We start from the raw sequence: 57,671 nt of genomic DNA on the forward strand, positions 1-57,671 counted from the left end.
CTTGCCCACTGCACCGCGCGGGCCGGATCGTCCACCGCCAGATTGATCAGCCGCGCCAGCCAGATAAAGGCGGGGTAGCCCGGAAAGTGGGGTGAGAACTCCAGCACGCTAAAGCGCGTCACCCCGTGGGCGAAATTGAGGGCATCGTCGGAATCGAGCGCCACCGGGAAGGCCAGCAGCCAGCCGAGCCAGACCAGTTGCAGCAGGATCAGCAAGTAGGGTCGATTAGCGAAGCGTAATCGGCCGTGGTGACGCCCCCCTTCTCCCCTTGCGGGAGAGGGGCCGGGGATGAGGGGGGCCGTCGGCATCAATGAGAGGTCATCAAAGCGGCGCCAGCACGGCCATCAGCGCTTTTTCTGCATCGCTAAAGGCGGCGGCGTCGGCGGGCTTGGCGCCCACCCCGAATACCCCCGGGTTACCGATGGCATCGAGCACCTTGGCCAACGCCTGTTCGGCCGCCTTGCGATCCCCTTCACTGAGGGAGGGGAGGATCAAGTCGAGGAAGCGCTTGCTCTTGACCACCAGCACCTTGGCGGTCTGGTAGTCGCCAAGATTCTGGCTGGCCCCTTCGAGGCGGCGCTCGATCTCCGCCTTGTAGGCGCGGTTGAGCAGGGCCGCGGTAGCCGCGGCGTCTTTGGCCTTGATGGCGGCGGCCAGCGGTGCTTGCAATTCCACCTTGTGGTGCTGTTCCAGATAGGTCAGCTCCTCGGCAATCTCGCTCAAGGTAGCGCTGGCATCCTTGCCGTCAGTGGCGGCGCCCAGCAGCGCTTCGCGGGCGTCGATCAGTGGCTCCTTGCCGGCGGCGGCGTAGGAGTAAGCCTGCGCCTGCCCGCTCAGGGTCAGCAGCAGGGTGAGGGCGAGTAAACCCGGGCGGATGGTCATCCTGTTCTCCTTACTTATGCCAATGGCGCGGCACTCAGGCCACGCTCTGGGTTTCGATCACGGTATTTTCGTTGCGATGGTTAAAGATGGCGTGACGTCTGTCCACCCCGTCGATCACCATGTCGGCGGCCATCATACCCATCTCCATGGCGGTGTCGGTGAAGATGTAGCGGAATGTCCCCTGACGGCCGGTCATGATGAGGTTTGTGATGGGCATCAGCGCCTTGATGGCTTCGTTGCGGCGCGCCTGATAGCCGAGATCCATCAGCGGATAGGCGTATTCGCTACGCGCTTCAAAAGTTTCATCGCCAAGCTTGGCGGTATCGACGCCGAGGCTCGCGAGATCAGCGGTAACCCGACCGCGCAGATCAGAGAGCGGCGCCTGCCAGGTGGCATCCCCCGGATTGCAGGGGATCTCCAGCATCACCGAGGTCTGGCCCTGGGGCGCCATAAAGGGGCTGCGGCGGCGCGGCTCCTGCAGGCGGGTGGCCAGAATATGGGGGTCGGAGAGGTACTGCCAGGTGTTGTCCGACAGGTTCTCCTGTTTCAACGGCATATTGACGAAGCGAAGCGACCGGTAGTGCAGATCGCACGGTAAGCCCAGATGCTGGCAGGTGAGCGGCAGCGGCAGGGTGGAGATCACCTGATCAAAGCGCTCGCTCTGCTCAATGTCATCTTGTTTCCAATACACCCGCTCGATGCGGTCATCAGCCTGCTCAAGGCGGGTGATGGTTGCGCCGGTTTTGAGCTCAACGCCCTCTGCCACCAGCCGCTCCCCCAGAGTGGTGAAGATCTGGCCGAAGCCATATTTGGGGTAGCGGTATTTGCGGGCATAGGTGCGCACCGAGATACTGCCGTTGCGTCTTGGCAGCAGGCGGCGCGCCACGTCTTTCAAATCGATGAGGCTGATGCGCTGACCGGCCCAGTCGGCGGAGAGCTTGTCCGGGTTGATACCCCACAGCTTGCCGGTGTAGCCCTCGAAGAACTGGCGATAGAGGGTGCGGCCGAAGTGACTCTGGATCCACTCGGCAAAGCTCGCCTTGGCAAAATCATCCGGCTTCTTGCTAAAGGGCAACAGCAGCAAGTCTTTTACCGCCCCGGCCATCAGGGCGAGCGGCGCCGTCTTGAGCAGGTTGGGCAGGTTCAATGGGTAGTCATAGGTGCGCCCGCCAAAGCGGATAACGCTCTTGCGCTCGGCGTGGAGCAGGTCGTCCCCCATCAGCTCGTCGATAAAGGCGAGCAGCTCGGGGTTCTTGGTGATAAAGCGGTGCCCGCCGTAGTCGAAGCGATACTCGCCGTCGCGCCCCTTGAAGGTCTGGGTGGCGCACATGCCGCCGACCACCGGCTCCTGCTCGAACAGGGTGACTGCAAAACCGGCGCAGCGCAGGCGCCAGGCCGCCATCAAACCGGCGGGGCCAGCGCCCAGCACTGCAATGCTTTTCTTGTTGTTATCGCTCATGACCTATTCCAAAACTACTTGATAGATCAGGAAACCGCGCCAAGGCGCGGCCCCCGAATAGTGTTGTTACCCCGTGGCCTTGTTGCCACAGGGCGTGTTGGCTCAGCCCTTGCCAGTCGCGGCACTTACCTGCGGGTGATAGCTGCGCTGCCAGAGGGTAACGAAGATCGCCAGATAGAGGGCCCAGGTCAGCAGCTGCAAGCCAGCGGGTGAGGCATTGTAGCCAAACAGGGCGCGCAGGAAGGTACCAAATACCCCCTGATCGTCGAGAATGTGGCTGATGTCGAACACCGGCGTGGTCCAGAAGGTGATGATATCTGCCGCCTGCAACATGTTGACGGCGGACGAGAGCAAGCCTGCGGCGATGATGATGATAAGCAGGCCCGTCCAGCGGAAGAAGGGAGCCAGCGCCACCTTGCGGGTGGAGCGCAGCAGCCCCCACACCAGCGCGATGGAGACCAGCAGCCCCGCCAGCGCGCCAATCATGCCGGATTGCAGATCCACCCCTTGCCCCGAATAGAGCAGGGCGGAGAAGAAGAGCACGGTTTCAAACCCTTCGCGCATCACCGCCAGAAAGGCGAGCAGCACCAGCCCAAACAGGTTGCCGCCATCGATGGCCGCATCGATGCGCGCCGTCATGGCCCCTACCTGGGATTTGGCCTGCTTTTGCATCCAGATCGCCATATAGGTGAGCACCAGAGTGGCAAACATCAGGATCCCCGCCATCAACAGGTGGTTGTAGCGCTCGCTCTCGAACTGGCTCACCACCACCTGGAACAGGAAGGCGACCACAAGGGAGGCGATAAGGCCGAGCCCCACCCCCAGATAGATGAACTTGTTGTAGCGGCTCGCCCCCAGCTTGGCGAGGTAGGAGAGGCAGATGCCGACCAGCAGGAAGGCTTCCAGCCCCTCGCGCAGGGTAATGAGAAAACTTGCAAACATCAGGATTGAGGCTCCGTAGCGGGCGTGACGGGGAGAGGCTGCAGGGTAAGTTGCAACCGATTTAGCTGCACTATGGGTGGCTCCGGCAAGCTGGGCTCGGCGGCGCGCACCGCATCATTGACCCACTTGGGGTAGGTGCGGAAATTGAGTTTGATATCGGCCTTGAAGGGCCCTTGGGCATCTGCGGGTAGCGGCCAGGCTTCATCCCGCCAGCCATCGGCCGGAATGCGGGTATCTTCCAAGAGCTTGGCGTAGCGCCAGAACTTGAGCCCCACCGGCTTGCCCTCGGCATCGCCGAATACTTTTCTGAACAGCCGCGCATCTTCAGGGACGGCGCCATCCACCGGCTGGCCGCTGGCAAGCACCACCTTGCCGGTGGCGTCGGTGACGGTCAGCTCCAGCCAGAGTTCACGAAAATCGGCCACCCCGGTGGGCAGGGCATGGCCTGCGCCGGTATTGGCGACCCGCACCACCAACTGCTGGCTATCGGCAGCCTGTTCGATACGGGCGGAGAGGGTCGCGCTGGAGCGCAGCAGCGCCAGACTCTCCAGCTCGAGTTCAGGGTTGCGCAGCCCCACCAGCTGGTGCTGGGCGCCGGTGAAGTTGTGGCGATAGAGCCGCGCCTTCATGGTGCCGTTTTCGGTGGACTGGCCCGCCACCGGCGCGCCGCCATTGCCCGGTTCGGGGTTCATATGGCAGTCGATGCAGGTGCGTCGTTTGGCGGGATCCTCGGCCTTGGCGAAGCTGGATTGTTCCCACTCGTCCCAGGTGTTGACGATGTTGGCACCAGTGCCCGGAGCAAACTCGTTGTGGCACGACTTGCACAGGGCCGCATCGCGGTAGAAATCCTTTTGATAGGAGGCTTTGTGGGCCGCCGGACGGGCGTTGATCTGCCGCTCAGCCAGCCAGTGTTGGAGGCTACCACCCGCGGCATCCTCGAACACATAGCTCTCGCGGTCTTTCAAATTCACGGTAAAGGCGCTGTTGCCGCCCGCATCTTCCACTTTGGTGATGCGATGACAGAGCACACAGCCGGTCCCTTCCTCCACCACAGGTTCGCCCGCCTTGTGGGCGGCAATCAGCGAGGCGCCGCCCTGCTCGAACATGTGGGAGCCCTTGGGCAGATCCAGCTGGCCGGTCATCACCTGCTGGGGCATGTGGCAGCCCTGACACCACTGGCCAAACGCTTCGCCCTCGGTTTCACGGGCCAGCGCCTGCACCACCTTGTAGTAGGGATGGGAGTTGCCCATCAACCGGTGGTTGCTCTCGCTCCAATCCTGGAACGCCTGTTGGTGGCAGTTCTGGCAGGAGGCAGAGTTGAGCCACTCCTTCGGGTGGGTAGTCGGCGCCTTGGCGGGATCCGTGCGCGGAGCATCGAGCCTGAGCCAGTTGGCCAGATAGGGGAGGTTGCCATCGGCGGTGACGAAGGCGTGCAAGTCCTCCATCATCGCCTTCACTTCCGGTTGGGGCTTCGCGGGGTCAACTGCCTCGGCCCCATCGCGGGTGTCATGGCCCATGCCGCCCTGGGTCTGCTGGGTCATGCGCAGGTATTCGCCGACAAAATCCCCCGCCACCATGTTGGTGAGGTTGGCGTGGCCGTTGATGGCGTTGTCGCCGCTCTTCTGGCGATGAGCCGCCATCAGATAGCGGTTGGTGAAGTTGAACCCGTCCAGATGACAGGAGTTGCAGCTCATCCAGTTGTCCCCCGCCATGGGGAAGCGTGAGTTGGACGCTGTGTTACCAAGGTTGAACAGCCGCTCGCCGTGCTGAAGCGGCTCGGGGCGCGGATCCGTCTCTACCAGCTTGGCGAAGTGGGGCACATCGACGGTGACCCGGGCAAACGGGCCGCTGCCGCCGCTATTGAGGAGTGTGAGATCCTGTCCCATGGCGTTGTGCACCAGAATATGGTCACCGTCGATCAGCAGATCCCGCGGATTCTGGCCCGGCAGGTGACGCAAGAGCTGGGTCGCCTTGGCGCCCCCCTGAAACTTCTTGCGGCGGTGGCGGTTGTTGTTGGACTTGCCGCTGCGGGAGAGGTCAAACACCAGCAGATCTTCCGAGCCCGCCAGGGTCAGATAGACCCGCTTGCCATCGGCGGCAAATCGGGCTGCAAACGGGTTGGAGACGATCTGGCTGCGGTTGCCGACGCTTGGCAGGTTGATCTGCAAAAAGAGCTGTTTTCTTTCATCGACCCGCTCTTTCTCCTCATCGAGATCAATGATGGAGACCGCTGGGAAGACGGTGCTCTGAAACTGGAAGGGGTGGCTGAAGCTCCACAGTACGTGAGGCAGCCAGGCCTCGCTGCCATCGGGGGAGAGGGCGATGCCATCGAGCAGGCGCGGCAAGCCTTGAGAGTCGCTCGGCGTGTCGCTATGGGTCTCGGCCAGGGTAATGAGCTTGGGCTTGGGAAGCGAAGCTCCCTTGGCGCCGTGGCCGAGCTTGGCGAGATCATAGATGGCGAGCTGGCCGGTCATGGCGTGGGTGAGCAGCAGGCGATCGTCGTCGGTCAGGGCCAGCCCACGGGGAGTCTCGGCGGTTTCTGCATCCAGCTGGAGGTTGCCGGCGGTGTCGTAGGCCTGCAGACGAGCGGATTCGAACAGGGTGACCCAGAACCACTGCCGCTTGACATCGAAGATGACCCCATAGGGGCGGTGGCCGGTGGGGATCGTCTTTTCCAGATCGAGATCATCATCCAGCAGCAGCAGGCGATCGCCGCTGTAGTCGGTGACCAGCAGGGTGCCGTCATCGGCGCGGGCAAGCTGGCGCAGATCGCCCCCCAGCGGCACCTCTTTGAGCCGCTTGCCGCTATCGCGCTCAAGCAGGGTGACCGATCCTGTGCTCAGGTTGGCGGTGACGAGGCGCGGGGCGCTCCCTTCCTCATAGGCGATCATCCCGGCACCCATCTGCTGGGCAAACGCGAAGGGGCTGGTCAGCAGCAGGACGAGTGCCAGCAGGGGTGACAAATATGCAGAGAACGATGACTTCAACATGGGATCAGGATCGCCATTTCAAGATGGTCCAGCGCCAGGCGTGGCGCAGCACCAGAGGAGTTAACGCCAACGCGCTCAGCCAGTGGGCCCAGCTGGCGAGGTTGCCCGTGGCATCGCCCGGAGTGCCGTGCAGCACCAGCAGCAGGCCGCTGGCCAGACAGATCAGCAGCAGGGCTTCAATAATCCGCCCCGTGGTGCGTAAAAAGGGTTTGTTGCTGCGGTTCAACAAGCTGCGATGGGAGAGCCAGAAGGCGCCAAACAGCAGGGGGAACAGGGTGAGCGAGAGCATCACATGGAAAAACAGATTCCAGCGTGCCAGCGACCAGAGCGGGGTCAGCGGTTCCCACAGCAGCAGGCCTGAGAAGAACATCAGATAGAGGGTGCCCTCGGCGGCCTGATGGTGGTAGGCCAGCCACTGCCAGAATTGTCGGGGTGAGAGAGAAAGGCTTGTCATAAAGGCTCCAGCACCCGGGCGGGGCAGCCCGGGGGGAGCAAGTTTATAACGCAGTAAGAGTAATGAAAAGTGTTATCAATTCCATTGATAATGAATCAAGCCTGAATGAACGGGGTGACCTAACACGACGATTGATAATTCCTTATCCGCTTGGCCGCCACCTATGGGGCGAGAGTGCGGGCGCAGCCGCTCCTCGACAGCGGGGCAGCTTGCGGCTCGGGGTTATGGCCGCGCGTCGGGCATTCAACTCACCAAGAGGCTTTTTATATTTATTTCAATTGATTGCAGCTAAAACTTGGCTAGATTTTCGACTTCTGATGAGGATCATCAGCAGCATATTCCCGTAGCTGGCGACTGCGCAGCAGATACCAGAGTGACCAGAGGCTGGCGACCAGCACCAGTGCGGTAGGCCAGCTGAATGACCACTTCTGCAGATTGAGGCTGTGCAACTGCATCAGCAGGCCGCTGACGGCAGAGCAGAGCAGCAGCAACGGGCTGTGGCGCCGGAGTCTGGCGCGAATGCTCTGGGTCTGCTGATAGGTGCCCCCGCAGGCGAGCAACGCCAGCATGGCGGGTACGTCGGTCAGCAGGCTGATGTAGAGGCTGATCCTGTCGGGATAAAAGAGGGTCAGGATTTCACTGCCGCTCTCGCGGGTCACTCCCGCCATCAGAAAGAGCCAGACCGAGCGGGTCAGCAACAGGGCGATGGGCCAGAACCAGAGGGGAGGGCGCAACTGTCCGTGATCGTCATATCGATGTTCGGGGTAGAGGGTCATGGTTGCCCGATATCCATTCATAGAGTGCAAGTGATGCAAGGGATATGGGGCGAAGGCGAGCCCTTTGCAAGGCGCGGGAGAGAGCGGGAATTAATCGGGGGGCCATGCCCCCCAATCCGTTTCTTCAGATATCGCAGCGCGCGTCGGCGGCGTTACAGCCACCCCTTGCGCTTGAAGAAGAGCCCGGTGCCCAGCGAGGACATCACCATCAGCACCAGCGAGAGGGGATAGCCATACTCCCAGGCGAGTTCAGGCATGCGGCCGAAGTTCATGCCGTAGATACTGGCGATCAGGGTCGGCGGCAGGAAGATCACGGCGGCAACCGAGAAGATCTTGATCACCTTGTTCTGCTCCAGATTGGTCACCCCCATGGAGGCCTCCAGCTGGAAGTTGATCTTGTCGAACAGGAACTGGGTGTGAGGCAGTAGTGACTCCACGTCGTGCAGCATCTCGTCGATCCACTTGTTCTGCTCCAGGCTCATGCGCTGGCGCAGGCTGCGTTTGAGGAAACGCAGGGCGCGGCGGGTATCGTGCAGGGAGAGACGGATCTGGCCGTTGGCCTCTTCCTGTGCCAACAGCTCCTTGAGCATAGGGTTGATCTGATCCGGCTCGAAGATCTGATCGGCGGTGTTTTCCAACGTCTTGTAACCATCTTCGATAAGATCGGAGAGGTACTCCACCTTGAGGTTTTGTACCTCCAGCAGGATATCGAGGGCATCCTCCACCTCCAGCCGATCCTGGCGCATATAGTGGCGCAGCAGGCGCACCAGCCCGATGTCATCTTCACGAATGCTGATCAGCAGGTTGTTGCGCAGGGTAAAGGAGACGTGGACACCCTTGGTGTCACGACCGATCCGCTGGGGAAACAGGGAGTGAATGTGCAGACCATCGGTATCCCAGTAGAAACGGGCGGATGCTTCGATGTCGTCGAGCTCCTCCTTGTCGGGAACCTCTTCCAGGAACAGGCCCGTCAACCATTCTCGCTCTGCCGTGTCCGGCTTGTAGGCATCCAGCCAGACCGTGTTGTCAGGTACTATGTCGTCAGGCCCGAGCGTGACTATGTCCAGCACCTTGTTATTGAGAATGTAGGCGGTGATCATCTGTCCCCCCTTAAAAAGTCATGGGTAATCAGGGATGGTTGCACAGGTCATGCGGCCTTAGATCGCTGAAGAAGGCGATCCCGTGGATAAGCAGATCGGGCCGATGGAAAACCTGAATGCGGCGAACTATACAGGGGTGGGCCCCGCTTGTCAGGGGCTATTCATCAGGGATTCAGCTTGTTTGTCCAAAAAAACAGCGAGGTCGGATCACCTTAGCAGCCATGCGGTGTAGAACCAGCCTTTGGCGGGGGGAGGGATGGCTGGGGCTGCTTGTTGCCGCTACCCCGCTTCATCAGATATTGGGATAGTTGGGCCCGGAGCCCCCTGTGGCGGTATCCAGACGATGTTTTGGGGCTGAGTATCTTTGATGTCACCGCATCTTGGCATTGCCGTATTCCATCACATATTGGGATAGTTGGGCCCGGATCCTCCTTGTGGCGGTGTCCAGACGATGTTTTGGGACTGAGTATCTTTGATGTCACCGTATCTTGGCATCGCCGTTCCATCACATATTCGGATAATTGGGCCCGGAGCCCCCCTGTGGCGGCGTCCAGATAATGTTTTGACTGGGGTCCTTGATATCGCAGGTTTTGCAGTGGATGCAGTTGGCGGCGTTGATCTGCAGTTTGGCCGCGCCTGCCATTTCCAGCACTTCAAACACCCCGGCCGGGCAGTAGCGTTGGGCGGGTTCGGCCCAGGTGGGCAGATTGACCTCGACCGGAATGCGCTCGTCCTGCAGCTTGAGGTGGCAAGGCTGATCCTCGTCGTGACTGGTGTTGGCCAGATACACAGACGAGAGCTTGTCAAAGCTCAGTCTGCCATCGGGTTTGGGATAATGGATGGGCTCGCAGCGGCTGGCCACGCGCAGCTGACGGTAGTCGTGAGCCTTATCGAGCAGCTTGAAAGGCGAGCTTGCGCCAAACAGCCGTTGCTCCAGCCAGTTGAAGGCACCGCCCAACCAAGGACCATAGCGATGAAGCGCCGCGCCGAAGTTGCGCGCCGCCTTGAGTTCGCGGGCCAGCCAGCTCTGGTGCAGCTCGTCACCATACTGGGCCAGATCCCAGCCCCCTTCATCGCCCCCCCGTAGAGCCATCGCGACGGTTTTTGCCGCCAGCATCCCCGATTTCATGGCAGTGTGGATCCCCTTGATGCGGGAAAAGTCGAGGGTGCCCGCATCGCAGCCGATCAGCAGGCCGCCCGGGAAGTGCATGCGGGGCAGGGCGTGCCAGCCCCCCTTGGTGATGGCGCGGGCGCCATAGCTGATGCGCTCCCCATCTTGCAACACGCCAGCGATAAGCGGGTGATGCTTGAGGCGCTGGAATTCGTCAAACGGGCTGAGCCAGGGATTCTGGTAGTTGAGATCGACAATCAGCCCGACTGCCACCTGATCCCCCTCCATGTGATAGAGATAGAAGCCACCGTGGCTATTGCCGCCCCCCTGCTTGCCAAGGGGCCAGCCACTACCGTGCAGCACCTGTCCCGCTTTGCCTTGGCCAGCAGGCAGTTGCCACAGCTCCTTGAAGCCGATGGCATAGTGCTGGGGCTGGGCAGGGCTTGCCAGGTTGAAATCGGCGATCAGCTGCTTGCCGAGATGGCCGCGGGCCCCCTCGGCAAAGAGGGTGTAGCGGCCGAGCAGCGCCATGCCGGGCACATGATCTGCTTTCGGATTGCCCGCCCGATCCAGCCCCAGATCGCCGGTGATCACCCCCTTGACCCGGCCCGCTTCCATGATAAGTTCGCTGGCGGTAAATCCCGGGTATATTTCGACTCCCAGTTTTTCCGCCTGTTGGCCAAGCCAGCGGCAGAGATTGCCCAGACTGACCACATGGCAACCCTCATTGTGCATCCGGGGTGGCACCGCCCAGGCGGGGAGTTGCAGGGAACGTTGCTCGCTTTGCAGCAGATGAACCTGATCGTCGCTGACCGGTACGCCGAGCGGCGCTTGCTGCCAGCAATCCGGCAGCAGCTCTTGCAAGGCGACGGGATCAAACAGGGCGCCGGAGAGCAGATGGGCGCCAATTTCCGCCCCTTTCTCCAGCAGACAGACAGAGAGAGTGGCATCCTGCTGTTTCAGGGCGATGGCTGCACTGAGCCCCGCCGGACCGCCGCCGACGATGACGACATCAAATTCCATTGCTTCCCGTTCCATCTTGCCTCTGCGCTCTGGTTGGCCTAGGGTAATGCTGGTAGTTTACGTAAACGTAAAGCAGTTGTAAGCAAAACTGAGCAAGAAAAAGCAAAAAATCAGGGAAGGGCGTACTGCAACAAACGCAGAGGCACACTAATGAATTCAATCCAAAGAGACGAGGCATGACCCCATGAAGCTGCTGGTCGCGATCAAACGGGTAGTCGACTACAACGTCAAGATCCGGGTGAAGGGAGACGGCTCCGACGTGGAGCTGGCCAATGTGAAGATGGGGATCAACCCCTTTTGTGAAATTGCGGTGGAGGAGGGGGTCAGGCTGCGGGAAGCCGGGGTTGCCAGCGAACTGGTGGTGGTGACCTTTGGCCCTGACGCTGCCGCCGAGCAACTGCGCCATGGGCTGGCGCTGGGGGCGGATCGGGCGCTGCATTATGTCACCGATGAGACGCTCACCCCGCTGACTGTCGCCCGCGCCTTGCACAAGGTGTGTGAGCAGGAGCAGCCGGATCTGGTGCTGCTCGGCAAGCAGTCCATCGATTCAGATAACAATCAGGTGGCCCAGATGCTGGCAGCCCTCAATGATTGGCCGCTGGCGACCTGCGCGTCCGCCCTTAAGGTGGAAGCGGGAGAGCTGCTGGTGACTCGTGAAATCGACGGTGGCCTCGAGACCCTGGGCATGCCGTTACCTGCGGTGGTGAGCGCCGATCTGCGTTTGAATGAACCGCGCTTTGCTTCGTTGCCCAACATCATGAAGGCCAAGCGCAAGCCGCTTGATAGCGCCCCCTTCTCGACACTCGCCGTTGAGGTGGCCAATCAGACCCGCTTGCTCGGGGTGATGGCGCCGCCAGCCCGCAGCGCCGGGATCAAGGTGGGCTCGGTGGACGAGCTGGTGGACAAACTCAAACACGAAGCGAAGGTGCTGCCATGAGCGTGCTGATCATTGCCGAACATCATCAGGGCCATCTGGCCGACAACGTGGCACAACTGGTCACCGCCGCCGGATCCATCGGCGGTCAGGTTGACCTGCTGTTGCTGGGTCAGGGGCTGACCGAGGCGGGTGAACAGGCGGCTGCCCTTGGCGGTGTCGACAAGGTGTTGCTTGCCGAACATCCCCGCTTGGCCGACGGGCTGCTGGATGGGGTGGACAAGCTGCTGTCCAGCTGGTGCGAAGGTTACAGCCACTGCCTGATGGCGGCGAGCGCCATGGGCAAGGCGCTGCTGCCACAAGTAGCGGCTCGGCTCGGGGTGGAGATGCTCTCCGAGGTGACGGCTATCGAGAGTAACGACACCTTCCTGCGCCCCATCTATGCGGGCAATGCCATTGCCAGAGTGGCAAGCTCGGCGCCCGTCAAAGTGATGACGGTACGGGCCACCGCGTTTGCCAAGGCGGCGACAGGCGGGCAGGCTCTCATCGAACGCTTGGCCGTGCCCGAATTCGCTGGCCGTACCCGGCTGGTCGAGCGCCGCGCGGTGTGCTCCAGCAGGCCCGAACTGACCGCCGCCCGGGTGGTGGTCTCCGGTGGCCGGGCACTGGGCTCCAAGGCGCAGTTTGCTTTGATAGAAGCGCTGGCCGACAAGCTGGGCGGTGCTGTGGGGGCATCGCGAGCCGCCGTTGATGCGGGATATGTCGCCAACGATCTGCAGGTGGGGCAGACCGGCAAGGTGGTGGCACCCGAACTCTATATCGCGGTCGGCATTTCGGGGGCCATTCAGCATCTGGCGGGGATGAAGGAGTCGAAGGTGATCGTGGCCATCAACAAGGACAGTGAAGCCCCCATCTTTCAGGTGGCTGACTATGGGCTGGTGGGGGATCTATTCACTCTGCTGCCGGAGCTCACCGCCAAACTGTAAATTTGTCAGAAATGGCTGGGCTGTGGTCGTTTATGCGCTCTGCCCGCCATTTCTGCGCATGTTCCCTGCAAGCCCTGACCCGTTCAGGGCTTTTTCTACTGCAAGGGGGACGCAGAGTGACGGTAAAAGGTTGAGCCAGCTCCCAAAAAGCCTTTGATCCGCTGGCTGCTCTTGTGTAAAACCTGACAAGTCATCGATTACTCTCATCCACTCACGGAAAGCGTCATGAGCAAACAGATTTACAACTTCTGCGCCGGCCCCGCCATGCTGCCGGTTGAAGTCATGGAGCGCGCCCAGCGCGAATTTTGTAATTTTCAGGGGCTGGGAGCCTCGGTCATGGAGCTTTCCCATCGCGGCAAGCCCTACATGGCGGTTGCCGAGAAGGCCGAAGTGGATCTGCGCGAACTGCTGGCGGTGCCGGACAACTACAAGGTGCTCTTCATGCACGGTGGCGGCCGCGGTCAGTTCTCCGCCGTACCCATGAACCTGCTGGGCGGCGCCAACAAGAAAGCGGACTTCCTGCTGACTGGCGTCTGGTCCCAGAGCGCTGTGGATGAAGCCAAAAAGTATGGCGATATCCAGACCTTCCAGGGGGTTGCCAAGAACGAGCAGGGGATCTCCCACCTGCTGCCGACCCCGGCGTTTCGCGCCGATGCGGCCTATATTCACTACTGCCCGAACGAAACCATTGACGGCATCGAGATGTTCGACATTCCGGCCACTGGCGAGGTGCCGCTGGTGGCGGATCTCTCCTCCACCATTCTCTCCCGTCCTCTCGACGTGAGCCGCTTTGGCATCATCTATGCCGGTGCCCAGAAAAATATCGGGCCGTCCGGGCTTGCCATTGCCATCGTGCGCGATGATCTGCTGGATCAGGCGAGAGCCGATGTCCCCTCGATTTTCGACTACAAGCTCACTGCCAAGAACGACTCCATGTTCAACACGCCGCCCACCTACGCCTGGTATCTGGCCGGTCTGGTGTTCGAGTGGCTCAAGGAACAGGGTGGCCTCGAGGCGATGGAAGCGCGCAATAAGGAGAAGGCAGACTTCCTCTATGACTATCTCGATCAGTCGAGCTTCTACGGCAATCAGGTGGATGTCAGCTGCCGTTCGCGCATGAACATCCCGTTCCAGCTGAAAAATGCCGAGCTGGACAAGCAGTTCCTGGCAGAATCGGAAGCGGCCGGCCTGCTGGCCCTCAAAGGACACCGCATTGTCGGTGGCATGCGTGCCAGCATCTACAACGCTATGCCGCTGGAGGGTGTTAAGGCCCTGGTGAGCTTTATGGATGGCTTTGCCAAGCGTCACGGCTGAGAAGAGAGCTCCACCTGTTTGCTGGTGGCCTCTCGTGACATCTCGTGAGCCGCTTCCAGCTATTGCAGTGATTCAAGACGCCGGGGATACCCCGGCGTCTTTTTTTCAACAGAACCAGCGCGCTGGCGTTTGCCGTGTGATTTCCGCTGAAAGTGCCCTTGCCGAGCGGGACGCAGGCTGTTAACGTCCGGACAGGCGTTTATTTTTGAGATAGCACAGGAAGTCTATGAATTCGTTGCGTTTGGAACCCATTTCTCGTGTGGCCGGAGAGGTCAATCTGCCCGGCTCCAAGAGTGTCTCTAACCGTGCGCTGCTGCTGGCGGCGCTGGCTCGTGGCACCACCCGTCTGACCAACCTGCTCGACAGCGATGACATTCGTCATATGCTGGCTGCGCTGACCCAGCTCGGGGTCAAGTACAAGCTCTCCGCCGACAAGACCGAGTGTACCGTGCAGGGTCTGGGCCGCAGCTTTGCGGTAAAAGAGCCGGTCAATCTGTTCCTTGGCAACGCCGGTACCGCCATGCGACCGCTGTGCGCCGCGCTGTGCTTGGGCTCCGGTGAATATACTCTGGGCGGCGAGCCGCGCATGGAAGAGCGTCCCATCGGCCATCTGGTGGATGCCCTGCGTGAAGCGGGTGCCCATATCCAGTACCTGAAACACGATGGTTATCCGCCGCTGGTTGTGGACGCCAAGGGGCTGTGGGGCGGCGATGTGCACGTCGACGGCTCCGTCTCCAGCCAGTTCCTGACCGCGTTTTTGATGGCAGCCCCAATGGCGGCGGGCGATACCCGGATCCACATCAAGGGGGAGCTGGTCTCCAAGCCCTACATCGACATCACTCTGCACATCATGAAGCAGTTTGGGGTGGTCATCGAGCACGACAACTACAAGCTCTTCTACATCAAGGGCAACCAGACCTACATCAGTCCGGGTGATTTTCTGGTGGAAGGAGATGCCTCCAGCGCCTCCTACTTCCTCGCGGCGGGCGCCATCAAGGGCAAGGTGCGGGTCACCGGTATCGGCAAGCACAGCATTCAGGGTGATATCCACTTCGCCGATGTGCTGGAGAAGATGGGCGCGCGCATCACCTGGGGCGATGATTTTATCGAGGCGGAGCAGGCGCCGCTGCACGGAGTGGATATGGACATGAACCATATTCCCGATGCGGCCATGACCATCGCCGTTGCCGCGCTGTTTGCCGAGGGGCCGACCTCCATTCGCAATATCTACAACTGGCGGGTGAAGGAGACCGATCGTCTGCACGCCATGGCGACCGAGCTGCGCAAGCTGGGCGTCGAAGTGGAGGAGGGGCATGACTTTATCACCGTGACCCCGCCGACCCAGCTCAAGCATGCCGAGATCGATACCTACAACGATCACCGTATCGCCATGTGCTTCTCGCTGGTGGCGCTGTCGGATACCCCGGTCACCATCAATGATCCCAAGTGCACCTCGAAGACCTTCCCGGATTACTTCGACAAGCTGGCCAGTATCAGCCAGCGTGGCTGATCACTGACAAACCCGTCATCACCGACGCTTCGGGCCCGCGCTGAGCGGGCCTTTTTGCCTTCCTCACCAGCATCGTCATTTCTCCTAGCATCATTTCAATAACTTGCAAGATTGCCATATAAAATAGTTTTGTGATTGCTGTAATTTCCTATTTACACATGCCCTGTCGCGGGCTATGTTGAGATTTCCTAATCGCAGTCATCTAGCAGGAAGCCTTGTCATGCAGCATCAAACCGACGACGTTCGTATCAGTGAAATCAAAGAGTTATTACCTCCGGTTGCGGTGCTTGAGAAGTTTCCGGCTACCGAGGTGGCCTCGTCCACCGTTTTTGAATCCCGTCAGGCCATTCACAATATCCTGGCTGGCGAAGATGATCGTCTGCTGGTGGTGATTGGTCCTTGCTCCATCCATGATCCGGTTGCCGCGCTGGAGTACGGCAAGCGCCTCAAGGCGTTGCGCGACGAGCTGAAAGGTCAGCTGGAGATCGTGATGCGGGTCTACTTCGAAAAACCGCGCACCACAGTGGGCTGGAAGGGGCTGATCAACGATCCGTACCTCGATAACAGCTGCAAGATCAACGACGGTCTGCGCATTGGTCGCAAGCTGTTGCTGGATCTCAACGACATGGGGCTGCCGACTGCCTCCGAGTTCCTTGACATGATCACCCCGCAATATGTGGCGGATCTGATGAGCTGGGGCGCGATCGGTGCCCGTACTACCGAATCCCAGGTACACCGCGAGCTGGCCTCCGGTCTCTCCTGTCCGGTGGGCTTCAAGAACGGCACTGACGGCACCATCAAGGTTGCCATCGATGCCATCGGTGCCGCCAGTGCGCCGCACCACTTCCTGTCGGTCACCAAATACGGTCACTCCGCCATCGTGGCGACCCGCGGCAACCCGGACTGTCACATCATTCTGCGTGGTGGTCGTGAGCCGAACTACAGCGCCGCCCACGTGGACGAGGTGGTGAAGGGGCTGGAGAAGGCCGGTCTGCCCCAGAAGGTGATGATCGACTTTAGTCATGCCAACAGCAGCAAGCAGTTCAAGAACCAGATGCTGGTGGCCGAGGATGTGGCCGGCCAACTGCGTGCCGGCAGCAAGGCGGTGTTTGGTGTGATGGTGGAGAGCCATCTGGTGGAAGGCCGTCAGGATCTGGTGGAAGGGTGTGAACTCACCGTCGGCCAGAGCATCACCGATGCCTGCATCGGTTGGGCCGATACCGAAGTGCTGCTGCGCAACCTGGCGGATGCCGTTGCAACCCGTAACGCCCGCTAAAGACCGGATTTCGCAGTCGCAGTGACAAAGAGAAAGTGATAACCAGAGGCCGCTATTGCGGCCTCATCTATTCGTGTTGCGGGGCTTAAGGCTCAGGGCAGGGCATCGGGCCGGAAGCTGGCGCGGATCTGCGGCACCAGGCTTGATGGGTCGAACCCTTTCTCCTCGCCCAGCACCGGATGGAGCAGGGGCTTCTCTTCGATGGGGGTGATATCCCCCGCCAGCAGCTGGCGGGTGGCCTGACCCATCTGGTAGAGCTGGCGCACCGGCGCAAACTGGGTCGCCAGATTGAGGGGATCATCGGCGCGGGTGAAGGCCATCATGGGGATCTGGTAGGTGGCATCGCGTGCCGGCTTGTCACCGTGAATCCCCTTGCCGGCGGACATCAAAAACGGCTGGTGATCGCCAAAGGCCACCACCAGATAGTGCTTGTCCGACTGGTCGAGGGTCTTGAGCAGCCGCTCCAGCGAGGCCATGGCATCCACCACCCCGGTGTAGTAGGTGTTGAGCAGCTGGGTGTCACTCTCGCTCTGGTTCGGGCAGGCGCCGCTGCGCTCCTGCCCCTGATAGCGGGGGCCATCGAAGGGGCCGTGCCCCTGCATGGTGACCGCATAGGCAAACAGCGGTTTGTCATCCTGTTCGCTGCGCTTGAGCAGGTGGTCGATCAGCGCATCATCGGAGATATAGAGTCCCTTGTGCTCAAGGGTGGTGAAGCGTGTGTCGAACCAGCGCTCCTCATAGCCGAGCGCCGGGATCGCCTTGGCGCGGCCCCAGAATTTTTCCACATAAGGGTGGGCGAACAGGGTCTGGTAGCCGCTCTGTCTGGCGCTCTGGGCCAGCCCCGGCACCTGCTGCGAGAGGTAGTAGTAGGGCACCACCCCTTGCTTGAGCAAGCCCACCGGCAGGCCGGTGTTCATCTCGAACTCCGCCAGCACCGTCATGCCGCCGGTGGTGGGGGAGTGGATGGTTTTTTGCCACTGCTGCACGCTGGCGGGCAGGGAGAGGGTGGGAGCCGGGGCGCAGATCCGCCCCTTCCAGTCGAGCCAGAGCGACTCATATTGCAGTACGATCACCAGATCCCAGCGCGGCGCTATGCCCTGGGGCGGATAGCTCAGCTGCGGGGCCAGCTCGTTGATCTGCAAGGGGTAGCGAAACACGCTGCCGCTTTGCAGCATCTCGTCCACCAGATTGAACAGATAGAGGCCAGGACCTGAGCGGATGATGTCCCTGTGGTAGTTGACCGCACGGTCCACGTAGCGAATGTTGGCCCCCAGCAGCTTGTTGCCGGTCTGGGTGGCAAAGACGCACAGGGCAAAGAAGGCGACGGTGGCGGCGGCTGTGCGCAACACCCAGCGCGACAGGGCAAAGCGCCAGCAGAGAAACAGTGCCAGTAAAACGGTGAAGATGGGCAGGATGGGGTGCTGGTCGAGCAGGATCCGCAGCAGCGCCAGCAGGTTGCCAAAATCGTCCCCGCCGAGCGGCACGCCGTAGATGGCGATCTTCATAAAGTTGGCCAGCAGACCTATGCCTGACAGCGCGGTAAAGACCAGCCCCATATAGAGGTTGAAGCCCGCCAGTGCGCAGAGGCTCCAGCCCAGCACCATGCTGCCCCAGGCCAGATAGTAGTGCTCCGGCCGAAAGCCTGACCAGAGCAGAAACTCCCCCAGCTTGAACACCACGAAGCCGTGCAGCAGCACGAAGGTGAGGTTGCCGAGCAGCAGGCTGCCGATGATCCGCCAGCGCAGGCTGCGGCGCAGCTTTGGCAGCACCGTTTTGAGCACGGCGGCGCTCAGGGCCAGCACTAGGGTCAGGCTCACCACCAGATAGGTGAGGTTGAAGCCCTGCTCCGGCAGGGTTTGCAGGATCTGGCTGAAATCACCGCTCTCGGGGCGATCCTTGAGCAGCAGACCGATGCGCAGCTGATAACGGCTGGCCAGTGCATCGTCCGGTGCGCGCAAGGTGCTGTTGAGATCCAGCGAGCAGCGGTTATTGCGGCACACCTGACGCTTATCCACCGCTTGACTGAGCTGGTCGATCCGCTCCCCCTTGTCGTTGAGCAGCTCCACTCGCACCTTGTCCCCCGCTTGCAGCGGCCCCCGCAACAGCCACTGGCTGCGCACCACCAGATAGAGGCCGCGGCTGTCGCTTTTATAGAGCAGGGCGTGGCGGGTGAGGGTGGCCAGCGGATTGTCGGCGGGGCCCAGCACCAGCGGTTGGGCACGGCCCAGCCAGCTGCCGGGATTGATCAGCGGTAATAACAGAGTCAGCAGCAGCAATCCGCCCAGCAGGGCCAGTAGCCCAGAGGGCAGACTCAGGGCACGGGGGCGGCCTGAGGAGGGGCGATTCATATAAGCTCATCCTTTGAGCGAGTAAGGGAGAGATCGTTCATCCGCATAGAGTTTGACCCGATGGTGCGGGCCTTGTTTCAGCTTGTCAATTTAATGACCACTTAATGAATATTTGGTTACAGCTCAACCTTGCAAATTGTGATCCCGATCGAGGGGTTGTTCGGAATATGTGATGAAAGCGTCATCATGGGGTTTTGCCACTGGCTTGGGAGGGAGCTGCTGTTTAGTCTCTCGATAGCGACTGGAGGTACATGTATGAATCCCAAAGTGATGGCACGTCAGGCCAGATTGCTGCGCATGCTGGAGAGCAAGGAAGAGATCCGGATCGGACGCGAGCGCGACTGCCCGCTGCCGCTGGCCCAACTGGTCAAGCTGAAGGATACTCATCCCGCAGTGGTCAAGGTCTATCGCCACGGTCTCACCGCCGAGGTGTTTCACCTCAAGGTGGAGGGGCATCACTGGTGCCTCAAGCGGCGACGTCAGGATTCACTGGTGGCCAACCTCGATGGCAAGACCGCCTTTCTGACCGAGCTGGAGCGGCGGCGTGAAATCGAGGCGCTGCGCGAGCTGCATCCCACCGTCCTCTCCCACGTGGTTTGCACCAGTTTCGGCTCGGCGCGGGCCGGGGTACTGGTCTCCCCCTGGTTGCGGGGTGTGCCGGTCCATCAGCTCAACGAACGCAATCTGGCCCAGATTCTGGAGGTGCAGGGTGAGCTGGCCCGCTGGGGCTGGTTTGACTGGGACCCGAGTCCGGGCAACCTGCTCGATGATGGCGAGCAGATCTGCGTGTTCGACTTTGGCTATATGTGGACCTTCGATCCCCGCTTTGAATACAACTCCAACGGTCTGGTCGATCCGCAGTTCCATGTACCGGAGCGGCTGGAGACCCGCACCCTCTCTGGACTCTGGCTCGATGAGGCCGATCCTCTGCCGCAATTTCGCTACTGGCGTGAACTCTGCCTCAAGTGGGTCAAACGGGAGATCCACCACCTGATCCGCGAAGGGGCCAGCGCGCCCGTGCTGGCCCGCCTGCACGCCCTGCAGGGGGAGTGGAGCGCCGCGCTGGTGAGCGACGAGGCGCTGGTTGCCAACTGGTGGCGGGACATGTATCGCAGCCACCGGCTCGATGTGGCCGATGATCTGAGCGGCCAGAGCTGCGGCCCGCTCACCCTGCGTCGCCTCGACTGGCTGATGCAGGCGGTGACGGATCACTATTCGCTGCTGGTGGACAATCTCTCGCCTCAGGAGACGGAGCTGGGCCAGACCGGGCTGCTGGCCCGCTTACAGCAGCTGCGCCGGGAAGCCGTCGCCTGTCAGTTGCCAGCCACCAGCCTTGCCTGAGCCAATACCTTTGCGGAGTACAAATGAACAGGGCGCCGTGTTGGCGCCCTGTTGCATGGCCGGAATTGCCTCGCGGTGAGGGTCAGTCCAGCAACTCCTGATGGAGGCGGTTGACGATATTGCCCGCCTCGCTCTCCTTGACCAGGAAGCAGAGGTTGTGGGCGCTGGCGCCGTAGCAGATCATCCGGATGTTGTGCTCGCGCAGGGCGTCAAAGACCTGACTGCCCACCCCGTTCACTTCGCTCATCCGGTTGCCGATGAGCGCCACCAGTGCCAGACCGGTTTCCACCTCCACCTTGCAGAGCTGGCCCAGCTCGGCCAGTACCTTGTCGCTCAGGATCGGTTCGCCGTTACTCTGGCTGCCGGTGTGATCCAGCGTCAGTGACACGCTCACCTCCGATGTGGTGATGAGATCGACCGAGATGCGGTGACGGGCCAGAATGCCGAACACTTCGGCCAGAAAGCCGTAGGCGTGGAACATGTTGAGGCTGTGCAGGGTCACCAGCACCTGCTGGCGGCGCAGGGCGATGGCGCGAAACAGCGGGCTTGAATCTGTGCTGGCGCGGATCCAGGTACCACCGGCGGCAGGATCCTTGGCGGAGCCGACAAACACCGGAATGTTCTGGCGCACCGCCGGTTGCAGGGTGGCGGGGTGCAGCACCTTGGCGCCGAAAGTGGCCATCTCGGCTGCTTCGACAAAGCTGATTTCAGGAATGGGGCGGGCGCGGGTGACGAGGCGCGGATCCGTGGTGTAGATGCCGGGCACATCGGTCCAAATCTCGATACTGGCGGCATCGAGCGCTTCGGCGAGCAGGGCCGCACTGTAGTCAGAGCCGCCGCGCCCCAGCGTGGTGGTGCGGCCATCGCCATCGGCACCGATAAAGCCCTGGGTGATGATGAGGCTGTCGCCAAGCTGCGGGCCCAGCGTCTGCTGGCAGAGGGTACGGGTGGTGGCCAGATCGACGGTGGCCTTGCCAAAGCGGCTGTCGGTGCGCATCAGCTGGCGCACATCCTGCCAGTGGGCCTTGACGCCGCGCTGGCGCAGCAGCTCGGTAAAGAGGCGGGTAGACATCAGCTCGCCGCAGGCAATGAGGCGATCGGCCAGCTCCGCATCGGTATGCTGGTGAGCTTGCTGGGCCATGAGGCGAATTTCGTCCAGCTGGCCATGAATGAGGGCGCTCACATCAACGGGGTTGCCGAGATCTGCCAGAATGGCCTGCTGGATCCCGGCCAGTTTGGCCAGCTGCTCGTCGCGGCCCGCTTCGTCCAGCTCCCCTTGTGCCAGGGCGACCAGCAGGTTGGTGACACCGGCGCTGGCGCTCAGTACCACCACCCGGGTGGCGGGATTGGCCAGCACGATATCGGCGCAGTGATTCATGGCCGGGAAGTTGGCGACACTGGTTCCGCCAAACTTGGCGACATTGATCGGGCTCATTGCTTACTCCTGTCTTATTTTAAGATTCCGGTTCCATCGGGCAAAAAAGAGAGGAGGAGGCTGAAAATGGCAGGAATGAACGAAACTATCCCGGCCAGAAGCACTCCACCTGCAGAGCCCATCCCGTACCGCCCCTGACAGGGCGCGGTGGGGGATGATCACTACCGATGACAACCCGGGGGATTCAGCCCCCGCAGCCGACGTTGAGGTCACCAGTCTCCTCACTCGTCTCGGCGCTGCTCCCCCTGACCCAAGTTCACCGGACGCTGGCGTCCTCCCTTGGGCTGCCTGGGCAGCGCTCCTCTTCTGGCTCCACCAGGGCGGTGGAGTGCATTTAGAAATACCCTGCGTTGGATTGCACTGTCAATCGAGTTTGTGAAAAAGTTCAAATTGTCAGCTAACTCAACACAGAATCAATGGCTTAGGCAATGGTCTTTGACAAAACCTTGGAACGGCGCTGCCAGTTGTAGAGACGCTGGCGCGCCACCGGCAGATCTTCCACTTCCAGCGGATCGAAGCCCCGCTCCCGGAACCAGTGGATGGAGCGGGTGGTGAGCACGAACAGGCGGCGAATGCCGAGCCGTTTGGCCCGCTCGGCCACCTTGGCCACCAGCTGATCCCCCCGGTTTGAGTTGCGATAGTCGGGGTGGATGGCGACGCAGGCCATCTCCGCCATCGCCTCTTCCATAAAGCAGTAGAGTGCCGCGCAGCCGATGATGAGGCCATCGCGCTCGATGATGGTGAACTTGTCGATCTCCATCTCCAGCTGCTCGCGGGAGCGGCGCACCAGAATGCCTTCCTCCTCCAGCGGGCGGATCAAATCAAGAATGCCGCCGATATCCTCGATGGTAGCGGCGCGGGCCTGCTCGGCACTTTCCCGCACGATCTGGGTGCCGAGGCCGTCGCGACTGAACAGCTCCTGCAGCATGGCGCCATCATCCTGATAGCTCACCAGATGGGAGCGGGGCACGCCGCCACGGCAAGAGGCAATGGCCGCGCGCAGATAGCGGGCGGTGCCGGACATCTCTTCGCCCGCCTGCTCCAGCTCCACCAGCAGCTCTTCGGCCTGTTCGGGGAAGAGCTCGGAGATGGCTTCGCCGCGTCTGTCCATTACCCCCTGGGTGCTGCTAAAGCAGATGAGCTTGTCCGCCTTGAGGTCGACCGCCACCCGGCGGGCCACCTCTTCCGAGCTCAGGTTAAAGCTCTCGCCGGTGACCGAGCAGCCGATGGGGGAGATCAGCACCAGACTCTTCTGATCGAGCTGGCGGGTGATCCCCTCCACGTCGATGCGGCGCACCCGGCCGCTGTGGCAAAAGTCGATGCCATCATCCACACCCAGCGGCTGGGCGGTGACGAAGTTGCCGCTCACCACGCTGATCCGCGCTCCCTGCATGGGGGTGTTGGCGAGCCCCATGGAGAGCTGGGCGGTTATGTCGTATTGCAGGCCGCCACACACCTGTTTGATGATGGTGAAACTCTCGTCATCGGTGACCCGGATCCGCTTGTGATACTGGGCCTCGATACCGGCGCGGGCCAGCGCTTCATCGTTTTGCGGACGTGAACCAAACACCAGCACCAGGCGTATGCCCAGTGTCTGCAGCAGGGCGATATCGCTGACGATATTGGCGAAGTTGGGGTGGCAGATGGCTTCTCCCCCCATCATCAGCACAAAGGTGGCACCCCGATGCACATTGACATAGGGGGTGGATTGCCGGAAGGCATTGACCAGACTGGGTTCGCGTTCACGCACTTGATATTTCTTCCATAAAAAAACAGCGATTGGCTCAATATATGAAAATTAATTCACAAATCAAGACTAAATATTGATTTTGGCCGTTTCTGGTCTACGAGGGGCGGGTTGGCCGTGCGGATCGGGAAAGGGTGACGGACGGTGCAGACGGCCGCCGGGGCGAGCGGGGAGGGGCCCGCCGGTTGATCCGGCGCGATAAACTGCTATCTTCGATGCTCCTTTTCGTCAGCTGTGTGATTTCACAGGGTTTTATACAAGGACAGAATTCATGGAACAGATTATTTCACCGGCAGATGCCCTGCCGGGACGACGCGAAGCGATGGTGATTGGTCAGCAGCATGCGGTGAATGGCAACCCGACTCAGGGTCCCTGGCCCGAGAACATGGAGATCGCCTGGTTTGGCATGGGTTGCTTCTGGGGCGTGGAGCGCCTGTTCTGGCAGCAGCCGGGCGTCTACTCCACCGCGGCCGGATATCAGGGCGGCGTGACCCAGAATCCCACCTACAAAGAGGTGTGCAGCGGCCTGACCGGTCATGCCGAGACGGTGCAGGTGGTGTTTGATCCGGCAATGATCAGCTACGGCGATCTGCTCAGACTGTTCTGGGAGCAGCACGATCCGGCGCAGGGGATGCGTCAGGGCGGGGACATTGGCACCCAGTACCGCTCGGTGATCTTCTATGGCGACGAGAGTCAGCAGATCATTGCCCAGCAGAGCATGGCGGCCTATCAGCAGGCGATGGCGGCAAGCGGCGACAGCCGTGCCATTACCACCCGCATTCTGCCGCTGGCGCCCTTCTACTACGCCGAGGATTACCATCAGCAATATCTGGAGAAAAACCCGGATGGTTACTGCGGATTGGGTGGCATTGGAGTCTGTTTGCCGCCAAGCCTGAACCGCTGAACAGGTTTGTAGTCGATTTCTTAATAAAAGTGAAAATAAATGGTCGGAGGAGGGAACTTATTGCGACCAGTCGGGACTAACTAGGTAGCGTCCAGGGATCGGATGCAAAGTCCAGACACATTTCTTGCCTTGATAACCGCCTGATGAATGAACGCACTGGCGGGTTGAAAATGATAGCAAGCAGGGCTGCCCACCAAGGCGGCCCTTTTCCTTATCTGCTGTTCTGAAATTTTGCGTTGGGCGGGAAAACCGGACGGCAGATCAGCCGATGGCGCTGTCGAACAGGTTCTTGATGAGATCGATAAACTCGATGAGGAAGGTTTTCTGTTCAGGGGTCGGGGCGCGCAGCCAGACGGCAGAGAGCACCTCTTCCAGATCGGCGACCACGGCGTCGGCCTCCTGCATGATGGCGAAACGCACCTTGGGATCGAGCTGGGGGTTTTGCTCGCAAATGGCCATCAGGTTGCTGGCAACTCGGCCACTGACCAGATCTTCGATGGTATCTTCACCATCGTTCTGCTGCTGGGATTCAAACAATCCCAAACTCTCCACCAGATACTCGATCAGCGAGATATAGCCTTCACTTTCTACCACCATGGTTGCTGCCTCAATACAGTAACAATACGAAAATTAAGCGTATTTTAGTGGCTTGCCCTAGCTTGGCAAGCAGCAGTGCATGCGATGGCGAGTAAAACTGACTCCGCCCCGCTCCACGGACTCCAGCCCGGTCAACGTAAAGCCATGTCGTAAAAATAGCTCATAACTGAAGGCGCTGGCCTCGGTGGTGATGAGGGTCATACCGAGCCCTCTGGCCCCCGCGAGCGCCGTGGTGAGCAGCAGATTGCCCAGTCCCTGGCGCTGATGGTCGGCGCTGACATAGAGCAGACTGAGATGGCCATCGGGGCTCAGGGTGACAAAACCGAGGGGCACATTTGCCAGCTCCGCCACCCAGCCGTGGTGTTCGCGCAGCTGGCTGACAAAGCCCGGATGTTGTGAACCGAGGGCCCACTGCTCCACCTGTTCGGCGCTGTAGTGCTCGGGGCCGCAGCGTCGCACCGCCTGCTCAAACAGGCTCACGAGGGCGGGGATATGTGCCTCACCAAGGGGGACAATGCAAAGTGCTGGACTAAGTGCTGGGGTCATAAGGTTGGGTCGTCAGTGGGGGAGAGGGGACGCGGCGCCTGTGGCCGTTTGGCTTTGGGCAGACCCGCGACAACCCGCTCATAGGAGTGATGCACCCAGCCCTGCCACAGATCATCTGGCAAGGTGCTGTTCAGGGTCACTGTGTTCCAGTGTTGCTTGTTCATATGCCAACCCGGTTTGACCTCGGGGTGGATCTCGCGCAGCAGCAACGCCAGCTCGGGCTCGCATTTGAGGTTGATGGTAAGCGGCTCGGCCTGCCAATCCACCAGCGCGAACATCTTGCCCGCGATGCGGTAGACCAGGGTCTCCGGGCCAAACGGGGTATCTTCGGTGGCGCCCGGCAGGGTCAGCAGAAAGTGGCGCAAACGGGTCAAATCCATGGAAAGTTCTCGCGCAAGGGGTGATCCGGGTCATGTCAGGCGCATATCTATCGGCGGGCCTGTTCTGTTAATATGCGCGCAGCCGAGTATACCCCCCATCACCAAGGGAGCCTATTGGATGTTGTATCACAAGACTTTCGAACTGGGTCCCGAGCGGGATTGGGTGGTGTTTGTCCACGGCGCCGGTGGCAGCTCCTCCATCTGGTTCAAACAGCTGCGCGCCTATCGCGAGCACTTCAATGTGCTGCTGCTGGACTTGCGCGGCCACGGCCAGTCCCACCAGCTGCAACAGGTGGTCAAGGGCCACTACAGCTTTCGGGAAGTGACCGAAGATATCGTTCGGCTGCTCGATCATCTCGATATCCGCCGCGCCCACTTTGTCGGCATCTCCCTTGGCACCATCCTTATTCGTCATCTGGCCGAGCTCTGCCCGGAGCGGGTGAAAAGCATGGTACTGGGGGGCGCCATTTTGCGGCTCGATATCCGCTCGCGGGTGCTGGTGCAGCTGGGCCGACTCGGCCAGCACTTCCTGCCCTATATGTGGCTCTACCGGCTGTTTGCCTTCATCATCATGCCGCGCCAGCACCATCAGGAGTCGCGCAACCTCTTTGTGCGCGAGGCCCGCAAGCTCTGCCAGAAAGAGTTCAAACGCTGGTTCCGCCTCGCCACCGAGGTCAACCCGCTGATGCGTTACTTCCGCGAACGCTCCCTGCCCATTCCCACCCTCTATGTGATGGGAGAGGAGGATCATATGTTTCTGGCACCGGTGCGCGAACAGGTGGCCCGCGATGCCAGCTCCTCATTAGCGGTGATCGAACAGTGCGGCCATGTCTGCAATGTGGAGCAGCCGGAACAGTTTAATCGTCGTACGCTGGCGTTCATTCAATCGCTGGGGGGCGGACGGAAATAAGGATTCATTACGCTGTGCATTCAGGTCATGCTACAGCGGCATTGCAAGCTGGCCGCGAGCAAAGCGCTGCCAACGTGCAATAGATGTCGCTGTCTTGGCGATCGTATAAGCCGCATACTTTCAAGCTACCAGGGGTGATCTGCCCCCCTGATTCTTTATAATGCCCCCCCTTTAAAACCGCTGAACCCAGGTTCGGCGCGCGCAGATGGCTTGCTATGTCATCATGCAGGTCATCAGGATTGAGAAACGGTTATGCATACTCTGGAACAGCTGCGTGCGGGTGAACTGTGCGGTGCCCGCCATCTGAAGCTTTGTGAAAACCTGACGGAGTTCCCCACCGAGATTTTGAGCCTGAAAGAGACGTTGGAGGTGCTGGATTTGACCGGCAACCAGCTGAGCACGCTGCCGGACGAGCTGGCCGGGTTTGGCAAACTGCGCATTATCTTCTGCTCTGAGAACCGCTTTACCGAGCTGCCCGAGGTGCTGGGACGTTGTCCGGCGCTCACCATGGTGGGTTTTAAGGCCAACCGGATTGTTACCGTCTCGGCCAGGGCGTTGCCCGCCGGTTTGCGCTGGCTGATCCTGACCGATAACGCAATTGAGCAGCTGCCTGATGAGCTGGGCCAGTGCGACGCCCTGCAAAAGTTGATGCTGGCGGGCAACCGCCTGCGCGAGCTGCCGAGGAGCCTTGCCAACTGCCGCAATCTGGAGTTGCTGCGCATCGCCGCCAACCGCATCGAACGCTTCCCCGAGTGGCTGCTGTCGCTGCCGCGCCTTGCATGGCTCGCCTACTCCGGCAACCCCTTTAGCGAAGGGGCGGAGGCGCGGGCCATCGATGATGCCCATGTCACGCCGATTGCTTGGGAGACGCTGGCGCTGGGCGAGCTGCTGGGGCAGGGAGCATCCGGCGTTATCCATCGCGCCACCCTTGTGGGTAATCCTGCTGATGAAGTGACTCAGGCCAGCGGCGGAGCCGATGCCAGTCAGGTGGCGGTCAAGCTGTTCAAGGGGGCGGTGACCAGCGACGGGTTGCCCCGCTGCGAGATGGCGGCATCGCTGGCGGCGGGCACTCATCCCAACCTTATCAAGGTGATAGGCAAGGTGGCTGATCACCCCTCCGGTATTCCGGCGCTGGTGATGGAGCTGATCGACCCGGCCTTTGTCAATCTGGCCGGGCCGCCGAGCCTGGACTCCTGCACCCGGGATGTCTATCCAGAGGGGCTGCATCTGAGTGTGCCGGATGCGCTGGCGATGGCCCACGGCATCGCCTCGGTGGAGGGCCATCTGCATCGCGCGGGCATCATGCACGGGGATCTCTACGGCCACAATATTCTGTTTGCCCGCGGTTCTGACGCGCCGGCTCGCGCCCTGCTGGGGGATTTTGGCGCCGCTTCCTTATATGACCGCTGCGACCGCGAGCGGGCCATGGGCCTTGAGCGACTGGAAGTGCGCGCCTTTGGTTGCCTGCTGGAGGAGCTGCTGGCCCATTGCGATACGCAAGACTCACCGCTTGATGGGTTGCATCAGCTCAAAGCGGCCTGCCTCTCGGAACTCCCCGCCGAACGCCCCGATTTTGCTTATATAGAGCGTCAGCTGGCGGCCGCTCGCGCCACGCTGTCGTGATCTAATTGACGTTGGCAGGCACGTTATAAACGCAGCCAATAGCGCTCATTGCGACAGCGAGGCGCACGGCAAGGTGACGTCCCGCCATTCTCCCGATAACACGCCGAGGCTGCGCGGCAAAAAGGGGAGGGCAGAGGGTTGCGCGGTGCCGGTTAAGTTGTGATATTGAGGCATCTTTAGTACAGAAGGGTAATAACGATGGAAGCTGCGTTTTGGCATCAGCGTTGGGAAGAGAACCGGATTGGCTTTCATCAGGCGGACTTCAACCACTGGCTGCAATCCTGGTGGTCAGCCCAGCAAGCGGACGAGCCGGTGCTGGTTCCCCTGTGCGGCAAGTCCCGTGACATGCTCTGGCTGAGCGCTCAGGGCCATCCGGTCGACGGTTTCGAGCTATCGAGCCTTGCCGTCAGCCAGTTCTTCAGTGAAAACCAGCTCGCCGCGACCGTGAGCGAAGTAGGCCCTTATCAGTGTCATCAGGTGGACAGCCTGCGCATTTTTCAGGGGGATTTTTTCGCCGCCCCCAGTCTGGGTCGCCGTTACCGGCTGGTCTATGATCGCGCGGCGCTGATCGCCCTGCCGACCGCGATGCGCCGCCAGTATGCAGCCCTGATCAGTTCGCTGGTCGAGACCGGCGGCCAGATCCTGCTGGTGACCCTTGAATATCAGCCGGAGCAGCAGAGTCAGCCCCCCTTCTCGGTGGGTGAGATGGAGGTGCGAGCCCTGTTTGAGCGCGATTTTCGTATCGAGGTGCTGGGGCGCGCCGCCGAGGTGGATCACCCGCGGGTGTTGTCGGGCCAGCTCTCCTACTTCGATGAGGTAGCCTACCGGCTGGTTCGCCGGGGTTAACGGGCAGCTAACGGGCGAGCAAAGGGTGATCTGCGCCGACAAATCATCGGGCTATGCGCTCTTCGCTACCTCCTTTGACGTAGATCAACGTGACTGGCGGGGGGAGTGCCTAATATGAGGCTGTTTCTCAATCACTGTTGGCATTGCAAAGCGAGTATCGGGTCTTTCCCGCTTGCTGATCAGCAACTCAGTGTCTGATTTTCACGCTCATGTTCACTTTTGGCGGCTTTGGTCGCAATTGTTATGGTTTTTCCAGCCGACCCTGATGGGTCGGCTTTTTATTGCCTGTGATTTGCCGTGGGAATGGAAAAACGGGGGCGTGCGAGGCCTGATCAGGCCTCGAAGGTGGCGGCATTGAGCCGAAATGCCCGTGGATCATCGATAAACTGGCCGGTGATCCGCTCGTCATGTTCGTGCCCCTGACCATAGCTGCAGAGGATCAGCCGATCGGAGGTGCGCGAGCGCAGCTGGGTGATAAAGCGCACCAGATCGGCGCGGCTCAACTTGCCCACCTCATCGCAGACCCGTTCCCGCTGATCGAACCCCAGGTCCTTGTTGCCAATACTGACCCACAACCGCTGGCCGCGACTGCGCAGGTTGGCATCCCGCTCGCTCAGCTGGGCTTGCAGCCCCGCCTTGCTCTCTTGCCACTGCTGCTCGGTAAATTCGAGCATGGCCAGCGGGAAGAGGTCGATAAACTCCTCCACCGCATCGAGCAGGATCTGCGGCCCCGCCACCGGCGACTGGATATAGAAGATCAGCCCCGGATGGCGATTGAGGGGCAGGTTGCCGGCACCCACCACATACCCCAGTTGCTGGCGGGTGCGCAGCTCGTGGAAGAAATTAGAGGACATGATGTGGTTCGCCAGAGTGAAGCAGGCGAGATCCCGCGCTCGGGTGGTGCGGGACTGGTAGTAGACCAGGAGCGCCGAGTCTTCGTGATCGCAACCCTGCTCGCGAATAAGGGTGCCCCTGTCCTGAATGGAGATGAGCGGACGACGGGTCTCGCCGCTCGGCTTGCTGCTGGTGCCATTGATATCGCTCAGGTGGCGCTCCATCAGGGCGGCCAGCTCCAGTGCTTCGGCGGCAGTCCAGTCGCCATGCACCAGCGCTTCGACATGCACCTCGCCAAACAGCTGGGCCACGAAGCCGGGCATCTCTTCCAGCTCGACGGTGCGCAGGTGACGCAGCAACTGCTCGAACGGCGGGTTGTTGGGTTGCAGCAAACTGGTGAGCTGGTTAAAGAGCTGGGAGATGGGGCGAGCCTTGGACTGGTTGTCCCAGTTGCGAATGAGCTGCTCCTTGATCTCGGCGAAGCGACCCGGATCCGGATACCCCAGCGTGCGGTTGCCGAGGATCATGTCGAGCAACAGCGGCTGCTTGTCGGCAAAGCCGCTCAGGTTGATGGTAAAGCCCCCCTGATGGGCATAGATCTGGTAACCCAGCCCCGCCAGCTCCGCAGGATAGGTGAGGGCGTTGAGGTGGTCGGCCAACAGCTCCACGGCGAGGCGCGCCATGGCGATATTGCGCGGATTTTTTATCGCATGTTCGCTGTCGATGGAGATGTAGAGATTGCCCTTGGGCACGCTGAACAGGTGCTCATGGAGGTGCCAGAGGCGAAAACCGGGGCGATCGATAAGGCAGGCGGGCATGTCGGCGGCAAGCTCGGGCGTACGCGGATCGAGCCTACTGCTGATAAAGGGGTTGGGCTTGGGTAGCGCCAGCGCCGGATCCGGTTCGCTCTGCTGCCAGCGAATTTTCTCGGCCTCGGTAATGGTTGCCACGCTGTAGGGGGTCTGATACCAGCGGGCCAGCCGATCGGTTGCCACTTCCGGCGCAGTGATGGTGATACGCAGGTTGTGCGGGGTGAGCTTGGCGAGGAAGCGGCGGATCAGCCCCTCGTCATATTCGCGCATCATGTAGTCGCCGTAGAGCAGATCCTCAGGCTGGTAGCTAAAGAGGTTGAGCACGAGCCCCGACACCGTATCGAGGGGGCGGCCACGCTCCTGAAAGCGAAACGCCGACTCGAGTACGGTCCGTTTTTCGTCATAGCGCCAGCTCTGCAGCCCTTCGCGGCCAATCAGTTTCAGATAGCCAAACAGGGCGGCGAGGATGTCGTCCACATGCTCAAGGCCCAAGGGGGTCAGGCCAAAGTTGACGCCAAAATCCTTGAAGTTGGCGCCGCTAATGCCACCGCCCGCCGAGAGCTGATTGACCCAGCCTTTCGCCTTGAGCAGGGAGAGCAGGCTGCCATCCCCCTCGTAGCCAATCAGATGGCTCAGGAAGGTGAGGGGCTTTTTGTCGTAAAACTCGTCCACATTGGGCAAGGGGAAGCTGAGCGACAGCTTGCGGGTCTCCTTGACCGGATTGATGTGGATGCGCACGCCGAGATCATCGAGCCTGTAGAGCGGCATGGTGAGGGTCGGGGTTCCCAAATTGCGATTCAAAATGGGAGCAAAGTAGCGACAGCACCACTGCAACTGGGTATCGATGGATTCCGGCGAGATCATCACCAGCGCCATGCGATCCGCGCTGTAGTGGCTTTCGTAAAAACGGATAAGGTCGGAGCGCAGATCCCGTCCCGGCAGATCGGCCAGGGTATCAAGGTTGCCCACCGAGAACTTGGAGAAGGGGTGCGCCGGGTTGACCGTCTCTTTATGCACCTGATAGCTGCGGCGCATATCATCCTGCAGCTTGAGGCGATACTCGGAGTCGACCGCGTTGCGTTCCTTGTCCACCCACTCCGGATCAAAGGTGGGGCAGATAAAGAACTGGGAGAAGCGATCCAGCCCTGCTTCGAAGAAGCCGTTGTCGATCTCGAAGAAGAAGTTGGTGAATTCGGTGCCGGTCCAGGCGTTGTTGCTGCCGCCATGACGGCTCATAAATTGCTGGTACTCACCAGGCTTGGGGTAAGTGGCGGTGCCGAGAAACAGCATGTGTTCCAGAAAATGGGCCATCCCCTGCCGGTCGACAGGATCGTCAAAATGGCCGGTATTGACCGCCAGCGAGGCGGCCGATTTGTCGGTGTCGGGATCACAAATCAACAAGACCCTGAGCCGGTTGGCCAGCTCCAGAAAATGGTATTGCCGATGGTCATTGGGACTGGCATATGGGCTCATTGGCGTGTGACTCACGTTGGATTTATTTGAATTTAAACATGATTATCGACCCCGCTATCCCGTCAGGCAAACCCTTTTCTGAGAGGTAGCGCAATTGTTTCCACACCCGTAGCGGGGTAAGATCCCCCGGCTATCAAAACAGGCCCTTTGGGCGAGGTTGTAATGAAGATCTATATCATGCGTCATGGCCAGGCTGGCATGAATGCGAAAACAGATGAACAGCGTCCATTGACCGAGCAGGGTATTGAAGAGTCTATCCAGATGGCTCGCTGGCTGGCGCCTCAGCTGATTGGCCCGCTGGATCGGGTGATCCACAGCAACTATCTGCGGGCACGCCAGACCTGGCAAGCCATATGCAGTGAATTGCCTGACGCAGCAGCCGTTGAAGAGAGTGGCGACATTACCCCTTACGGTGATCCCGCTTTCGTGGCCAGCTACCTTACCACTTTGGCTGAACAACATGACCAGATCCTGATGGTCAGCCATCTGCCGCTAGTGGGTTATCTGGTGCAAAGCCTCTGTCCGGCCGCAGGAGCACCCATGTTTGCCACCTCGGGGATCGCCTGTATCGAGTGGCACGATGGCAAAGGAGCCTTGCTCTGGCTCGAAGGGCCGCATACAATAGGCTAAAAGTTAATAAAAAGTTATAGATTGAATTTTTTGGGAAGAGATGGGCGAGTTTTCCGGATTTTTATAAATATTTTACGGAATTAATTCGCAGAAGCTGCTGTCATACGGATACAACTGCAAGAGGTTGCAAACGATGAGAGTGTTCAAGAAGTACCTGCCACTGATGGTGGCAAAGCATGTCAAAACCTTCTTTAAAGGTCGGATTTACATTCATGGTCGGGGGCGGTTTGATTTCCAATCCGGTTTGTTGCTGATGCCGAATCCGGCGGATATTCCCCATCGCCAGACAGTCACCGAGGTCAACGAGCTGATCTCCAGACTGCACATGGATGCCGCGTGATGCGCTTCTGAACCTGTTTCTGCACTGATATGCCCGCACTTTTGCGGGCATATTTGTTTCTGGCTACTGGCGTTCACCATGTGGCTGTTCAGGCCCACACCTTTGTTTATCTTCCATCGCCCCCTATACTGGCCCGCTGTTGTCTCTTCGGTCTGGATCCTCTCATGCCCTTTGCCTTTCTGTTTCCTTTCTCCTGCATTGCCATCTGGGCTGGCAATGGCATCGTCAGCAAACTGGCGGTTGGTGTGTTGTCCCCGACAGCCTTGGCCTGGTCGCGCTGGGTGGTGGCTGCGCTGGTATTAAGCCCGTTTCTGGCCCGTCGAGTATGGCGTGCGCGTGCCCGCATTCGTGCCGGCCTTTGGCAGATCGCCATGCTGGCCTCGCTGGGCATGGTGCTCAACCAGACTTTTGGGTACTACGCGGCGCAAACGCTGGGGGCTACCGAGATGGGGTTGATGATGGGACTGACGCCGCTGCTGACCGTGCTGTTCAGTATCTGGCTGCTGCGCGAGCGGCCCACCTGGGGCGCCGTGCTGGGGGCGCTGCTCTCCATCTTTGGCTTGTCTATCTTGCTGGGGCAGGGGGATCCGACCCGACTGTTTACCCAGGGTATTCATATCGGCTCTGTCTACATGCAGCTCTCGGCGGGCACTTATGCCCTTTATAGCGTGCTGCTCAAGAAGTGGGATTTGGGGCTCGACAACTGGTCGCTGCTCTACGGTCAGGTGCTCTGCAGTGTGCTGATCCTGACCCCCTTCTTTCTGCTGGTGGATGGTCAGCTGCCAGAGGGGCGTGCGATCTGGCTGATCTTCTATGCGGGGATCCCCGCGTCGGCCCTCTGTCCCTGGCTCTGGATGCAGGGGATCACCCTGCTTGGTGCCAATCGTACCGCCATCTTTATGAATCTGCTGCCAGTGATGACGGCTGGCCTTGCCATCACCCTGCTGGGAGAGCGGCTGACCAGCTATCACCTGATCGGGGGCGGTCTGACTCTGCTGGGGGTTTTGCTGGCTCAGTTGCTGGTGCGTCCGGTGGTGATGGGTCGTCGCCGGGAGGTGTTGGCTCCTTGTCCCGAAGAGTAATCTTGCGTGAAAGCGTAGATGGGCCCAATGGCCCGCTTGGCCGCCAATGAAAAGCGCCTGCAGCAATGCAGGCGCTTTTTTATGGTCACATCTTGCCGAGCCGGTTACTGGGCAACCAGATAGAGCTCCTTGCTGTAGACCACATCCTGCGGGTTAAGGTGGGGATAGCCTTTCACGAAAGGTTTGAGCAACCTTGATTTGACCGAGAAATAGATGGGGGCGATGGGGGCATCCGCATCAATGAGAGCCTCTGCCTGCTGATACAGGGCATTGCGTTCAGCGGGATCCAGCGAGTCGTGGGCCTTGGCCAGCAGGGCGTCGTACTCCTTGTTGAACCACTTGCCGCTGTTGGCGCTGCTGCTGGAGGTCATGATGTCGAGAAAGGTGGAGGCGTCGTTATAATCCCCGTTCCAGCCATAGCGGCTAACCCCGAAATCCCCCTCGTTCAGCGCCGAGACCATGGTCTTCCACTCCATGTTGTTGAGGGTGGCAGTGACCCCTAGGTTGTGTTTCCACATGGAGGAGACGGCCAGCGCAATCTTTTTGTGGCTCTCGTTGGTGTTGTAGAGAATGTCCACTGTGAGTGGCTTGTCCGGACCATAACCCGCTTCGGCCAACAGGGCTTTGGCTTGCTTGATCCGCTCCTCTTTGCTCTGCAGCTGGCTGGCCGGTTTTTTCAATTCAAAACCGTCCACAATGGGGGGCGTGAAGCTATATGCGGCAATTTGTCCCTGCCCCAGGATCTTGTCGGTGATAGTCTCCCGGTCGATGGCGAGCGAGAGCGCCTTGCGTACTTTCGGGTCATCGAACGGTTTGCGCTGGGTATTGAAGACATAGTAATAGCTGGCCAGCGTGGGGACGCTGACCAGTTCTTCCGGGCTCTTGCTCTTGAGCTGTTTGTATTGCTCCAGCGGATAAGTGGTGTAGTGCAGTTCACCGGTGCGATAGCGGTTGTAGGCGGCGGTTTCCGAGACGATCTCCAGATAGATCACCTTGTTCAGGACGGTGTGCTGGTTGTTCCAGTAGTGGGTATTGCGCTCGGCGCTCAGCCGCTCGTTGGGGGTCCACTCCTTGAGTACAAAGGCGCCGTTGGAGACGATATTGCCCGGTTTGACCCAATCCTTGCCGAATTTTTCAATGGTGGCCTTGGGGGCCGGGAACGTGGTGTAGTGGGCCAGCGTTTTTAGGAAGAAGGGAACCGGATTTTTCAGGGTGACCTGCAGGGTGTGGTCATCGAGCGCCTTGATCCCGAGCTCTGACGGGCTCTTCTTGCCCTGTGTCACCTCGCTTGCATTGACCACTCCGGTCAACTCGATAAACCAGGCGTAGTTGGAGGCCGTCTTGGGATCGGCCGCCCGTTGCCAGCCGTAGACATAATCGGCGGCGGTGACCGGTTCACCGTTTGACCACTTGGCCTCGGGCCTCAGCTTGAAGGTGTAGACGGTACCTGTCTTGTCGACGTCGTAGCTGACGGCGCCTGCTGGTTTGATCTTGCCGGTATTATCCAGCTCATAGAGCCCTTCAAACAGATCGTTGACGATGGCACTACCGGCGGTCTCTTCTACCAGCTGGGGGTCGATGGTGGTGGGTTCGGTGCCGATATTGGTCACGTAGATTTGTTGGGCATCCGGCAGCAGCTTGGTACCGGCAGGCACCTGGGCAGCCCAGGCGGGAAGGGCAAACAGTCCGGCTACCATGCCGGCAATGAGAGTCTTGTTCATTGATAATCCTTGAGTTTTATTTGCTTCCAAAGCGAAATCAGTGTGCTGGATTGGCGATCGGATCTCAAGAGGTAATGGCTGAGGGAACGGCAGGCCCATCAGACTCCATTTTTAATGGCCAAAGGCCAGTCAGCTCATGGCTTGCCGCAGGTTATTGCCACGAATTAAGAGGCGAAAAGTTATCGATTGAAACCGAATAAAAAGCGCCTTTTACCATAACGTGAGGCGAAATAGCCTATTTAATAGGCCGCTTAATTCGCTGCAAAAACAAAAAACAGACGTTACATTAGGTTACAAATCAAGGCCGCCGGTGATCGGCATTTTTTTTGCCGATGCCTGCAAACGTTTTCAATGCCAACGGATGCGATCTAAAGGAACAAAAATGCGAAACATGATCACCATGGGTGAGTTCATCGTCAAAAAGCAGGCGGATTATCCTACCGCGACCGGCGAGCTGACCTCGTTGCTGAGCTCGATCCGCCTTGCTGCCAAGGTGGTGAACCGGGAGATCAACAAGGCGGGACTGGCGGATATCATCGGTTCCATGGGCGCTGAAAACGTACAGGGCGAGGTGCAGCAGAAGCTGGATGTCTACGCCAACGAACGCTTCAAGGCGGCGTTGGAAGCGCGCGGCGAGGTGTGCGGCATGGCTTCGGAAGAGGAAGAGGACTTTGTCGCCTTTGACTCACCGCTCTCCAAAAACTCCAAGTATGTGGTGCTGATCGACCCGCTCGATGGCTCCTCCAATATCGACGTCAACGTCTCGGTCGGAACCATCTTCTCCATCTACCGCCGTTTGAGCCCGCAAGGTTCGCCGGTGACGCTGGAGGACTTCCTGCAACCGGGCAACCGTCAGGTCGCCGCCGGTTATGTGGTCTACGGCTCCTCCACCATGCTGGTCTACACCACCGGCTTTGGCGTCAACGGCTTTACCTACGACCCCTCCATCGGTTGTTTCTGCCTCTCCCACGAGAACATCCGCATTCCGGACGAGGGCAAGATCTACTCCATCAACGAGGGCAACTACATCAAGTTCCCGGATGGGGTGAAGAAGTACCTCAAATATTGTCAGGAGCGCGACGAGGCGACCCACAGACCTTACACCTCACGTTATATCGGCTCCTTGGTTTCCGATTTCCATCGCAACCTGCTCAAGGGTGGCATCTACATCTATCCGTCCGGCACCAACTCGCCGAACGGCAAGCTGCGCCTGCTCTATGAGTGCAACCCGATGGCGTTTCTGGTGGAGCAGGCCGGTGGCAAGGCATCCGATGGCTTTGGCCGCATCATGGATATCCAGCCCACCGCGTTGCACCAGCGTACCCCTTACTTTGTTGGCTCGACCAAGATGGTGGAGCGGGCCGAGGCCTTTATGCGCGAGTTCTCCGCCCATGAGGATCCAGCCAACCAGGGCTGATCGTCAGAGGTGTAGGTTGGTGCTGAGCGCAGCGAAGCCCAACATTTACCGATGCGATTCCCTCTCCCCAGGGATAGGGCAGGGTGAGAGGAATGGTTTTCACTGCCCCCCTCATCCCCGACCCTTCTCCCACAAGGGGAGAAGGGAGACGCTAGTAGCCAGCCAACATAAGCAAAACGGGAGCCAATTTGGCTCCCGTTTTGCTTATGTTGGCATTCTCTTTCTGGCTCGCCGCCAGCGTTGCAGAGACTCACAGGCTGTTGCTGGCCAGATCAGCCAGCAAACCATCTACCAGTTTCAGGCGCATGGCGCGATCCTGGGTCGGCACCTGGAAGCGCAGCCGGGTCGGCCCGTCCATCTTGTAGACCCGTGGCTGGCTGGAGAGCAGTTTGACCAGATAGGCCGGATTGACCTTGGTCTCTTGCGTGAAGTCGAGATAGCCGCCGCGCTCGCTCATCTCCACCCGGCGAATGCCAAGGGCAGTGGCACGCTGACGGAAGGCAGCCAGCTCCAGCAGGGTTTTGGTCGCCTCCGGCAAGAGGCCGAAACGGTCGATCAGCTCCACTTTCAGCTCGCGCAGCTCCTGTTCGTCCGCCGCACTGGCAATCCGCTTGTACATGGAGAGGCGCATATTGACGTCCGGAATATAGTCATCCGGCAACAGCGCAGGCAGGCGCAGCTCCACCTCGGTGTGCTGGCTCATTAGTTGCTCCAGCGACGGCTCCTTGCCATTTTTCAGCGCCTCGACCGCCTGCTCCAGCATCTCCATATAGAGGGTGAAGCCGACCGATTCGATCTGACCGCTCTGATCGTCGCCGAGTAGTTCGCCTGCGCCACGGATCTCCAGATCGTGGGTCGCCAGCGCAAAGCCGGCACCGAGATCTTCCAGCGAGGCGATCGCCTCCAGCCGCTTGGCCGCATCCTTGGTCATCAGCTTGGGATGGGGAGTGAGCAGGTAGGCATAGGCCTGATGGTGGGAGCGGCCAACCCGACCCCGCAGCTGGTGCAGCTGGGCCAGACCCAGGTGATCCGCCCGATCCATGATGATGGTGTTGGCGCTTGGCACGTCGATGCCGGTCTCGATGATGGTGGTACAGACCAGCAGGTTGAAGCGCTGGTGGTAGAAGTCGGACATGATCCGCTCAAGGTCACGTTCGCGCATCTGGCCGTGGGCGATGCCGATGCGGGCCTCGGGTACCAGCTCCGCCAGATCGGCGGCGCACTTCTCGATGCTCTCCACGTCGTTGTGCAGGTAGTAGACCTGGCCGCCACGTTTGAGTTCACGCAGCACCGCCTCGCGCACCACCGCCGGTTCGTGCTGGCGCACGAAGGTCTTGATGGCGAGTCGCTTGGCGGGTGGAGTCGCGATGATGGAGAGATCCCGCATGCCGGACATCGCCATATTGAGGGTGCGCGGAATAGGGGTGGCGGTGAGAGTGAGGATATCCACATCGGCCCGCAGCGCCTTGATCTTCTCCTTCTGGCGCACCCCGAATCTGTGCTCCTCATCGACGATGAGCAGGCCCAGATCCTTGAAAGTGAGCTCGGAGCCGAGCAGCTTGTGGGTGCCGATGATGATATCCACCTTGCCTTCGGCCAGCTCTTTCATCACAGCGCTCTGCTCCTTGGCGGAGCGGAAGCGGCTCAGCACCTCGACCCGCACCGGCCAGTTGGCAAAGCGGTCGCGGAAGTTGTCGTAGTGCTGCTGGGCGAGCAGGGTGGTGGGCACCAGCACGGCAACCTGCTTGCCGCCGTGGACGGCCACAAACGCTGCCCGCATCGCCACTTCGGTCTTGCCGAAACCTACGTCGCCACACACCAGTCGGTCCATGCTCTTGGCCTGACACATATCCCCCAGCACCGCATTGATGGCGTTGAGCTGATCGTCGGTCTCCTCGAACGGGAAGCTGGCGGCAAACTGGCGATAGGCCTCTTTGTCGTGCTTGAAGGCAAACCCGGCGCGAGCGGCGCGATGAGCGTAGACATCCAGCAACTCGGCTGCCACGTCGCGCACCTTCTCCGCCGCCTTGCGCCGCGCCTTGCTCCAGGCCTCGCCGCCGAGTTTGTGGCTGGGCGGGTTATCAGAGCCGGTGTAGCGGCTGATAAGGTGCAAACTGGTGACCGGCACGAACAGCTTGTCGCCGCCGGCATATTCGAGGGTCAAAAACTCGGTGGGCAGACCACCGGCGTCGATGGTTTCCAGCCCCAGATAGCGGCCGACCCCGTGATCCAGATGGACCACCGGCTGACCCTGGGTCAGCTCGCCCAGGTTTCTGATCACCGCATCGGAGCTTAAGTTCTTGCTCTTCTCTCGCGCCCGCTTGCTGCGCACCTTGCCGCCCAGCAGCTCGGTTTCGGTGATCAGGGCCAGTGGATCCTGACCTGCCTCCTGCCACAGGAAGCCACGTTCAAGCGGTGCCACCAGCAGGCCGTGGCGATCCGGGCTCGCCATAAAGGCGCCGAGAGAGGGGAACTCCTTGGGCTGCAGTGAGATACGCGCCAGCAGATCGCCGAGTACCTCCCGCCGTCCTTCGGATTCCACCGCAAACAGGGTGCGCCCGGCAAAACCTTGCAGGAACTGGTTGAGCGCCAGCAGGGGTTGTTCCTTGCTGTGATCGAGTTGCAGATCCGGCAGCGCCGAGATAGGAAGATCGTGCTGACCTGCATCGCCCGCAGTAGCGGCCTCTTGCAGCCGCACCGCGCCATATTGGCCCAGAGAGGCAAAAAGCTGCTCCACCGGCAGATAGAGCTGGGCCGGTGGCAGTAGTGGGCGGGTGTTGTCCCAGCGTCTGTCTTCATAGCGCTGGCCGATGTCGTTCCAGAAGCGCTGGGCGGCGGGGTAGATGTCCCCCACCGTGAGCAGCAGGGTCTCTTCCGGCAGGTAGTCAAACAGGCTGGCGGTCTGGTTGAAGAAGAGCGGCAGATAATACTCGATGCCGGCGGGCCAGTGTCCCTTGCTCACCTCCTGATAGACGGAACCCTCGGCCCGCGACAGCTCGAATTGCTCGCGGAACTGGCCGCGAAACAGTTCGATGGCCGCCTCGTCGGTAGGGTATTCCCGGGCGGGCAGCAGGCTGACCGTCTTGACCGGTTCGCTGGAGCGCTGGGTTTCGGGATCGAATGGGCGGATGGAGTCTACTTCATCGTCGAAGAAGTCGATGCGATAGGGGCTGCTGCTGCCCATGGGGAAGAGATCGAGCAGGGAGCCGCGGGCGGCAAATTCGCCATGTTCCAACACCTGATCCACCGCCACGTAACCCGCCTCGGCCAAGCGGCCGCGCAACTGTTGCAGATTGAGGCGCTGACCGGCCTTCACCATCAGGCTGTATTTGTCGAGATAGATCCGGGGCGCACAGCGCAACATCAGGGTGGAGATGGGGACGATCAACACCCCCTTGCTCATCTGCGGCAGCTTGTAGAGAGTCTCGAGCCGCTGGGAGATGATGTCCTGATGGGGGGAGAAGGTGTCGTAGGGCAGGGTCTCCCAATCGGGGAACAGCAATACCGGCACGGACTGATCGGCTAGCTGCTTGTCTGTCAGCAAATACTGCAGCTCCTGCTCCAGGCGCAGGGCGCTCGGGGTATCGGCGGTGATAAGCAGTACCGGCCCCTTGGCTTCATTGGTGAGACGGGCTGCAATCAGCGAGAGGCTGCTGCCGACCAGTTGGCCGAGCGTGATCTTTTGGCCCGCTTTGGCGGGCAAGGCGGGGAGTGTCATTGGCATGGTTCGATTCTTTTAACGTTGACGTTATCTATCGCTGACGTTCGCTCTGGTTAGCGCTGACGCTCTTGGGCGCGCAGCTTGAGCTGCTTCGATTGCACGTGGAGGCTGGCACGAACCAGCAGTTCACGGTCATCTTCGCGGATCCGCACATAGTCGAGCTGCACATGGGTGCCATGTTCACCGCCGTCAAGCTGTTTGACCTGGCCATAGCAGTAGATGGCGGCCGCCTCTTCCCGCAGGAAGATCTTGAGGCGGACGATCTGGTGCAGGTGCGGCGCATCCCCGTGACCATGATAGGGGTGCAGGTAGGTGAGTTGACCAGCCCCGAAGCGCAGGGTGTGAAAGCGCTGCTCCGGATGGTCCTGCAGGGAGAGCACATAGCCCATGATCATGTCGATCTTGCGGGACTGCTGATTGACGATCTCGATCAGATCGTGCATCGACTCGTTCTGGTTGCGCAGCAGGCGAGTGGTCACCAGATCGATGGAGGTAATGGCCGAAGAGATCCGAAAGGGCTCCGGCAGCTCAGCGTCCAGCTCCTCCAGCGAGGGGAGATGGAAGTCGGCCGGCATGGGGATCACATTGACCGGCGTGGCATGAGTGACGCTGAAGAACTGTTCCTGCATGGAGGCTATCCCTTGTTGTCATGGACGGTTTCCCTTTATTATCCGGTATCTTATTTTGTTGGCAACGTACATATCCTTGAAGACCGGACTTTTTCAGCCCCTTTCGCTGGCCATCGGCCTGCGTTATGCAGGCTCGAAGCGCAGCAATCGCTTCGTCTCATTTATCTCCCTGTTCTCTACCTTTGGCATCGCCATCGGGGTCGCCGCCCTGATGGTGGTCATTTCGGTGATGAACGGTTTCGAAGGGCAGCTCAAAGGGCGCATCCTCGGGGTGATCCCCCATGTGGTGGTGACCAATCAGGCTGGCCGCATTGATGCCGACCCGCAAGGCTTGCCGGATCTGGCCAAATTACCCCATGTGGTCGCCTCGGCCCCCATGCTCGACAGCGAAGGGATGCTGCAAAGCCCTGGCCAACTGACCGGGGTGAGCGTGCAGGGGATCGACCCTGCTAAGTGGCCCAAGGATGACATCCTCCATAGCCAGATGCTGGGGGGACGCCTCGATACCCTGCTGGCCGGCCACTACCGCATCGTGCTGGGGCAGGGGGTGGCTCGTCGCCTCAATGTCTCCATCGGCGATCAGGTTCGCCTGATCCTGACCGAAGGGACCCGCTTCACCCCGTTTGGCCGGGTACCGGCCCAGCGCCTCTTTACCGTCTCCGGTATCTTCGGGGTCGGCGCCGATGTGGATAACCAGATTGCGCTGATCGCGCTGGGGGATGCCCAGCGGCTGCTGCGCCTGCCGCCAGAAACCGTCGGTGGCATTCGCCTCTGGCTCGATGATCCCTTTGCCGCTGACGAGGTGATCAAGACACCGTTGCCGGATGGGCTGCTGTGGCAGGATTGGCGCCGCGAGCGGGGCGAGCTGTTCCAGGCGGTCGCCATGGAAAAACGGATGATGGGGCTGATGCTGGTGCTGATCATCGCCGTTGCCACCTTTAACATCCTCTCCGCGCTGGTGATGGTGGTGACGGACAAGGAGGGCGAAGTGGCCATCCTGCGCACCATGGGCATGAGTGAATCAGGGATCGTCAAAATCTTCATGGTACTTGGCGCCTCCAGCGGGGTGATTGGCGCCCTGTTTGGCGGACTGGCGGGCCTGGCGCTCTCCTTGGGTCTCAACCCTCTACTCAATGCGGTGGGGCTCAACCTCTATATGGCGGCAGGCGGCAGTGGCCTGCCGGTGATTGTCGAGCCGGCTCAGGTCATCACCATCTTGCTGGGCGCCGTGCTGCTGAGTTTCAGTGCCACCCTCTATCCGGCGGCCCGCGCTGCGCGGGTGAAACCGGCCGAGGCGCTGCGTTATGAGTAATGCCGTGAATAATACATCTTCTGTTGTTACCTCCGGTGCGAGTACCGGCGTTGTTACTGGTGCCTCTGTGGTCACTGGCGTAAGTGGAGCCCCTGTTATGAATGAAGCCGTATCCCGTGAACCTCTGCTGCGCTGCCAGGCGCTCAATCATGTCTATAAAGAGGGGGAGCTGGAGACTCAGGTGCTCAAGGGGATCGATCTCTGCGTCGCGCCCGGTGAAATGCTGGCGGTGGTGGGGAGCTCGGGCTCCGGCAAGACCACTCTGCTGCATCTGATGGGGGCGCTGGACAACCCCTCCAGTGGCGCTGTGCTGTTCAAGGGGGAGGATATTCACCATTGGGACAGCCGTACCCAAGCCCGTTTTCGCAACCGCGAGCTGGGCTTTGTCTACCAGTTCCACCACCTGCTCTCCGAGTTCAGTGCGCTGGAAAATGCGGCCATGCCGCTGCTGATCGCCGGTGAGTCGGTGGCGGTTGCCACCGAAAAGGCAACCAAGATGCTGGGGCGGGTGGGGCTCTCCCATCGCTTGAATCACCGTCCCTCCGAGCTTTCTGGTGGCGAACGTCAACGTGTGGCGATCGCCCGGGCGCTGGTCAACGAACCGAGTCTGGTATTGGCGGACGAACCCACCGGCAATCTGGATCACGCCAGTGCCACCGCGGTGTACGAACTGCTGTGTGAACTGAATCGTGAACTGGGCACTGCGTTTGTGGTGGTGACTCACGACTTGAGCCTCGCGGCCAAGCTCCATCGCCGGGTGACCCTGGTGAGCGGCGTGATGGCGGAGGTTGCCTGATGTTCAAACCGCTGCCCCTCTTTCTGGGCCTGCGTTACAGCCGCTCCCGCCGTCGCAACGGGTTTATCGCCTTTATTTCTGCCTCTTCCCTGATCGGTATCGCCCTCGGGGTGATGGCGTTGATCCTGGGCCTCTCTGCCATGAACGGTTTCGAGCGGGAGCTTAAAGATCGGGTGCTCTCGGTCGTGCCGCAAGGTGAGCTGGACGCCGTCGAGCGGCCGCTGCCGGATTGGTCACGTCTGCGCGACTACCTGCTGGCTCAGCCGGGCGTTGAGGCGGCAGCGCCGGTCATTCGCCTCAATGGTCTGCTGGAGCATGGCTCTGCCCTCAAGGGGGTGCAACTGCGCGCCGTGCTGCCGGAGCTGGAAGCCAATCTGTCGGATGCCGGCAAATACATGACGGGCCGTGGTCTGCGTGAGCTGCAACCGGGTGAACGTGGGGTGATCCTTGGCAAGACCATCGCCGACAAGCTGGGGGTCAAGGTGGGGGATTCGGTCGCTCTGCTGCTGCCGCAAGGGGGCGATCAGGCGGGGATCAAGAATCCCCGGCGCGAAGCCCTGACCGTGGTGGGGCTGCTGGAGATCGGCGGTCAGCTCGACGGTCTGCTCGGCTTTATGCATCTGGCCGATGCGCAAGCGATCACCGGCATGGGCAGCGATGTGGAGGGCTTCAGCCTGCGGGTGAGCGATGTGCTCAAGGCGCAATCCATCACCGTAGCCGCCGCGCAGCAGTTCCCCCATCACGTCTATATCCGCAGCTGGATGAACAGCCAGGGCTACCTCTATCAGGACATCCAGATGGTGCGTACCGTCATGTATGTGGTGATGCTGATGGTGGTGGCCGTCGCCTGTTTCAACATCGTCTCCACCCTGGTGATGGCGGTGAACGAGAAGCGCAGCGAAATCGCCATCCTGAAAACCATGGGGGCGAGCCCTGGCCAGATCCGGCTCACCTTCGTCATTCAGGGGATGGTCAACGGCGTGGCCGGAGCCCTGCTCGGCGCCCTGCTGGGCGGGCTGCTTTCGAGCAAGCTGACTCAGATCCTGGGTGTCATCGAGAAGCTTATTGGCCACCGCTTCCTCAATCCGGATATCTACTTTATCGACTTTTTGCCGACCGAGTTGCATATGCAGGATCTGCTCATCGTGACGGGCGCCGCCATCCTGATGAGCTTGGTGGCGACCCTCTATCCCGCCTGGCGTGCGAGCGGTCTGGTACCCTCCCGCGAGCTGGGTCACTGATGCGCTGCATCTAATGCGCCATAAATAACGAAGGGCCCGTCGGTGAAAACCGGCGGGCCCTTCTGTTTTCAGGTCGCGTGGACTGGCTTAGTGAGCGTTAAGCTCATCGAGCGGCAGAGAGAAGCTGGCCACAAAGGTGTCGATAAAGTAGCGCATCTCCTCGCTCATCCGGGCTGCCAGCATGGCTTCAAGGCGCTTGCGAGCCGGTTCGAACTCCCGGTTGCCCGCGTTGATCTCCTCCAGACACTTGGTATAGGCGCAGAGGGTGTCGGCATCCTTGACCAGTCTGGCCAGCTCGTCATCCTGGGCTGCCGAATCGAGCAGGGGGCGAAAGTCATCGATCAGTTCTGGCGGCAGCATGTCAAGCAGACGCTGTTCGGCGGCCAGTTCTATCTTCTTGTACTCGCGGGCAATTTCGGGGTTGAAGTATTTGACCGGGGTAGGCAGATCGCCGGTCAGCACTTCACTGCTGTCGTGGTAGAGGGCCATCACGGCGGCGCGGTCGGCATTCACGCTGCCGCCAAACAGTCGATTTTTGATGATGCCGAGGGCATGGGCCACCATGGCCACTTGCAGGCTGTGCTCGGCGATGTTTTCCGGCTGGATGTTGCGCATCAGGGGCCAGCGGTAGATGAGTTTCATGCGGGCGAGATTGGCGAAAAAATGGCTGGGTAACATGATGGCCTCAACAAAAGAGAATAGAAAAGGGCAGACCCTAGTCTGCCCTTTTTTTCGTTGCAGGGCAGCGTCTGCCCGCGCATTTCCCGCAGTTAGCGGATATAGCGGCCCGATTCCGCCTCCTGGTTGGTCACAATCATCTGGCCGATAGGCGCCAGACTGATGAGTGCCAACTTGAGGTGCTGGATACCGAACGGAATACCGATAATGGTCACGAAGCAGGCCAGCGCGGAAGCGATGTGGCCGATGGCGAGCCAGACACCGATCAGCACGAACCAGAGGATATTGCCAATCAGCCCCAGAGTGCCGGTGCCGATATCGCTCTGGCCAGTCATGGTCTTGCGATTGACGGCCTGCTTGCCAAACGGGAAGAAGGTAAAGGTGCCGATCACGAAGCAGGCACGTCCCCAGGGGATGCCGACCAGCGAGATAAAGCAGACAAGACCGGCCAGCCACCAGGCCAGGCCCATAAAGACACCTCCCAGTACAAACCAGAGCAGATTGAACAAGAAGCGGAAAAAGGCCATGTGAGTGACTCCAGATCATCAATTTGGTTGCCACCATAACGAGGGAGGGGTAGGGACGCAATGGTTGATTGGCCCAATCGCCATTTGGCTGGACAAATTGAGTCGCCGCCCGCAACGGTGGGCTGTTTTTCGGTGAAAAATGGGCAATAAAGCGGCGTTCGGATGAAAAAAGGTGAACAAACGCAAAATTATTGCCATCGGATAGTTGAAGTCGGGCACCTCTCTCCCCATATAAAGGGCAGTTTTGCACGAATTGTGCTTGCACGCCGCTCAATGTGGGGGATGTGTGGCTCGACTCGACCAAAGTGCGCCGCTATAATGCCGCGTCATATTTTCTCATCACAAAGACATATCGTTGTCTTTATAAACAGGAAGACTCCGGGCTTTGCCCAGGGGCAATAAAGGGTCAGCACACAGTGCTGAGTTGAACGAGGTAGAAGAATGCAAGTTTCTGTAGAGACAACCCAGGGTCTGGAACGCCGTCTTACCATCACTGTACCGGCTGCTACCGTAGACGCCGCTGTGCGTAAAGAATTGAATGGCCTGGCCAAAACTCGTCGCATCGACGGTTTCCGTCCTGGCAAGGCTCCGGTTGCCATCATCAAGAAGATGTTCGGCGCCATGGCTCACGCCCGCGTTGCTGATGAAATGATGCAGAGCAACTTCATCAAAGCCATCATCGAAAACAAACTGAGCCCGGCCGGTGCCCCGACCATGGATCCGAAAGAGATCAAAGAAGGTCAGGATTTCGAGTTCACCGCCACTTTCGAAGTGTACCCGGAGTTCGAAGTTGCAGGTCTCGAGACCATCAAGGTCGAGAAGCCGGTTGCGACCGTGAAGGATGAAGATCTGGCCAACATGATCGACACCCTGCGCAAGCAGCACGCTACCTGGGCTGATGCCGATGTTGCCGCTGCCAATGGCATGCGTGTGACCATGGACTTCGTCGGTTCCATCGACGGTGAAGAGTTCGACGGCGGCAAAGCTGAAGGCTTCAACCTGGTGCTGGGCGCTGGCCGCATGATCCCGGGCTTTGAAGACGCCATCCTGGGCAAGAAAGCGGGCGACGAGTTCACCATTGAAGTGACCTTCCCGGCTGACTACCACGCTGAAAACCTGAAAGGCAAAGAAGCCAAGTTCGCTTCCAAGCTGATCAAGGTTGAAGAGCAGATCCTGCCTGAGCTGACCGAAGAGTTCGTCAAGCGTTTCGGTATCGAGAGCGGTTCTGTTGAAGAGCTGAAAGCCGAAGTGCGCAAGAACATGGAGCGCGAACTGGCTCAAGCCCTGAAAAACAGCGTGAAAGAGCAGGTTCTGAACGGTCTGGTTGAAGCCAACCAAATCGACCTGCCGAAAGCAGCTGTTGCTCAAGAGATCGATGCTCTGCGTCAGCAGGCTCTGCAGCGCTTCGGTGGTTTCCAGGGCGGTAACGCTCCCGAGCTGCCGGCTGAACTGTTCCAGGCTCAAGCCGAGCGTCGTGTACGCGTAGGCCTGCTGCTGGGAGACGTGATCCGCACCAACGAGATCAAGGCTGACGATGCCCGTGTAAACAGCATCATCGAGTCCATGGCGACTGCCTACGAAGATCCGAAGGAAGTGATCGAGTACTATCAGAAGAACGAACAGATGCTGAACGGCGTTCGTAACCTGGCAGTAGAAGATCAAGCCATCGACCTGATCCTGTCCAAAGCGCAAGTGACCGAAAAAGAAGTTGCCTTTGACGAAGTGATCAACAAGTCTGGCGCCGCTGCCTAAGAACATTTGACTTAAGGTCAAGACTGTTAAGTATAATGGCTCGTGTGAACTCCACTCGGGCCATTTTATTTTAGGGACAATGCCTTATGTACAAGAACTATAACGATATGACCGATTCTCCCAGCAATGCGCTGGTCCCCATCGTGGTCGAACAGACTGCCAAGGGTGAACGTTCCTACGATATTTACTCCCGTCTGCTGAAAGAGCGGGTGATCTTCCTGACTGGTCAGGTTGAAGATCACATGGCTAATCTGGTGGTTGCCCAGCTGCTGTTCCTCGAGTCCGAGAATCCGGACAAGGACATCTATATCTACATCAACTCGCCGGGTGGTTCGGTGACTGCGGGCATGTCCATCTACGACACCATGCAGTTCATCAAGCCGGATGTCAGCACCGTCTGCATGGGGCAGGCCTGCTCCATGGGTGCCTTCCTGCTGGCCGGTGGCGCCAAGGGCAAGCGTTTCTGCCTGCCTAATGCCCGTGTGATGATCCACCAGCCGCTGGGTGGCTTCCAGGGTCAGGCATCTGATATCCAGATCCACGCCCAGGAGATCCTGAAGATTAAAAATACCCTGAACGAGCGCCTGGCGTTCCACACCGGTCAGGACATGGCTACCATCGAGCGTGACACCGATCGTGACAACTTCATGTCCGCCGAGCAGGCCGTGGCCTATGGTCTGGTAGACGGTGTCCTGAGCCAGCGTAGCTGAGCAGGGTGTCCCGGTCTGTTGTAAACTCAACAGGCCGATCCATCCTCTATTGATAAAACGAGGTTGCTGAATGACAGAGAAACGCAAGGGTGAGGGTGATAAGCTGCTCTACTGCTCTTTTTGCGGCAAAAGCCAGCATGAAGTGCGCAAGCTGATCGCTGGCCCTTCCGTCTACATATGTGATGAGTGCGTCGAGCTGTGCAACGACATCATCCGCGAAGAGATCCGCGAGATCTCGCCCAAGCGCGATGGTAACGAGCTGCCGACCCCTCATCAGATCCGCGCTCATCTCGATGACTATGTGATCGGGCAGGAGTACGCCAAGAAGGTGTTGGCCGTTGCCGTCTACAACCACTACAAGCGTCTGCGCAACAGCGGCGAAAACAGTGGTGTGGAGCTCGGCAAATCCAACATCCTGCTGATTGGCCCGACCGGTAGCGGTAAAACCCTGCTGGCCGAGACTCTGGCTCGTCTGCTGGATGTGCCGTTCACCATGGCCGATGCGACCACCCTGACCGAAGCCGGTTATGTGGGCGAGGACGTGGAGAACATCATCCAGAAGCTGCTGCAAAAGTGCGACTACGACGTAGAGAAAGCCCAGCGTGGCATCGTCTATATCGACGAGATCGACAAGATCTCCCGCAAGTCGGACAACCCCTCCATCACCCGCGATGTCTCCGGGGAAGGGGTACAGCAGGCACTGCTCAAGCTGATCGAAGGGACCATCGCTTCCGTGCCGCCGCAAGGTGGTCGCAAGCATCCGCAGCAGGAGTTCTTGCAGGTTGATACCTCCAAGATCCTCTTCATCTGTGGCGGTGCCTTTGCCGGTCTGGACAAGGTGATCGAGCAGCGTTCCGTGAAGGGAACCGGTATCGGTTTTGGCGCCGAGGTGAAATCCAAGGATGCCAAGGCCACCCTGAGCGAGACCTTCGCCAAGGTAGAGCCGGAAGATCTGATCAAGTATGGTCTCATCCCCGAGTTCATCGGCCGTTTGCCGGTGGTCGCGACCCTGACCGAGCTGGACGAGTCAGCCCTTATCCAGATCCTGAAAGAGCCGAAAAACGCGCTGACCAAACAGTACGCTGCGTTGTTCGACCTGGAAGGGGTCGAGCTGGAGTTCCGTGACGACGCACTCAACGCCATTGCTCGCAAGGCGATGGAGCGTAAAACCGGTGCTCGTGGTCTGCGTTCCATCGTGGAAGCCGTGCTGCTGGATACCATGTATGACCTGCCTTCTCTGGAAGGGGTCAGCAAGGTGGTGATCGACGAGACCGTGATCAAAGGGGACTCCGCGCCCTTGATGATCTACGAAAATCCCGAAACCCAGGCTGCTGCATCAGAGTAAATGTCTGATTTTTAATCGAATGGAAGGGGCTTTTTGCCCCTTTCATGCTTTTTGCGGTTTCGGCGATTGAATCTCATCTCCGCGCCCCCATATACTCAGCCAAGCGCTTTGCCAACGGTATAACAAGCCGAGAGGACATATATGAACCTAGAGCGTTCAGAACGCATCGAGATTCCCGTCCTGCCTCTTCGTGACGTGGTGGTTTATCCCCACATGGTCATTCCACTCTTTGTGGGGCGGGAAAAATCCATTCGCTGTCTGGAAGCGGCCATGGAGCAGGACAAGAAAGTTCTGCTGGTGGCCCAGAAGGATGCGTCAACCGATGAGCCGACTGTGGAGGAGATCTTCACCGTCGGGACAGTGGCCAATATTCTGCAGATGCTCAAGCTGCCGGACGGCACCGTCAAGGTGCTGGTAGAGGGGGGACAGCGTGCCCGCCTGGAGCGGATGATCGACGACAAGGATTTCTTTGTCTGCGAGGCCCAATACATCCCCTCCCAAGCCATTGAGGAGAAGGATCAGGAAGTGCTGGTTCGCTCCGCCATCGGCCAGTTTGAAGGCTATATCAAGCTCAACAAGAAGATCCCGCCCGAGGTACTGACCTCGATCTCGGCGATCGACGATGCTGCGCGTCTGGCAGATACCATGGCGGCCCACATGCCGCTCAAGCTGGAAGACAAGCAGAAGGTGCTGGAGATCGTCTCGGTTTCCGAGCGCATCGAATTCCTGATGGCGATGATGGAGTCGGAAATTGACCTGCTGCAGGTCGAGAAGCGCATCCGTACTCGCGTCAAGAAGCAGATGGAAAAGAGTCAGCGCGAGTATTACCTCAACGAGCAGATGAAGGCCATCCAGAAAGAGCTGGGTGAGCTGGAAGATAGCCCGGATGAGTTTGAAGCCCTCAATCGCAAGATTGAAGAGGCTGGCATGCCGGAAGATGCCCGTGAAAAGGCCCAGGCCGAGCTTTCCAAGTTGAAGATGATGTCTCCCATGTCCGCCGAGGCTACCGTGGTGCGCAGCTATGTGGACTGGATGGTACAGGTGCCGTGGAAGGCGCGATCCAAGGTCAAGAAAGACCTTGGCAAGGCGCAAGAGGTGCTGGATGCCGATCACTATGGCCTCGAGAAGGTCAAGGATCGCATCCTCGAATATCTGGCGGTACAGGCACGGGTTAACAAGCTCAAGGGCCCTATCCTCTGTCTGGTTGGGCCTCCCGGTGTGGGCAAGACCTCGTTGGGCCAATCCATCGCCAAGGCGACAGGCCGCAAATATGTGCGGATGGCTCTGGGTGGGGTGCGTGACGAAGCGGAGATCCGCGGTCACCGCCGTACTTATATCGGTTCCATGCCCGGCAAACTCATCCAGAAGATGGCGAAAGTCGGCGTGAAGAACCCGCTGTTCCTGCTCGACGAGATCGACAAGATGAGCTCGGACATGCGCGGCGATCCCGCATCCGCCTTGCTGGAAGTGCTGGATCCGGAGCAGAACAACAGCTTCAACGATCACTATCTGGAAGTGGATTATGACCTGTCGGACGTTATGTTCGTGGCTACCTCCAACTCCATGAACATCCCGGGCCCCTTGCTGGACCGGATGGAGGTGATCCGTCTCTCCGGTTACACCGAAGATGAGAAGCTCAACATTGCCAAGCAGCATCTGGTTGCCAAGCAGATCCAGCGCAACGGCCTGAAAGAGTCCGAGATCACCATCGAGGATTCTGCTTTGGTCGGGGTGATCCGTTACTACACCCGCGAGGCGGGGGTTCGTGGTCTGGAGCGCGAGATCTCCAAGATTTGTCGCAAAGCGGTCAAGCGCATCCTGCTGGACAAGAGCATCAAGCATGTTCAGGTCAATCAGGCCAACCTCAAGGAGTTCCTCGGGGTACAGCGTTTCGATTACGGCAAAGCCACCGACCAGAACCAGATTGGTCAGGTATGTGGTCTGGCGTGGACCGAAGTGGGGGGCGATCTGCTTACCATCGAGACCACCAACATGCCGGGCAAAGGCAAGCTCACTTATACCGGTTCTCTCGGTGAAGTGATGCAGGAGTCCATTCAGGCGGCCATGACGGTGGTGCGTACCCGTGCCGAGAAGTTGCGGATCAATGCTGACTTCTACGAGAAGCGCGATATCCACGTGCACGTACCGGAAGGGGCCACCCCCAAAGATGGTCCGAGCGCCGGTATCGCCATGTGTACTGCCCTGGTCTCCAGCTTGACCGGTAATCCGGTTCGTGCTGATGTGGCGATGACAGGGGAGATCACCTTGCGCGGCGAAGTGCTGCCCATCGGCGGTCTCAAGGAGAAGTTGCTGGCAGCCCATCGTGGCGGCATCAAGCGAGTGCTTATTCCGAAAGAGAACGAGCGTGACCTTGAGGAGATCCCGGCAAACGTCAAACAAGACCTTGAAATTTATCCGGTTCGCTGGATTGACGAGGTGCTGGAATTGGCGTTGCAGGACAATCCGCAGGGGTTTGAGCGCGTTTCTGTCGTGTAAATGTTGATGCGCCGCAAATTTGGCGCATTCGACGGGTGGTTAAGGCTTGCATGCGCCCGATAACGGAAGTAGCCTTGACCACCGATCGGGTACTCGTGATGAGTCGCAATGCGTTGTGTGGCGCGGGTTTGCGCCAGATTGTCACTTGCAACTGATCAGGAGGCTTGCTATAAAACCTCCACTTGTTGTGGCCAGGGAAATCAGCGCCGCAGCGGTGTTCGATAAAAGGGGAATATAAGAGTGAATAAATCTCAACTGATTGACAAGATTGCAGACGGTGCCGATATCTCCAAAGCTGCCGCTGGCCGTGCGTTGGATGCCTTCATTGATGCTGTTGGTGAAGCGCTGAAAGAGGGTGACCAGGTTGCTCTGGTTGGTTTCGGTACTTTCGCTGTACGCGAGCGTGCTGCCCGTTCAGGCCGTAACCCGCAGACTGGCGCGACCATCGAAATCGCTGCTGGTAAAGTTCCTGCCTTCAAAGCCGGTAAGGCCCTGAAAGACGCTGTTAACTAAGTCGGTCGCTGATATCCGTCGGCTACCGTCCTTGGTCGCAGACCAGACAAGTTAGAGAGTCTTCTCTCATACTGATTGACCAAGGCGCATCGCAATCGGTGCGCCTTTTTATTGTTTACGCCCATCGAGTTCGGGAGCATAAGTACAAACATGATGTTGGATAAACTACGCGAAGGGGCGCAGGGCAAGGTAGCCAAGGTTATCTTGGGCCTGATCATCCTCTCCTTTGCCTTGGCTGGTGTAGGTAGTTACCTGAACGGCCCGGCCCGTACCGCCCCCGCCACTGTCAACGGCACAGAAATCAGTGCAACCGCACTGGAAAATGCCTACCGTAACGAGCGCGCCCGCATGGAATCCCAGATGGGAGAGGCATTCAGCCAGCTGGCCGCGAACCCCGATTACATGAAACAGTTCCGCCGCGGTGTGCTGGATCGCCTGATCGATCAGGCGCTGCTGGACAGCAAGGCCCGTGAACTGGGTCTGCGCGTCAGCGATGAGCAGATCAAGCAAGCCATCGTGGCCATGCCGGAATTTGCCGAGAACGGCAAGTTCAACAATGACCGTTATCTGCAGCTGATCCGTCGTGCCGGCATGACTCCCGAAATGTTCCGTGACTCCCTGCGTCAGGACATGGTGCGTCAACAGTTGATGAGCGCCCTGCTGGGCACCGAATTCTCCCTCAAGGGCGAAGCGGAGCAGCTCGACAAGCTCTACAACCAGACTCGCGATCTGCGTCTGGTGCGTCTGGCTGCCGCCAACTACATGGCTGACGTTCAGGTCTCCGACAACGAGCTCGAGCAGTACTACAAGACCAATGGCGCCCGTTTCATGAACGACGAGCAGGTCAAGGTCGACTATCTGCTGCTGGACGCTGCCAACCTCGCCAAGGATATCAAGGTCACCGAGCAGGATGCCCAGGATTACTACGATCAGCACCAGGATCTGTTCCAGCGTGCCGAGCGTCGCCACGTGGCTCACATCCTGATCCCGTTTGGCAAGGATGAGAAAGCGGCCGAGCAGAAAGCAGAAGCCGTGCTGGCCAAAGCCAAGGCGGGCGATGATTTCGCTGCGCTGGCCAAGGCTGACTCTTCCGATACCTTCTCTGCCAAAAAAGGCGGCGAGCTGGACTGGTTCGAGAAAGGGGTGATGGATCCGGCCTTCGAGAAAGCCGCGTTCGCCCTGAACAAGGCTGGCGATCTCTCCGGCGTGGTGAAGAGCCCGTTCGGTTTCCACATCATCAAGCTGCTGGGGGTTGAAGCAGCCCAGACCAAGCCGTTTGCCGATGTGAAAGAAGAGACCATCACTCGTCTGCAAGCTGACAAGGCCAAGGAGAAGTTCTTCGCCGAGCAGCAGAAGATGGCTGACAACAGCTTCGAAAACCCGGACTCGCTGGATCTGACCGCTGACGCCATGGGAATGAAGGTTCAATCTTCCGATTTCTTCACCCAGGCGACTGCTCCGGCTCCGCTGAACGATCCCAAGGTACTCTCTGTTGCGTTCTCCGAACAGCTGCGCGATGACAACACAAACTCCGACGTGATCGAGCTGGCTGACGGCAAGGCGCTGGTGCTGCACATCACTGGTCACAAGCCCAAAGCGGTCAAGCCGCTGGCCGAGGTGAAAGAGCAGGTGATTGCCGCCATCAAGCATGACAAGGCTAGCGAAGTGGCCCGTGGCAAGGCCCAGGGTCTGCTGGACAAGCTGAAAGTCGGTGAGAGCATCACCGCCGATCTGACTGCACTCGGTCTGAAAGTGGAGACCCACAAAGGGGTTGCCCGTTTCGATCGCGAGCTGGATCAGAACCTGATTGCCCAGGCGTTCACGCTGCCCCATCCGATCGACGGCAAGCCGAGCGTTGCTCTGGTTGCCGAGACCAATGGTGACCGCGTTGTAGTTGCGCTGGACAAGGTCAACGTACCTGCCGCCGCATCCGGCATGGCCGCCATGCTGCAAGCTCAGCTGGGTCAGGGCAAAGCCCAAGTGGATTACAAGTCTCTGATCGACGAGCTGCGCAAAGCAGCCAAGATCGAGTACTTCACCAGTGTGGAAGCGACCGTCGAGTAATCGGCACTGCGCAACCCATTGAAAACGGCTCCGTGATGGAGCCGTTTTTTTATCTGTGGGCAAGAGGGGGGATATTCAAGCTCTGCTCTCTGCTCTCTGCTCTCTGCTCTCTGCTCTCTGCTCTCTGCCCTCTGCTCTGTGGCGTGTAGTCACACCACTGCTATACGCCATCTCAGTCGTCTAAATACGGAATATAAAAAAACCGGCACGTGTGTGCCGGTTTTTCATTGCGAGCTTGCAAGGCGGGGGTTACACCACGCCCTGGGTGCGCAGGTAATCCTCGTAGGTGCCGCCGAAGTCGCGGATACCATCTTCAGTCAGCTCCAGGATGCGGGTCGCCAGAGAGGAGACGAATTCGCGGTCGTGGGAGACGAAGATCAGGGTCCCCTGGTAGAGCTCCAGCGCCATGTTCAAGGATTCGATGGATTCCATGTCCAGGTGGTTGGTCGGCTCATCCATGATCAGGATGTTGGGGCGCTGCATCATCAGCTTGCCGAACAGCATGCGACCCTGTTCACCACCGGAGAGCACCTTGACCGGCTTCTTGATGTCGTCCTGAGAGAACAGCAGACGGCCCAGTATGGAGCGTACAGCCTGCTCGTCTTCGTTCTCCTGTTTCCACTGGGCCATCCAGTCGAACACGTTGAGATCGGTGTCGAAGTCTTCGGCGTGATCCTGAGCGTAGTAACCGATCTGGGCGTTCTCGGACCACTTGATGGTGCCGGTATCCGGAGCCAGTGCGCCGACCAGGGTCTTGATCAGAGTCGATTTACCGATACCGTTGGTACCCAGAATGGCGACCTTCTCGCCCACTTCCATCATCATGTTGAGGCCCTTGAACAGGGGACCGTCGCCATAACCCTTGGATACACCTTCCACTTCCAGGATGTTGCGATAGAGCTTTTTGTCCTGCTCGAAGCGGATGAAGGGGTTCTGGCGGCTGGAGACCTTGACGTCCTCAATCTTGATCTTGTCGATCTGCTTGAGACGGGAGGTCGCCTGACGGGACTTGGAGGCGTTGGCGCTGAAACGGGAGACGAAGGATTGCAGATCGGCGATCTGGGCCTTCTTCTTGGCGTTGTCGGCCAGCAGACGCTCGCGCGCCTGGGTGGCGGCCAGCATGTAGTCGTCGTAGTTGCCCGGGTAAACGCGCAGCTCGCCGTAGTCCAGATCCGCCATGTGGGTACAGACGGAGTTCAGGAAGTGACGGTCGTGAGAGATGATGATCATGGTGCTTTCACGATCGTTGAGCACCTGCTCCAGCCAGCGAATGGTGTTGATATCCAGGTTGTTGGTCGGTTCGTCCAGCAGCAGGATATCGGGGTTGGAGAACAGCGCCTGTGCCAGCAGCACCCGCAGTTTCCAGCCCGGCGCCACTTCGCTCATCGGGCCGTTGTGCTGCTCGAGCGGAATGCCGACACCCAGCAGCAGCTCGCCTGCGCGCGCTTCGGCGGTGTAGCCGTCATACTCGGCAACCAGACCTTCCAGCTCGGCGGCCTTCATATAGTCTTCGTCGGTGGCTTCGAGGTTGGCGTAGATGGCATCGCGCTCGGCGATAGCCGCCCACAGCTCGGTGTGACCCATCATGACCACGTCCAGTACGCGCATATCTTCGTAGGCGAACTGATCCTGACGCAGCTTACCGATGCGCTCGTTGACATCCAGGCTCACATTACCGCCAGTGGGCTCCAGATCACCACCGAGGATCTTCATAAAGGTGGACTTGCCACAGCCGTTGGCGCCGATAAGGCCATAGCGGTTGCCGCCGCCAAACTTGACGTTGATGTTCTCAAACAGCGGCTTGGCGCCGAACTGCATGGTGATGTTGTTGCTGCTTAACAAGGTATGTGTCCCGATTGGTCTGTCAAATGGCGCGCATTATGGCACAGATCCCCCGAAAGTTTTAGCGAGAAGTGTGATCTTGATCGGGGCAAGCGGGGCGTGCAGCCGATTGATGGGCAATAAAAAAAGCCGGCGCGAAGCCGGCTTGGAAGGATGAACTTGATCTGTTAGTGGGAGGTGGCGCCAGAGGCACCCAGCCCAGTTTGGGAGCGAACGAACTGCGGCAGGAACTTGGCATGCTCGTCGGCGGCGTTCTGGGAGCTGTCGGTGATGGAGAAGAACCAGATCCCGATGAAGGCCAAACCCATGGAGAAGAGGGCAGGGTATTCGTAGGGGAAGATAGCCTGGGCATGGCCCAGTAC

The 57,671-nt window shown here is 59.6% G+C and carries 46 protein-coding genes, 1 pseudogene and 1 riboswitch (2 of these 48 only partly in view); of the genes and pseudogenes, 23 read left to right on the forward strand and 24 right to left on the reverse strand.

Translation table 11 applies throughout. The annotated features are described in order from the left end of the window. The 10 genes and pseudogenes from G5533_RS01465 to G5533_RS01510 all read right to left on the reverse strand — a co-directional run. Window positions 1-215: the 5' portion of a hypothetical protein gene (locus tag G5533_RS01465; protein WP_441254424.1), read on the reverse strand. Its footprint begins 1,114 nt before the window's first position; 215 of the gene's 1,329 nt are visible here — the first part of the coding sequence; its start codon is at window positions 213-215; its stop codon lies beyond the left edge, outside the window. 106 nt (window positions 216-321) lie between these two features. After that, the gene (locus tag G5533_RS01470; RefSeq protein WP_146061297.1) at window positions 322-882 is read right to left on the reverse strand and encodes a hypothetical protein; all 561 of its coding nucleotides are present in this window, start codon (window positions 880-882) and stop codon (window positions 322-324) included. A 34-nt stretch (window positions 883-916) separates the two neighbouring features. Next, the gene (locus G5533_RS01475; protein ID WP_270656758.1) at window positions 917-2,341 is read right to left on the reverse strand and encodes an NAD(P)/FAD-dependent oxidoreductase; all 1,425 of its coding nucleotides are present in this window, start codon (window positions 2,339-2,341) and stop codon (window positions 917-919) included. 102 nt (window positions 2,342-2,443) lie between these two features. Continuing rightward, the gene (locus G5533_RS01480; protein WP_421254792.1) at window positions 2,444-3,283 is read right to left on the reverse strand and encodes an FTR1 family iron permease; all 840 of its coding nucleotides are present in this window, start codon (window positions 3,281-3,283) and stop codon (window positions 2,444-2,446) included. Then, window positions 3,283-6,273 carry a YncE family protein gene (locus G5533_RS01485; RefSeq protein WP_421254791.1) on the reverse strand — a complete coding sequence of 997 codons (2,991 nt, stop codon included), beginning with the start codon at window positions 6,271-6,273 and terminating at the stop codon, window positions 3,283-3,285. The genes G5533_RS01480 and G5533_RS01485 overlap by 1 nt, the downstream gene beginning before the upstream one ends. Before the next feature lie 4 nt (window positions 6,274-6,277). Next, a complete protein-coding gene (locus tag G5533_RS01490) occupies window positions 6,278-6,727 on the reverse strand; it encodes a hypothetical protein (RefSeq protein ID WP_100653541.1) in 450 nt (149 codons plus the stop codon). 299 nt (window positions 6,728-7,026) lie between these two features. After that, entirely contained in the window at window positions 7,027-7,503 is a 477-nt protein-coding gene (locus G5533_RS01495) for a DUF2919 domain-containing protein (protein WP_421172181.1), read from the reverse strand. Window positions 7,504-7,655: 152 nt separating this feature from the next. Beyond that, window positions 7,656-8,603, reverse strand: a complete 948-nt coding sequence (gene corA, locus G5533_RS01500; RefSeq protein ID WP_266133904.1) for a magnesium/cobalt transporter CorA — start codon at window positions 8,601-8,603, stop codon at window positions 7,656-7,658. Window positions 8,604-9,002: 399 nt separating this feature from the next. Continuing rightward, window positions 9,003-9,083, reverse strand: a pseudogene (locus G5533_RS01505) (4Fe-4S dicluster domain-containing protein); the annotation flags it as partial. A 25-nt stretch (window positions 9,084-9,108) separates the two neighbouring features. Beyond that, window positions 9,109-10,752: an electron transfer flavoprotein-ubiquinone oxidoreductase gene (locus G5533_RS01510; protein ID WP_441254329.1), complete on the reverse strand. Its 1,644-nt coding sequence runs from the start codon at window positions 10,750-10,752 to the stop codon at window positions 9,109-9,111. Between the two features lie 169 nt (window positions 10,753-10,921). Here G5533_RS01510 and G5533_RS01515 point away from each other — a divergent pair, with 169 nt between their 5' ends. The 5 genes from G5533_RS01515 (at window position 10,922) to aroG (ending at window position 16,697) form a co-directional block, all read left to right on the forward strand. Then, complete coding sequence (locus G5533_RS01515) at window positions 10,922-11,674, forward strand: electron transfer flavoprotein subunit beta/FixA family protein (RefSeq protein ID WP_069553891.1); 753 nt, start codon at window positions 10,922-10,924, stop codon at window positions 11,672-11,674. Further along, complete coding sequence (locus G5533_RS01520; protein ID WP_441254330.1) at window positions 11,671-12,597, forward strand: electron transfer flavoprotein subunit alpha/FixB family protein; 927 nt, start codon at window positions 11,671-11,673, stop codon at window positions 12,595-12,597. The genes G5533_RS01515 and G5533_RS01520 overlap by 4 nt, the downstream gene beginning before the upstream one ends. 225 nt (window positions 12,598-12,822) lie before the next feature. Continuing rightward, window positions 12,823-13,911, forward strand: coding sequence for a 3-phosphoserine/phosphohydroxythreonine transaminase (gene serC / locus G5533_RS01525; RefSeq protein ID WP_441254331.1), 1,089 nt, complete (start codon window positions 12,823-12,825; stop codon window positions 13,909-13,911). A gap of 226 nt (window positions 13,912-14,137) precedes the next feature. Next, window positions 14,138-15,421, forward strand: a complete 1,284-nt coding sequence (aroA, locus tag G5533_RS01530) for a 3-phosphoshikimate 1-carboxyvinyltransferase (protein ID WP_005351267.1) — start codon at window positions 14,138-14,140, stop codon at window positions 15,419-15,421. A gap of 220 nt (window positions 15,422-15,641) precedes the next feature. Further along, window positions 15,642-16,697, forward strand: a complete 1,056-nt coding sequence (gene aroG / locus G5533_RS01535) for a 3-deoxy-7-phosphoheptulonate synthase AroG (protein WP_144713523.1) — start codon at window positions 15,642-15,644, stop codon at window positions 16,695-16,697. A 92-nt stretch (window positions 16,698-16,789) separates the two neighbouring features. Here aroG and G5533_RS01540 read toward each other — a convergent pair whose 3' ends face one another. Beyond that, window positions 16,790-19,045 carry an LTA synthase family protein gene (locus tag G5533_RS01540; protein WP_421204784.1) on the reverse strand — a complete coding sequence of 752 codons (2,256 nt, stop codon included), beginning with the start codon at window positions 19,043-19,045 and terminating at the stop codon, window positions 16,790-16,792. 255 nt (window positions 19,046-19,300) lie between these two features. On the opposite strand from G5533_RS01540, the gene G5533_RS01545 reads away from it, so the two are divergent. Beyond that, entirely contained in the window at window positions 19,301-20,386 is a 1,086-nt protein-coding gene (locus G5533_RS01545) for a hypothetical protein (protein WP_421254786.1), read from the forward strand. 82 nt (window positions 20,387-20,468) lie between these two features. Here G5533_RS01545 and lysC read toward each other — a convergent pair whose 3' ends face one another. Together lysC and argA are read right to left on the reverse strand one after the other, a co-directional pair. Next, a complete protein-coding gene (gene lysC, locus G5533_RS01550) occupies window positions 20,469-21,821 on the reverse strand; it encodes a lysine-sensitive aspartokinase 3 (protein ID WP_216953808.1) in 1,353 nt (450 codons plus the stop codon). A gap of 90 nt (window positions 21,822-21,911) precedes the next feature. Continuing rightward, window positions 21,912-22,135, reverse strand: a riboswitch (Lysine riboswitch). A 107-nt stretch (window positions 22,136-22,242) separates the two neighbouring features. Then, window positions 22,243-23,571: an amino-acid N-acetyltransferase gene (gene argA / locus G5533_RS01555; protein ID WP_005345063.1), complete on the reverse strand. Its 1,329-nt coding sequence runs from the start codon at window positions 23,569-23,571 to the stop codon at window positions 22,243-22,245. A 268-nt stretch (window positions 23,572-23,839) separates the two neighbouring features. Between argA and msrA the strand changes: the two genes are divergently transcribed. Beyond that, window positions 23,840-24,472 (forward strand): peptide-methionine (S)-S-oxide reductase MsrA, encoded by a 633-nt coding sequence (gene msrA / locus G5533_RS01560; RefSeq protein ID WP_421204785.1) that lies wholly within the window; start codon window positions 23,840-23,842, stop codon window positions 24,470-24,472. Window positions 24,473-24,733: 261 nt separating this feature from the next. Here msrA and G5533_RS01565 read toward each other — a convergent pair whose 3' ends face one another. The 3 genes from G5533_RS01565 to G5533_RS01575 are packed head-to-tail and all read right to left on the reverse strand — an operon-like array spanning window position 24,734 to window position 25,995. Next, on the reverse strand, window positions 24,734-25,069 hold the full coding sequence (locus G5533_RS01565) for a DUF3802 family protein (protein WP_411240392.1): 336 nt from the start codon (window positions 25,067-25,069) through the stop codon (window positions 24,734-24,736). Between the two features lie 57 nt (window positions 25,070-25,126). Next, window positions 25,127-25,615, reverse strand: coding sequence for a GNAT family N-acetyltransferase (locus G5533_RS01570; protein WP_216953801.1), 489 nt, complete (start codon window positions 25,613-25,615; stop codon window positions 25,127-25,129). After that, window positions 25,612-25,995, reverse strand: coding sequence for an MmcQ/YjbR family DNA-binding protein (locus G5533_RS01575; RefSeq protein ID WP_201983749.1), 384 nt, complete (start codon window positions 25,993-25,995; stop codon window positions 25,612-25,614). Before G5533_RS01575 ends, G5533_RS01570 begins: the two co-directional genes overlap by 4 nt. A gap of 118 nt (window positions 25,996-26,113) precedes the next feature. Between G5533_RS01575 and G5533_RS01580 the strand changes: the two genes are divergently transcribed. The 3 genes from G5533_RS01580 (at window position 26,114) to G5533_RS01590 (ending at window position 29,374) form a co-directional block, all read left to right on the forward strand. Further along, window positions 26,114-26,905, forward strand: a complete 792-nt coding sequence (locus tag G5533_RS01580; protein WP_005333728.1) for an alpha/beta fold hydrolase — start codon at window positions 26,114-26,116, stop codon at window positions 26,903-26,905. A gap of 252 nt (window positions 26,906-27,157) precedes the next feature. After that, the gene (locus G5533_RS01585) at window positions 27,158-28,528 is read left to right on the forward strand and encodes a leucine-rich repeat-containing protein kinase family protein (RefSeq protein WP_441254332.1); all 1,371 of its coding nucleotides are present in this window, start codon (window positions 27,158-27,160) and stop codon (window positions 28,526-28,528) included. A 198-nt stretch (window positions 28,529-28,726) separates the two neighbouring features. Then, window positions 28,727-29,374, forward strand: a complete 648-nt coding sequence (locus G5533_RS01590; protein ID WP_005337003.1) for a thiopurine S-methyltransferase — start codon at window positions 28,727-28,729, stop codon at window positions 29,372-29,374. Window positions 29,375-29,706: 332 nt separating this feature from the next. Here G5533_RS01590 and G5533_RS01595 read toward each other — a convergent pair whose 3' ends face one another. Then, a complete protein-coding gene (locus G5533_RS01595) occupies window positions 29,707-32,493 on the reverse strand; it encodes an insulinase family protein (protein WP_441254333.1) in 2,787 nt (928 codons plus the stop codon). Between the two features lie 162 nt (window positions 32,494-32,655). Here G5533_RS01595 and sixA point away from each other — a divergent pair, with 162 nt between their 5' ends. The 3 genes from sixA to G5533_RS01610 all read left to right on the forward strand — a co-directional run bounded on the left by sixA (window position 32,656) and on the right by G5533_RS01610 (window position 34,545). Beyond that, window positions 32,656-33,123 carry a phosphohistidine phosphatase SixA gene (sixA, locus tag G5533_RS01600; RefSeq protein WP_021230584.1) on the forward strand — a complete coding sequence of 156 codons (468 nt, stop codon included), beginning with the start codon at window positions 32,656-32,658 and terminating at the stop codon, window positions 33,121-33,123. Window positions 33,124-33,256: 133 nt separating this feature from the next. Next, entirely contained in the window at window positions 33,257-33,463 is a 207-nt protein-coding gene (locus G5533_RS01605; RefSeq protein WP_005336998.1) for a DUF1107 domain-containing protein, read from the forward strand. Window positions 33,464-33,627: 164 nt separating this feature from the next. Continuing rightward, a complete protein-coding gene (locus G5533_RS01610) occupies window positions 33,628-34,545 on the forward strand; it encodes a DMT family transporter (RefSeq protein ID WP_421204790.1) in 918 nt (305 codons plus the stop codon). Window positions 34,546-34,649: 104 nt separating this feature from the next. On the opposite strand, the gene G5533_RS01615 is transcribed toward G5533_RS01610, so the two are convergent. Continuing rightward, window positions 34,650-36,266 carry a peptide ABC transporter substrate-binding protein gene (locus G5533_RS01615; RefSeq protein WP_064336240.1) on the reverse strand — a complete coding sequence of 539 codons (1,617 nt, stop codon included), beginning with the start codon at window positions 36,264-36,266 and terminating at the stop codon, window positions 34,650-34,652. 382 nt (window positions 36,267-36,648) lie between these two features. Here G5533_RS01615 and fbp point away from each other — a divergent pair, with 382 nt between their 5' ends. Further along, a complete protein-coding gene (gene fbp / locus G5533_RS01620; protein WP_236341877.1) occupies window positions 36,649-37,683 on the forward strand; it encodes a class 1 fructose-bisphosphatase in 1,035 nt (344 codons plus the stop codon). Window positions 37,684-37,933: 250 nt separating this feature from the next. Here the strand turns inward: fbp and mfd are convergent, their stop codons facing one another. After that, entirely contained in the window at window positions 37,934-41,401 is a 3,468-nt protein-coding gene (gene mfd, locus G5533_RS01625) for a transcription-repair coupling factor (RefSeq protein WP_441254426.1), read from the reverse strand. A 56-nt stretch (window positions 41,402-41,457) separates the two neighbouring features. Continuing rightward, the gene (locus G5533_RS01630) at window positions 41,458-42,033 is read right to left on the reverse strand and encodes a hypothetical protein (RefSeq protein ID WP_064336238.1); all 576 of its coding nucleotides are present in this window, start codon (window positions 42,031-42,033) and stop codon (window positions 41,458-41,460) included. Window positions 42,034-42,109: 76 nt separating this feature from the next. Between G5533_RS01630 and G5533_RS01635 the strand changes: the two genes are divergently transcribed. The 3 genes from G5533_RS01635 (at window position 42,110) to lolE (ending at window position 45,382) form a co-directional block, all read left to right on the forward strand. Further along, entirely contained in the window at window positions 42,110-43,345 is a 1,236-nt protein-coding gene (locus G5533_RS01635) for a lipoprotein-releasing ABC transporter permease subunit (protein ID WP_323928153.1), read from the forward strand. A gap of 97 nt (window positions 43,346-43,442) precedes the next feature. After that, on the forward strand, window positions 43,443-44,141 hold the full coding sequence (lolD, locus tag G5533_RS01640) for a lipoprotein-releasing ABC transporter ATP-binding protein LolD (protein ID WP_005336988.1): 699 nt from the start codon (window positions 43,443-43,445) through the stop codon (window positions 44,139-44,141). Beyond that, the gene (gene lolE / locus G5533_RS01645; protein ID WP_421282544.1) at window positions 44,141-45,382 is read left to right on the forward strand and encodes a lipoprotein-releasing ABC transporter permease subunit LolE; all 1,242 of its coding nucleotides are present in this window, start codon (window positions 44,141-44,143) and stop codon (window positions 45,380-45,382) included. Before lolD ends, lolE begins: the two co-directional genes overlap by 1 nt. Window positions 45,383-45,469: 87 nt before the next feature. Here lolE and yfbR read toward each other — a convergent pair whose 3' ends face one another. Next, on the reverse strand, window positions 45,470-46,060 hold the full coding sequence (gene yfbR, locus G5533_RS01650) for a 5'-deoxynucleotidase (RefSeq protein WP_167569878.1): 591 nt from the start codon (window positions 46,058-46,060) through the stop codon (window positions 45,470-45,472). A gap of 92 nt (window positions 46,061-46,152) precedes the next feature. Next, window positions 46,153-46,587 carry a YccF domain-containing protein gene (locus tag G5533_RS01655; protein ID WP_005336982.1) on the reverse strand — a complete coding sequence of 145 codons (435 nt, stop codon included), beginning with the start codon at window positions 46,585-46,587 and terminating at the stop codon, window positions 46,153-46,155. Between the two features lie 441 nt (window positions 46,588-47,028). Here G5533_RS01655 and tig point away from each other — a divergent pair, with 441 nt between their 5' ends. From tig to ppiD, 6 genes are all read left to right on the forward strand, one after another. Then, window positions 47,029-48,339 carry a trigger factor gene (gene tig / locus G5533_RS01660; protein ID WP_005345092.1) on the forward strand — a complete coding sequence of 437 codons (1,311 nt, stop codon included), beginning with the start codon at window positions 47,029-47,031 and terminating at the stop codon, window positions 48,337-48,339. Between the two features lie 86 nt (window positions 48,340-48,425). Further along, window positions 48,426-49,049, forward strand: a complete 624-nt coding sequence (clpP, locus tag G5533_RS01665; RefSeq protein WP_005336979.1) for an ATP-dependent Clp endopeptidase proteolytic subunit ClpP — start codon at window positions 48,426-48,428, stop codon at window positions 49,047-49,049. Between the two features lie 70 nt (window positions 49,050-49,119). Further along, complete coding sequence (gene clpX / locus G5533_RS01670) at window positions 49,120-50,394, forward strand: ATP-dependent protease ATP-binding subunit ClpX (RefSeq protein WP_005336977.1); 1,275 nt, start codon at window positions 49,120-49,122, stop codon at window positions 50,392-50,394. Window positions 50,395-50,535: 141 nt separating this feature from the next. Further along, a complete protein-coding gene (lon, locus tag G5533_RS01675) occupies window positions 50,536-52,890 on the forward strand; it encodes an endopeptidase La (protein WP_421204792.1) in 2,355 nt (784 codons plus the stop codon). A gap of 240 nt (window positions 52,891-53,130) precedes the next feature. Further along, window positions 53,131-53,403, forward strand: a complete 273-nt coding sequence (hupB, locus tag G5533_RS01680) for a nucleoid-associated protein HU-beta (RefSeq protein ID WP_005315375.1) — start codon at window positions 53,131-53,133, stop codon at window positions 53,401-53,403. 150 nt (window positions 53,404-53,553) lie between these two features. Beyond that, entirely contained in the window at window positions 53,554-55,467 is a 1,914-nt protein-coding gene (gene ppiD, locus G5533_RS01685; RefSeq protein WP_202005989.1) for a peptidylprolyl isomerase, read from the forward strand. Window positions 55,468-55,716: 249 nt separating this feature from the next. Here ppiD and G5533_RS01690 read toward each other — a convergent pair whose 3' ends face one another. Further along, the gene (locus G5533_RS01690; protein WP_058057478.1) at window positions 55,717-57,309 is read right to left on the reverse strand and encodes an ABC-F family ATPase; all 1,593 of its coding nucleotides are present in this window, start codon (window positions 57,307-57,309) and stop codon (window positions 55,717-55,719) included. Between the two features lie 167 nt (window positions 57,310-57,476). Further along, a protein-coding gene (locus G5533_RS01695; protein ID WP_441254427.1) for a cation acetate symporter crosses the window boundary here: on the reverse strand, window positions 57,477-57,671 show its 3' portion. Its footprint extends 1,458 nt past the window's final position; 195 of the gene's 1,653 nt are visible here — the last part of the coding sequence; its start codon lies off the right edge, out of view — the gene reads right to left on this strand; its stop codon occupies window positions 57,477-57,479.

Origin of the sequence: Aeromonas sp. A600620 (assembly GCF_029479985.1) — a bacterium.
GTDB classification, from domain to species: Bacteria; Pseudomonadota; Gammaproteobacteria; order Enterobacterales; family Aeromonadaceae; genus Aeromonas; species Aeromonas veronii_A.

Bases quoted from the DNA above. Each gene is read 5' to 3' on its own strand.
- G5533_RS01470 (WP_146061297.1), bottom strand. From the start codon at position 882: ATGACCATCCGCCCGGGTTTACTCGCCCTCACCCTGCTGCTGACCCTG.
- G5533_RS01475 (WP_270656758.1), bottom strand. From the start codon at position 2,341: ATGAGCGATAACAACAAGAAAAGCATTGCAGTGCTGGGCGCTGGCCCC.
- G5533_RS01480 (WP_421254792.1), bottom strand. From the start codon at position 3,283: ATGTTTGCAAGTTTTCTCATTACCCTGCGCGAGGGGCTGGAAGCCTTC.
- G5533_RS01485 (WP_421254791.1), bottom strand. From the start codon at position 6,273: ATGTTGAAGTCATCGTTCTCTGCATATTTGTCACCCCTGCTGGCACTC.
- G5533_RS01490 (WP_100653541.1), bottom strand. From the start codon at position 6,727: ATGACAAGCCTTTCTCTCTCACCCCGACAATTCTGGCAGTGGCTGGCC.
- G5533_RS01495 (WP_421172181.1), bottom strand. From the start codon at position 7,503: ATGACCCTCTACCCCGAACATCGATATGACGATCACGGACAGTTGCGC.
- corA (WP_266133904.1), bottom strand. From the start codon at position 8,603: ATGATCACCGCCTACATTCTCAATAACAAGGTGCTGGACATAGTCACG.
- G5533_RS01510 (WP_441254329.1), bottom strand. From the start codon at position 10,752: ATGGAACGGGAAGCAATGGAATTTGATGTCGTCATCGTCGGCGGCGGT.
- G5533_RS01515 (WP_069553891.1), top strand. From the start codon at position 10,922: ATGAAGCTGCTGGTCGCGATCAAACGGGTAGTCGACTACAACGTCAAG.
- G5533_RS01520 (WP_441254330.1), top strand. From the start codon at position 11,671: ATGAGCGTGCTGATCATTGCCGAACATCATCAGGGCCATCTGGCCGAC.
- serC (WP_441254331.1), top strand. From the start codon at position 12,823: ATGAGCAAACAGATTTACAACTTCTGCGCCGGCCCCGCCATGCTGCCG.
- aroA (WP_005351267.1), top strand. From the start codon at position 14,138: ATGAATTCGTTGCGTTTGGAACCCATTTCTCGTGTGGCCGGAGAGGTC.
- aroG (WP_144713523.1), top strand. From the start codon at position 15,642: ATGCAGCATCAAACCGACGACGTTCGTATCAGTGAAATCAAAGAGTTA.
- G5533_RS01540 (WP_421204784.1), bottom strand. From the start codon at position 19,045: ATGAATCGCCCCTCCTCAGGCCGCCCCCGTGCCCTGAGTCTGCCCTCT.
- G5533_RS01545 (WP_421254786.1), top strand. From the start codon at position 19,301: ATGAATCCCAAAGTGATGGCACGTCAGGCCAGATTGCTGCGCATGCTG.
- lysC (WP_216953808.1), bottom strand. From the start codon at position 21,821: ATGAGCCCGATCAATGTCGCCAAGTTTGGCGGAACCAGTGTCGCCAAC.
- msrA (WP_421204785.1), top strand. From the start codon at position 23,840: ATGGAACAGATTATTTCACCGGCAGATGCCCTGCCGGGACGACGCGAA.
- G5533_RS01565 (WP_411240392.1), bottom strand. From the start codon at position 25,069: ATGGTGGTAGAAAGTGAAGGCTATATCTCGCTGATCGAGTATCTGGTG.
- G5533_RS01570 (WP_216953801.1), bottom strand. From the start codon at position 25,615: ATGACCCCAGCACTTAGTCCAGCACTTTGCATTGTCCCCCTTGGTGAG.
- G5533_RS01575 (WP_201983749.1), bottom strand. From the start codon at position 25,995: ATGGATTTGACCCGTTTGCGCCACTTTCTGCTGACCCTGCCGGGCGCC.
- G5533_RS01580 (WP_005333728.1), top strand. From the start codon at position 26,114: ATGTTGTATCACAAGACTTTCGAACTGGGTCCCGAGCGGGATTGGGTG.
- G5533_RS01585 (WP_441254332.1), top strand. From the start codon at position 27,158: ATGCATACTCTGGAACAGCTGCGTGCGGGTGAACTGTGCGGTGCCCGC.
- G5533_RS01590 (WP_005337003.1), top strand. From the start codon at position 28,727: ATGGAAGCTGCGTTTTGGCATCAGCGTTGGGAAGAGAACCGGATTGGC.
- G5533_RS01595 (WP_441254333.1), bottom strand. From the start codon at position 32,493: ATGAGCCCATATGCCAGTCCCAATGACCATCGGCAATACCATTTTCTG.
- sixA (WP_021230584.1), top strand. From the start codon at position 32,656: ATGAAGATCTATATCATGCGTCATGGCCAGGCTGGCATGAATGCGAAA.
- G5533_RS01605 (WP_005336998.1), top strand. From the start codon at position 33,257: ATGAGAGTGTTCAAGAAGTACCTGCCACTGATGGTGGCAAAGCATGTC.
- G5533_RS01610 (WP_421204790.1), top strand. From the start codon at position 33,628: ATGCCCTTTGCCTTTCTGTTTCCTTTCTCCTGCATTGCCATCTGGGCT.
- G5533_RS01615 (WP_064336240.1), bottom strand. From the start codon at position 36,266: ATGAACAAGACTCTCATTGCCGGCATGGTAGCCGGACTGTTTGCCCTT.
- fbp (WP_236341877.1), top strand. From the start codon at position 36,649: ATGCGAAACATGATCACCATGGGTGAGTTCATCGTCAAAAAGCAGGCG.
- mfd (WP_441254426.1), bottom strand. From the start codon at position 41,401: ATGACACTCCCCGCCTTGCCCGCCAAAGCGGGCCAAAAGATCACGCTC.
- G5533_RS01630 (WP_064336238.1), bottom strand. From the start codon at position 42,033: ATGCAGGAACAGTTCTTCAGCGTCACTCATGCCACGCCGGTCAATGTG.
- lolD (WP_005336988.1), top strand. From the start codon at position 43,443: ATGAATGAAGCCGTATCCCGTGAACCTCTGCTGCGCTGCCAGGCGCTC.
- lolE (WP_421282544.1), top strand. From the start codon at position 44,141: ATGTTCAAACCGCTGCCCCTCTTTCTGGGCCTGCGTTACAGCCGCTCC.
- yfbR (WP_167569878.1), bottom strand. From the start codon at position 46,060: ATGTTACCCAGCCATTTTTTCGCCAATCTCGCCCGCATGAAACTCATC.
- G5533_RS01655 (WP_005336982.1), bottom strand. From the start codon at position 46,587: ATGGCCTTTTTCCGCTTCTTGTTCAATCTGCTCTGGTTTGTACTGGGA.
- tig (WP_005345092.1), top strand. From the start codon at position 47,029: ATGCAAGTTTCTGTAGAGACAACCCAGGGTCTGGAACGCCGTCTTACC.
- clpP (WP_005336979.1), top strand. From the start codon at position 48,426: ATGTACAAGAACTATAACGATATGACCGATTCTCCCAGCAATGCGCTG.
- clpX (WP_005336977.1), top strand. From the start codon at position 49,120: ATGACAGAGAAACGCAAGGGTGAGGGTGATAAGCTGCTCTACTGCTCT.
- lon (WP_421204792.1), top strand. From the start codon at position 50,536: ATGAACCTAGAGCGTTCAGAACGCATCGAGATTCCCGTCCTGCCTCTT.
- ppiD (WP_202005989.1), top strand. From the start codon at position 53,554: ATGATGTTGGATAAACTACGCGAAGGGGCGCAGGGCAAGGTAGCCAAG.